Origin of the sequence: Paraburkholderia denitrificans (genome assembly GCF_042655705.1) — a bacterium.
In the GTDB taxonomy this organism is placed as follows: domain Bacteria; phylum Pseudomonadota; class Gammaproteobacteria; order Burkholderiales; family Burkholderiaceae; genus Paraburkholderia; species Paraburkholderia denitrificans.
On the sequence record NZ_JBHSMP010000017.1, the window covers coordinates 286,640 to 327,195 of the forward strand.

Genomic DNA, 40,556 nt, shown 5'->3' on the forward strand with positions numbered 1-40,556 from the left:
CAGTGCGTACGATCACCTGATGCTGAATCTGCACGACGGCATGAAAGCCGATCTCGATTATCAGAAGGCGTCGCCGCAGGAAAGCATCAGCTTTCCGCCGGGCAGCGTGTGGGTGTGTTTCTCCGATCACGCGTCGCATGCGGTGATGTCCGGCCAGTTCATGATGGAGCAGACCTTCTTCCTGCCCGCGAAGGACATGGTGCATCCGGACTGGGCGCCGCTCGGCATTCTCGAACGCCTCAAGGGCAGGGAACTGGTTTGAGCGCGTATTTAGTGAGGTATTGCGTCACGGTGCCTTGCACGCGGCCGGAGGCTCGATGCTGAGAGCCATCTATCGCGCGGCCTGGTGGCTCGTCGCGCCGCTCGCGGTGTTGCGTCTCCTGATTCGTTCGCGCCGCGAGCGCGGCTATCGCGGGCATATCGGCGAACGCTTTGGCCGCTCGGCCGGACGGCTGCCCGAGGACGACGCGCCGCTCATCTGGGTCCATGCCGTTTCGGTCGGCGAGACGCGTGCCGCGCAGCCGCTCGTCGATGCGCTCCTCGCCGCGCGTCCCGACGCGCGCATCCTGCTCACGCACATGACGCCAGGCGGGCGCGCAGCGGGCGTGCAACTGTTCGGCGAGCGCGTGCAGCGCTGCTATCTGCCGTACGACATGCCCCATACCGTGCGGCGCTTTCTGCGTGCGTGGCGTCCGTCGCTCGGCATCGTGATGGAAACCGAGGTCTGGCCCACGCTCATCGACGAATGCCGTCGCGCCGACGTGCCGCTCGTGCTCACCAATGCGCGCATGTCCGCGCGCTCGTTCAAGCGTGCCGCGAAATTCGGCGCGGCAGTGAAAGAGGTGTTCGGCGGCTTTGCGCGCGTGCTCGCGCAGAGCCCGACGGATGCGGAGCGCCTCACGGCACTCGGCGCGCGCAACGTCGCGGTGCTCGGCAACCTGAAGTTCGACATGGCGAGCCCGCCGGGGCTCATCGCGCGCGGACGCGAATGGCGCCGCGCGATCGGCACACGGCCCGTGTGGGTTGCGGCGAGCACGCGTGAAGGCGAGGAAGAACGCGTGCTGCAGGCGTTCGCGGCGCTCGGCATCGACAACGCGCTGCTGATTCTCGTGCCGCGCCATCCGCAGCGTTTCGATGAAGTCGCGGCGCTCGTCGCGCGCAAGAACCTCAAGCTCGTGCGGCGCTCGCAATGGGCGGCCAGTGAGGCGCCGGCAGATGCGTCGGCGCACGGCGCGCCGCGCGCGCTGCCGCAGGACGTGAACGTGCTGCTCGGCGATTCGATGGGCGAGATGGGCGCGTATTACGCGGCGGCCGATCTTGCGTTCATCGGCGGGAGCCTGTTGCCGCTCGGCGGGCAGAACCTGATCGAGGCGTGCGCCGTGGGCGTGCCCGTGCTGATCGGCCCGCACGTGTTCAACTTCGCGCAGGCCACGACCGATGCAGTTGCGGCAGGCGCGGCGCTGCAGGTGCAGGATCCCGCCGGTCTCGCGCAGGCGCTCCATGAACTCTTCGACGACAAGCCGCGCCGCGTGGCGATGGGCGCGGCGGGCGCCGCGTTCGCGGCGCGTCATCGCGGAGCGACGGCGCGCACGGTCGACGTACTGACGACGTTGCTGCCCGAGCGCGCTTCTTCCGTCACGTCGCTCGATCTCTGAATCCACTGCTGGCGCGACGTTCGCGCGCCGCCGCCGTTAATGAGGCAACCCGGTCAGTAAGTCGGCACCTTGGGGTCGACTTCGCGCGACCACGCGTCGATGCCGCCCTGCAGGTTGAACACCTTCGTGAAGCCGCGCGATTCGAGGAACATCGCGACCGAAGCGCTACGCCTGCCGTGATGGCAGACGCAGACGATCGGCGCTTCGTCGTCGAGCTCTTCGCTGCGCGCGGGGATCTCGTTCATCGGAATCCATACGCAGCCCGCGATTTGCGCGGTCTCGATCTCCCACGGCTCGCGCACGTCGAGCAGCACGGGGGCTGCGCGCGCGGTGTCGGCGAGCCAGTCGGCGAGGTCGGGAGCGTTCAGGTTTTGCATGGGAAACGAGTCGATGCGAGCGCCGCGGTGCGCCGCGCGGGCCGTGAAACCCGGCGGCGCGGCACATGGTGTTGTGGAGCTTTGCCTTAGAACTTGAAGCGCGAAGGCTGGATGGCGTTCTGCAGCGCTTCGACGTAGGTTTCGAACACGCAGGCGATGCGGTATTGCTTTTCGTCGACGCGCGTGATGATCTGCGCTTCCATCACCGGAGCGGTGCCGACGAATGCCGCGAGGCGTCCGCCCACCTTCAGTTGTTCGAGCAGTTCCTGCGGCACGACGGGCAGGCCGCCCGAGACGCAGATCACGTCGTAGGGCGCGTTTGCGGCCCAGCCGCGTGCGCCGTCGCCGAGCTTGACTTCGGCGTTCAGCACGCCGTTCTTCGCGAAGTTCGCGCGGGCGAATTCGGCCAGTTCCGGGTCGATTTCGACCGTCAGCACCTGCAGCGCGCGATTCGCGAGCAGTGCCGCCATGTAGCCCGAACCCGTGCCGATTTCCAGCACGTTCTCGTGCTTCTTCACCGCGAGTTCCTGCAGGATGCGCGCTTCGACGCGCGGCGCCATCATGTGCTGGCCGTTGGGCAGCGGGATCTCGAGATCGGCGAAGGCGATGTCCGCGTAGACAGCCGGGACGAATTGCTCGCGCTTGATGATCGAAAGCAGGTTCAGGACGTCCAGGTCCAGCACGTCCCAGGGGCGGATCTGCTGTTCGATCATGTTGAAACGCGCTTGTTCGATGTTCATGGTGGTCGGCGTTAGGTGTGGATTCGGAACAGGTGGCCCGGCCTGTGCGACTGTTGCTCGGCGTTCGCGACGCCGCCGGAGCAGGTGACGGGCAATCGCGAGATTGTACCAAAGCGCTCTGTCGGGGCGCCGCGCCAGCCGCAACTGCGGGCGTTTGTGCCGCCGGCCGCTGCGGCGCAATGGTGGCGCGATGGCGGCGCTATAGCTCGTAGCTCTCGTGTTCGCCCTTGAGCGCCTGCTCGATCAGCTTGCGGGTCAGGCTCGGCGAGAGCAGCTCGACCAGCGTGTAGACGTAACTGCGCAGATACGCGCCCTGCTTGAGCGCGACGCGCGTGACGTTGCTGCCGAACAGGTGCCCGACGGGCACCGCGCGCAGATGGCGGTCGCGTTCGGCGTTGAACGCGATATCGGCCATGATGCCCACGCCAAGGCCCAGTTCGACGTAGGTCTTGATGACGTCGGCGTCGATGGCTTCCAGCACGATGTCGGGCGTGAGGCCGCGCAGGCGGAACGCTTCATTGACCTTGGCGCGGCCCGCAAACGCATTGTCGTAGGTGATCAGCGGAAATTGCGCCAGATCGTCGAGCGAGAGCGGTTTGCGTTCGAGCAGCGGGTGATCGGCGGGCATCACGGCCACGTGGTGCCACGCGAAGCACGGCAGCGACACGAGGTCCTTGTAGCCCGCGATCGCTTCGGTTGCGACGGCGAGATCGGCCTGGTCGTGGAGCACCATCTCCGCGACCTGGGTCGGGCTGCCTTGCAGGATCGACAGGTGGACTTTCGGAAAGCGCCGCTTGAACTCGGCGATGGCGGCGGGCAGCGAGTAGCGCGCCTGGGTGTGCGTGGCGGCGATGGTCAGGTTGCCCTGATCCTGCGCGGCGTAGTCCTTGCCGACGCGCTTGAGGCTTTCCACTTCCTGAAGAATGCGCTCGACCGAGGCGAGGATGATCCGGCCCGGCTCCGTGAGCGAGCGCACGCGCTTGCCGTGGCGCGTGAAGATTTCGACCCCAAGCTCGTCCTCCAGCTCGATGATCGCTTTCGATACGCCCGGCTGGCTCGTATACAGCGCCTTGGCGGCCTCCGTGAGATTGAAATTCTGCCGGACAGCTTCGCGTACGAACCGGAACTGATGCAGGTTCATATATAACCCCTTGGCATATCAACCTAATTTTTAAGTCGTTTGAAATATAAGGCGAGTTTATTACGATTTTCCCAATTTTTCCAATTTGGATATCTGTTTTGGTCATTAGCAGTCAGCTTTGACCCAGGACAGAACCGGCGTCGAAGCCTGAGCGCGCGGCACCAGAGCAACGCCGCGATTGCGACAACCTTGGGATCCCCGTATGTACCAATACGACCAGTACGACCAGACCATCGTCGACGAACGCGTTGAGCAGTATCGCGATCAGGTCCGCCGCCGCCTGTCGGGCGAATTGAGCGAAGAAGAATTCCGTCCGCTGCGTCTGCAGAACGGCCTTTACATGCAGCGCCACGCGTACATGCATCGCATCGCCGTGCCGTACGGCAACCTGCGCAGCGACCAGTTGCGCATGCTCGCGCGCATCGCCCGCGAGCATGATCGCGGCTACGGCCACTTCACGACGCGCACGAATATCCAGTACAACTGGATCAAGCTCGAAGAAACGCCGGAGATCCTCGCGAAGCTCGCTTCGGTGCAGATGCACGCGATCCAGACCTCCGGCAACGACATCCGCAACACCACCGCCGACCAGTTCGCCGGCGTCGCGCCCGACGAGATCGTCGACCCGCGTCCGTGGGCCGAAATCCTGCGCCAGTGGTCGACGTTCCACCCCGAATTCTCGTGGCTGCCGCGCAAGTTCAAGATCGCCGTGTGCGGCTCGAAGGAAGACCGCATCGCCGTGCAGATCCACGACCTCGGCGTGTATCTCGATCGCGACGCGAACGGCGAAGTCGTCGCGAGCATTCTCGCGGGCGGCGGTCTTGGCCGCACGCCGATCGTCGGCAAGATCATCAAGCGCGGTCTGCCGTGGCAGCATCTGCTGACCTACTGCGAAGCCGTGCTGCGCGTGTACAACCGTTTTGGCCGCCGCGACAACATGTTCAAGGCGCGTATCAAGATTCTCGTGAAGGCGCTCACGCCCGCGAAATTCGCGGAGCAGGTGGAAGAGGAATGGCAGCACCTGAAGGACGGCCCGTCGACGCTCACGCAGGCCGAACTCGACCGCGTGTCGCAATACTTCGTGCCGCCCGCGTATGAAAAGCTCGCCGATACCGACGCTTCCTACGAAAAGCATCTGCTGGAGAACCGCGGTTTCGCGCGCTGGGTCGAGCGCAACGTGCGCACCCACCGCGTGGCGGGCTACGCCTCGGTGACGCTGTCGCTCAAGTTCCCCGGCGTCGCGCCGGGCGACGCCACCGACAAGCAGATGGAAGCCGTGGCCGACTGGGCCGATGAATACTCGTTCGGCGAGATCCGCGTGTCGCACGAGCAGAACCTGATTCTCGCCGACGTCAAGAAGCGCGACCTCTTCGCGGTCTGGGAAAAGGCGAAGGCCGCGCGCTTCGCGACGCCGACCATCGGTTTGCTGACCGATATCATCGCGTGCCCGGGCGGCGATTTCTGCTCGCTCGCGAATGCGAAGTCGATCCCGATCGCGCTGGCGATCCAGGACCGCTTCGACGATCTCGACTACGTCTACGATCTCGGCGACCTGTCGCTGAACATCTCGGGCTGCATCAACTCGTGCGGTCACCATCACGTCGCCAACATCGGCATTCTCGGCGTCGACAAGGACGGAGCCGAGTGGTACCAGGTTTCGCTCGGCGGCGAGCAGGGCATGGGCGCGCGCCTTGGCCGTGTGATCGGCCCGTCGTTCTCGGCGGAGGAAATGCCGGACGTCGTGCAGAGAATCATCGATACGTTCGTTGAGAACCGCATCGACGGCGAGCGTTTCAGCGACACCTTCGACCGCATCGGCATCGCGCCCTTCAAGGCGCGCGTGTACGCATCGCAGCAGCCGGCCCACGCCTGAACCGCAAGCAGCGAGGATTGAGTTTCATGAATCAGATCATCAAGAACCGCGCGATTGTCGAGGACGACTGGAACGTCGTGCGCCCCGCCGAAGACGGCACGCTGCCCGCGGTCGACGCGTTGCCCGCGGGCAAGGTCATCGTGCCGCTGGCGTTGTGGCAGGCCGAGCGCGCCGCGCTCGTCGCCGCGAAGTCGCGCGACGAACTCGGCGTGTGGCTCGCGGCGAATAGCGAACCGGCCGACATTGCCGCCGATTTCGGCGAGCTTGCGCTGATCGCCGTCGATTTTCCGGTGTTCCGCGACGGTCGCGGCTTTTCGATCGGGCGTCTCTTGCGCGAGCGCTTCGGCTACAAGGGCGAACTGCGCGCCATCGGCGACGTGCTGCGCGACCAGCTGCGCTTTCACGAGCGCTGCGGCTTCGATGCGTACGCCGTGCGCGCGGACAAGGACATTCACGACGCGCTGAAGGCGTTCACCGAATTCACCGTGCAGTATCAGGGCGCGTTCGATGAGCCGTCGCCGCTCTTTCGCCGCCGCGCGGCGCTGCAGGCACAAGCCGCACAAGCCGCACAGCCGGGTGGTGCTGCATGAGCGCCGTCGCGAAGGAAATCACGCCTGAACTGCAGGCGAAGATCGGGCGCCTCGATGCGCTGCTCGATTCGATCGCGGCGCGCCATGCGAACGTGAAGCTCGCGAGCAGCCTCGCCGCCGAGGACATGTTGCTCACGCACGCAATTCTTTCGCGCGGCGTGAAGATCGGCATCTTCTCGCTGAATACGGGCCGCCTGCATGCAGAAACGCTCGGCATGATCGATCGCGTGCGCGAGCGCTACGGCTACGAGATCGAACAGTTTCACCCGCAGCAGGATGCGGTCGACGAATACGTCGCGAAGCGTGGCCTGAACGCGTTCTACGAGAGCGTCGAGCTACGCAAGCGCTGCTGCGAGATCCGCAAGGTCGAGCCGCTGAACCGCGCGCTCGCGGACGTCTCCGCGTGGGTGACGGGCCAGCGCCGCGAACAGTCGGTCACGCGCGCCGAGTTGCACGAAGAAGAGCAGGACAACGCACGCGGCATCGCCAAGTTCAATCCGCTTGCGGACTGGAGCGAAGCCGAAGTCTGGGCCTATGTGCGCGCGTTCGACGTGCCCGAGAACCCGCTGCATGCGCGCGGCTACCCGAGCATCGGTTGCGAGCCGTGTACGCGCGCGGTGCGCCCGGGCGAAGACAGCCGTGCGGGCCGCTGGTGGTGGGAGTCGCGCGATACGAAGGAGTGCGGGTTGCACATCACGTCGGTTTCCGCGATTCCGGTCGTGGCCGCGTCGTCCGTCGAACGGGCGGGTTGATTTCAAAAGCAATGCCAAAAGCTGGCGCGCCTCAGGGTGCGTCGTCGAAAAGCAAGCAGTGCGCGCCGAATTTTTTGCGGCGCGATAATCGAAGGATCTCACCATGAGCACGACGCTCGATTCCACCGTGAACGCGCCGCTTCAAGTCACCGCGAACCGCATGGACCATCTCGACTGGCTGGAAGCCGAGTCGATCCACATCCTGCGCGAACTGGTCGCCGAATGCAGCAAGCCGGCGCTGCTCTTTTCGGGCGGCAAGGATTCGGTTGTCGTGCTCGCGCTCGCATTGAAGGCGTTCGGCCTCGGCGCGAACCGCAAGACTTCGCTGCCGTTTCCGCTCGTGCACATCGACACGGGCCACAACTATGACGAAGTGATCGACTTCCGCGACCGCCGTGCCGCCGAAATCGGCGCGCAACTCGTGGTCGGCCACGTCGAGGATTCGATCAAGCGCGGCACCGTGCGCCTGCGCCGCGAAACGGATTCGCGCAACGCCGCGCAAGCGGTCACGCTGCTCGAAACGATCGAGCAACACGGCTATACGGCGATGATCGGCGGCGCGCGCCGCGACGAAGAAAAGGCCCGTGCGAAGGAACGCATCTTCTCGTTTCGCGACGAATTCGGCCAGTGGGATCCGAAAGCGCAGCGCCCGGAACTCTGGAGCCTCTACAACGCGCGCCTGCACAAGGGCGAGCACCTGCGCGTGTTCCCGATTTCGAACTGGACCGAACTCGACATCTGGCAATACATCGCACGCGAGAACCTCGAACTGCCGTCGATCTACTATGCGCATGACCGCGAGATCGTGCGCCGCAACGGGCTGCTCGTACCGGTCACGCCGCTCACGCCGATGAAGGAAGGCGAGACGAGCGAAACGGCGCGCGTGCGCTTTCGCACGGTGGGCGACATCAGTTGCACGTGCCCGGTCGAAAGCGACGCGGACGACGTCGAGAAGATCATCGCCGAAACGGCCGTGACGGAAATCACGGAGCGCGGCGCGACGCGCATGGACGATCAGGCGTCCGAGGCCGCGATGGAACAGCGCAAGAAGCAAGGTTATTTCTAAGCACGAAGTGTACGCATAGGACGAGGACAGATCACATGGGCCGCATCGAACAACCCGCGCATCAACCAGAAGATCTCGGCGTGCTGCGCTTCATCACGGCAGGCAGCGTCGACGACGGCAAGAGCACGCTGATTGGCCGCCTGCTGTACGACAGCAAGGCAGTGCTTTCGGACCAGCTTTCGGCGCTCTCGCGCGCGAAGAACAAGCGCACCGTCGGCGACGAGATCGACCTGTCGCTGCTCACGGACGGCCTCGAAGCCGAGCGCGAGCAGGGCATCACGATCGACGTGGCGTACCGCTATTTCGCTACGGCGCGCCGCAAGTTCATCATCGCCGACACGCCGGGCCACGAGCAGTACACGCGCAACATGGTGACGGGCGCCTCGACGGCGCACGCGGCGATCGTCCTGATCGACGCGACGCGCGTGACGGTCGAGAACGGCGTCACGCAACTGCTGCCGCAGACCAAGCGCCACAGCGCGATCGTGAAGCTGCTCGGTCTGCAGCATGTGATCGTCGCGATCAACAAGATGGACCTGGTCGACTACAGCGAAGCCGTGTTCGACCAGATCCGCGATGCCTACGTCGCGCTCGCACGTCAGCTCGGCCTCGACAACGTGCGCTTCGTGCCGGTGTCGGCGCTCAAGGGCGACAACATCGTCCTCGCGAGCGACCGTATGCCGTGGTACGCGGAAGCGCCGCTTCTCGACGTGCTGGAATCGCTGCCGGTCGGCCAGGCCGCGGGCGATGCCCTGCGCTTTCCGGTGCAGTGGGTCGCGCGTCAGGATGGTTCGAGCGCCGACGACTTCCGCGGTTACATGGGCCGTATCGAAGCGGGCGAAGTGAAGCTCGGCGACGCGATCACCGTGCTGCCGGCGGGCCGCCAGGCCACGGTCGTCGAGATCATCGCGCCGGTGCCGGGCGGCACGGCGCAGGTCGACCGTGCGTTTGCGGGCCAGACGGTCACGCTGCGCCTTGGCGAAGACGTGGACGTCTCGCGCGGCGACACCTTCGTGACGGCTACCGACGCCGTCCAGCCGGTGAAGAAGCTCGAAGCCGACCTCTGCTGGTTCGACGACGAGCCGCTGTCGACGCAGCGCAAGTACCTGCTCAAGCAGACCACGAACACCGTGTTCGCGAAGATCGGAGCGATCAAGCAGGTGCTCGACGTGCACACGCTCTCGCACGCGACCGACCGTCACGGTCTGGCGATGAACGACATCGGCCGCGTCGCGCTCACGCTGCAAAAGCCGCTCGTGTGCGACCCGTATGACACGCATCCGGGCACGGGCGCCTTCGTCCTTATTGACGAAGCCACGCATCATACTGTCGCAGCAGGTATGATCAGGGCATTCTCCGACTGAGTGCGGAGTCGCGCGAACGCGTCAACGGGAGACACGAAGCTCATGGGCAAGGTTTATCTGATCGGAGCAGGCCCCGGCGCGGCGGACCTCATAACGGTGCGCGGCGCGCGGCTGCTCGCTGTGGCGGACGTCGTGCTGCACGACGCGCTCGTCGAGCCGGAGATGCTCGAACTCGCGCCGAAAGAGGCGAAGTTCATCGCGGTGGGCAAGCGCTGCAGACAGCGCTCCACTGCGCAGCACTTCATCAACAAACAGCTTGTCGATGCGGCGCGCACGCACGCCGTGGTCGTGCGCCTGAAGGGCGGCGATCCGATGCTGTTCGGCCGCGCGGACGAAGAGATGCGCGCGCTCGAAGCGGCGGGCGTCGAATACGAGATCGTGCCGGGCATCACGGCGGCGTTGGCGAGCGCGGCGGCACTGCGCCGTTCGCTCACGCTGCGCGGCGTGGCGCGCAGCGTTGCGCTCGCAACGTACTCGCGCGCACCCGATTCCGCCGAAATCCGCGAGCGGGTCAACGCCGATTCGCTCGTTTTCTACATGGGCCGCGACAGCGCGCCGGACATCGCGCGCGAACTGATCGAGGCGGGCCGCGCGGGCTCGACGCCCGTGGGGATCGTCGAAGCGTGCAGCACGCCGCGCGAGCGCACGCTCACGCTCACGCTCGCGGCGCTGGCGGCGGGCGAAGCACAGGACTGGCTCGACGCCTCACAGCCGAGTCTTTTGATGATCGGTGAAGCGTTCGCGGCGCGGGCCGGGCAGGCCGATGAAACAGGGCCGACAGCCGGACTCACAGCAGGGCACACGCAAGGCCGACGCGCGGCTGCATAAGCCGCAAGAAAATCGCAAGGAAAATACAAGGGGCGCATGATGCGCCCCTTCTTCATTCCGCTGCGCCGTGGCGCGTAGCGCTCAATCCGGCGCCGCCTCGGCCGCCAGACAATACCGCACCACCGCATCCAGCACGGCGTCGTCCTCGCCGACCGCGCCAGCGCAGCGCAACCGCACCTCGGGATGCGCGGCCTGGCAGCGCGCGACGATCTCGGGCAGATCGCGCCGCACATGGCCGCCCTGACCGAAGAACACCGGCACGACCAGGATCGACTCGCAGCCCGCAGCCGCCTGCGCCGCGACGGCGGTGGGAAGATCGGGTGTCATGAGTTCGAGGAAGGCGAGGCCGACCGGACCGGCGTCGCCGCGCGCGGCGGCGAGCTTCGCGGCGAGCCGCGCGAACGGCTCTTTCCAGCGCGCATCGCGCGCGCCGTGGCCGAAGAGAATCATGCCGTGCTTGCCCATCGTCGCGAAGTCTCCGCGAAGTTTCAGCGAGGTTTCAATAACGCCGCGCCCCGGGGCCGCAGGGTACATCGGCGCCGGGTGCAACGAAAAGCCGCGCTGGCGTCAGTGCCGGTCGACCCATTTCAGGCCGATGAGCCCGAGCACGAGATAGATGAGGCCGGGTGTCGCCGCCGTGAGCGGCGCGGGCCACGTGTTCAGTGTACCCACGTGCGAGAACAACGTATTGATGAGCTGGAAGCTCATGCCGAGCATGATCCCGCCGAACACTTTCACGCCCACCACGCCCGCGCGCGTATGCAGATACGCGAACGGAAGCGACAGCACGAGCATCACGAACACGGCGAACGGGTAGAGCAGCTTGCGCCAGAACGCGATCTCATAGCGCTGCGTGTCCTGATGGTTCTCGCTCAAATGCTGGATGTAGCGGAACAGGTTGAACATCGACATGCGGTCCGGCGATACGAGCAGCACCGAGAGGATCTGCGGCGTAAGCTCCGAGCGCAGCGAATACTCCGGCACCGTGGACTGCTCGGCGCGATAGACCGGATTGAGCGCGTCGGCGGGCACGTTGGCCGGCGGCGGCACGCCGATGAGCTGCGTGTCGGTGACGTCCTTGAGCAGCCAGTGACCCGGCGGCTGATAGGTGCCCGACTTCGCGAGCCGCACGTTGGAGAGCCGGAACTGCGAGTCGAATTCGTAGATGCGCACGTTGGTGATCGTCGCGTCGGGCTGCAGCTCGCCGACGTTCACGAAGCGCGTGACCTGTTCGCCATCGGCGCGCGCGGTCAGCGTGTCCTTGACCCAGACCCCCGACTTGAAGTCGCTGGATACCGCCGAGCCCAGCGCTTCGAGGCGCACGCGCTCCGAAAGCTGATCCGTGTACGGCCCGACCACTTCGCCGATCAGATAGGTCATGAATACGAGCGGAATGCCGATCTTGAGCAGCGAGCGGAGCGCCTGGCCCGTCGCGAGACCCGAAACGCGGAAGATCGTGTATTCGGAGTTCGCGGCCATCTGCGCGAACACGTAGATCGCGCTGATGAGCGCCGCGACCGGAATGATCTCGTAGAAGCGCGACGGCGACTGCAGCGCGACGCGCAGCACGGCGTAGCTGAACTTGTAGTTGCCCTGGCCGACCGTATTGAGTTCGTTGATCAGGTCGAAGAAGAAGAACAGACCCGAGAACGCGAACAGGATGAAGATGAACGACAGATAGACCTGCCGCGCGAAATATTTTTCGTAGATGCGCATCGGTCAGCTTTCCTGGGCGGCGCGCCGGAACATCGCGCGTGTGAAGAGCGGCCGGTTGCGCACGCGCAGCCAGAAGATGAACACGACGAGCGCGAGCACCACGATATGCAGCGCCACGAGCCCGAAGCCGAACGACATCTTGCCCTGCTCGATCTGCGACTGCACGACGTTGAGCAGGTTCGAATAGGTCAGGTAGATCAGCACGGCCATCACGAGGTTGATCGTGCGGCTGCGGCGCGGATTCTGGTAAGCGAGCGGAATGGCGAGCAGCATCAGGTTGATCGCGATGAGCGGCAGGCCGGCGCGCCAGGCGAGTTCGCCGAGGTTGGAGGTGGTCGGATGGCGCAGCAAGCCGAGCGTCGACGTCGAGCTCGCCGAGGGCGCCGAGACCACCGGCTGGCTCTGGATCTTCACGCCGTAGCGCTGGAACTCCGTAATGCGAAAGTCGGGATGGCCCGGTTCGCCGTCGTAGCGGCGGCCGTTCTCGAGCACCACGAAGCGGTCGCCGTTCTTGAGCGTTTCGGTATGGCCGGTGCGCGAGACGATGACGTTGACCTTGCCGTTTTCCGTGCTCGTGACGAACACGTTTTCGACGCGTCCCTGGTCGGGGCTCATGTTCTCGATGAAGAACACGCGATGCGTGGTGGGCGACTCGCGGAACTGGCCGGGCGCGAGCAGCGACACTTCATCGCGCTGCTGAAAACGTGCGCGAATCAGCTTGCTCTGGGCGTTCGACCACGGCCAGCCGATGAAGGCGAAGAACACGATCAGAATGATGATCGGCGTGGCGAACACGGCGACCGGCTTGATGAGGCGCGTGAGGCTCACCCCGGAGGAGAGCCACACGACCATTTCCGAATCTTTGTACCAGCGGGTGAGCACGAAGAGAATCGACACGAACAACGTGACGATGAGCATCACGGCCAGGTAGCCGATCACGGTCAGCCCGATCAGGACGAGTACGTCGCGCGGGTCGATCTGGCCAGACGCGGCGAAGCCGACGATGCGGATCATCATCGTCGTCAGCATGATCGTGAGCAGAACCATGAACACGGCGCCGGCCGTGTACGCGAGTTCGCGCTGCAGGGAACGTTCGAAGATCATTCTAGAAGGACACAGCAGTCGGCCAGCGCCGGACGGCGCGCACCAGGCACACCCCTGACACACCCGAGGCTTACCCCAGGCACACCCGGCGAGGAGCCGCCGCGGGAAAAATAGCGGATAATTGCGGCTTTCATCCTAAGCCCTGATTTTATCCGAGGACAAGCGCGATGGACTTTAGCATAAAAGCCTGTGATTGGAGCAAAGGCACAGAGGCGTCGTTCCTGACCGGCAAATCGGATTGCGTCGTGATAGGCGTGTTCGAGGCGCAAACCCTAACGGGCGCGGCGTTCACCATCGACAACGCGATCGGCGGCACGATTTCGCGCGTCATCAAGGCCGGCGATATGGACGGCAAAGCCGGCTCCACGCTGTTCCTGCCCGAAGTGGGGGGGATCGGCGCCTCGCGGGTGCTGCTGGTCGGTCTCGGCAAGCAGGACGCTTTCGGCCAGAAAGCCTATGGCGAGGCCGTCAAGGCGGCCTGGCGCGCGATCCTCGGAACCAAAATTGCTCAGGCCACGTTCACGCTTGCGCAATTGCCGGTCAAGGAGCGCGCGAGCGACTGGGCCGTGCGCGCCGCAATTCTCGCACTGCGCAGCGAGGCCTATCGCTTCACGCAGATGAAGAGCAAGCCGGATACGACGGTGCGCTCGCTCAAGCGCGTCGTGTTCAGCGTCGACGCCGCCGATGAAAAGCCCGCGCGCCTCGCCGCGAAGCAGGGCACGGCAATTGCGAACGGCATGGACCTCACGCGCGACCTCGGCAATTTGCCGGGCAACGTCTGCACGCCGACTTATCTCGCGGCCACCGCGAAGAAGCTCGCGCGCGACTGGACGCTCAAGGTCGAAGTGCTCGGCCAGCGCCAGATCGAGGCGCTCAAGATGGGCGCATTCCTTTCGGTGACGAAAGGAACGGTCGAGCCGCCGCAGTTCATCGTGCTGCGCTATCAGGGCGCGAGTGCGAAGGCCGCACCGGTCGTGCTGGTCGGCAAGGGCATCACGTTCGATACGGGCGGCATTTCGCTCAAGCCCGGCGAAGGCATGGACGAGATGAAGTACGACATGTGCGGCGCGGGCTCGGTGCTGGGCACGATCCGTGCGGTAGCGGAAATGGGCCTGAAACTCAATGTGATCGGCATCATCCCGACCTGCGAGAACATGCCCTCGGGCCTCGCGACGAAGCCGGGCGACGTCATCACGACGATGGCGGGCTTGACCGTCGAGGTGCTCAACACCGACGCCGAAGGCCGCCTGATCCTGTGCGACGCGCTGACTTATGCCGAACGCTTCAAGCCGGCTGCCGTGATCGACATCGCCACGCTGACCGGTGCGTGCATCATCGCGCTCGGCCATCGCAACAGCGGCCTGTTCTCGAAGGACGATGCGCTCGCGGGCGAGTTGCTCGATGCGTCGCGCGAGGCGGACGACCCGGCCTGGCGCCTGCCGCTCGACGACGAGTATCAGGATCAGTTGAAGTCGAATTTCGCCGACCTCGCCAACATCGGCGGGCGTCCGGCGGGCAGCGTGACCGCGGCGTGCTTCCTGTCGCGCTTCACGGAACGCTATTCGTGGGCGCACCTCGATATCGCGGGCACGGCGTGGAAGAGCGGTGCGGCGAAGGGGGCGACGGGCCGTCCGGTGCCGCTGCTTGCGCAGTTCCTGATCGACCGCGCGGCGCAATGAGTTTGAGTGGAGCCGTTGTGGGTATGTGGGGGCGTGGAGTCAGTGCTAAAGCACTAACTCCGGCCGACAGGTGCGCGCCATGACGCGGATCGACTTTCACACCAACGTCGGCGACTCGCTGATGTACGCGTGCCGGCTCGTGCGCAAGGCGTATCTGGCGGGCGAACAGGCCGTCGTCCTCGCTGAACCTGCACGCCTGCGTGCGTTCGACGAGATGCTGTGGACCTTTTCGCCGCTCGACTTCGTGCCGCATTGCATGGCGGACAGCGAGCTCGCGGGCGCGACGCCCGTCGTGCTCGCGGCCAGTCTCGAACGCGCGCCGCACTATCGCGTGCTGCTCAATCTCGGCGCCGCCGTGCCGCCGCAGTTCGCGCGCTTCGAGCGCCTGCTCGAAGTGATCGGCGACGCACCCGACGAACTCGCGGCGGGCCGCGAGCGCTATCGCTTCTATCGCGACCGCGGCTACGCGCTGAACAACTACAAGCAGGGCGGCTGACCGCGCGCGATTGCCCGTGGCGCAGGCTCTACTGATTGAAGGAGGTTCTCGTGTCGGACGTGCATGATGCAGGTGACGCTTCCATTCCCCTCCTGACCGATACGCTCGTGCCGGGCAACGCGCTCCTCGCGCGCGCCGGTGCTCAAGGCACGATGGCTGCACCGGCCGCGGCGGCTGCACCGGCAGCCGCGACCGCCGCCGCCGGTGCCATGCCCGCAGGCGCGCCAGGCTCCCATGCGCTCGATGCGCTCGATGCCGATGCGCTCGTCGAGCGCATGCGCGGACGCTGCATGACCTGGCTCACCGGCGAGGGTCGCAGCGTCATCGAGGCGCGTTGCGCCGCCGCGGTGCAGGAGCATTCGCATTGGCTCGTGGGGCAGGTGTCGCGTGAAATCGGCCTCGCACTCGAAGCTCAACTGGCAGGCTGGGTGAAAGCGGCTGTGAACGAAGAACTGGCGGCGCGCGCCGGGCGTGGGCTGTCGTCGGGCGGCGTCTGAGCCGTCACGTGAAAGCATGATGCGGCGCGCGCCGGGCACGGGCCGCCGTTATTTGAGCGTGAGTATCCAGTTCGCGAGCGCGGCCGCCTGGACGGCGTTCAACTGCGTGTTCGCGGGCATCGGCACGTTACCCCATACGCCGCTGCTGCCTTCCACGATCCTGTGGGCGAGATAGGCCTGCGCATCCGGCTTCGCCGCGTACCTCAACGCAATCTCGTGCAGCGCCGGTCCCATCAGCGTGTGGGTCACCGAATGGCAGCTCATGCAATTCTCCTGCTGAGCGAGCGCGAGTCCCGCCGGGCCACCCTGGGCGCCGGCCGGCCCGGCGGCGAGAGCCAGCGGGAGCGCGGCGAGCGTCGCTATGTTCCTGATCACTTGCGACTTCAGATTCATGCTGGTCTCCGCCGGCCTTGGGGCAGGCTGTTTTGTGGTCGCATTATAAAAGCAAAGGGCGCACGACCTTGCGTGCGCCCTCATTCGACATGCGTCCTGCGTTTAGCAGAACACCAGGCGAATGCCGAAGCGCTCAGCCCGTCACCGCACCCTTGTTAGCCGGGCGCGCGAGCGCCGCGTACTTCGCGAGCACGCCGCGCGTGTAGCGCGGCGCCGGTTGCTGCCATGCGGCGCGGCGGCGTGCGAGTTCGGCATCGTCCACGTTCAGTTGCAGCAGCAGCTGATGCGCGTCGATGGTGATCGAGTCGCCTTCGTGCACGAGCGCGATCGTGCCACCCTCGAACGCTTCCGGCGCGACGTGGCCAACGACCATGCCCCATGTGCCGCCCGAGAAACGCCCATCGGTGATGAGGCCGACCGATTCGCCGAGCCCCTTGCCGATGATCGCGGAAGTCGGCGCGAGCATTTCCGGCATGCCGGGGCCGCCCTTCGGGCCGAGATAGCGCAGCACGACGACGTCGCCGGCCTTGATCTGGTCCGCGAGGATCGCCTGCATCGCGCTTTGTTCGTCGTCGAATACGCGCGCCGGGCCCGTGATGACCGGGTTCTTCAGCCCCGTAATCTTCGCGACTGCGCCTTCGGTCGCGAGATTGCCCTTGAGAATGGCGAGGTGGCCTTCCCTGTACAGCGCCTGGTCGATGGGGAAGATGACCTTTTGATCGGTGCGCGGCACCGAAGGCACGTCCTGCAATGCTTCTGCGAGGGTCTTGCCTGTGATCGTCATGCACTCGCCGTGCAGGAGGCCCGCGTCGAGCAGGATCTTGAGCACTTGCGGAATGCCGCCGGCCCGGTGCAGGTCGGTCGCGACGTACTGCCCCGAAGGCTTCAGGTCGCAGATCACGGGCACTTTCTTGCGCATGCGTTCGAAGTCGTCGATGCTCCACTCGATTTGCGCCGCGTGCGCGATGGCGAGATAGTGGAGCACGGCGTTGGTCGAGCCGCCCGTCGCCATAATGAGCGCAACGGCGTTCTCGATCGACTGCTTCGTGATGATGTCGCGCGGCTTGAGATCCTGCTTGACCGCTTCGACGAGCACGCGCGCCGATTCGGCCGCGGAATCGACCTTTTCGTCGTCGGGATTGGCCATCGTCGACGAGTACAGCAACGACATGCCGAGCGCCTCGAACGACGAACTCATCGTGTTCGCCGTATACATGCCGCCGCACGAACCCGTGGAAGGGCACGCGTGCTGCTCGATCCCTTCGAAGTCCTTTTCGGACAGGCGGCCCGCCGTGTATTCGCCGACGGCCTCGAACGCCGACACGATCGTCAGGTCTTGGCCTTTCCAGTTGCCCGGACGGATCGTGCCGCCGTAGACGTAGATGCCGGGCACGTTCATGCGCGCGAGCGCGATCATGCCCCCGGGCATGTTCTTGTCGCAGCCGCCGATCACGACCACGCCATCCATCCACTGGCCCTGCACGCAGGTTTCGATGCAGTCGGCGATCACTTCGCGCGAGACGAGCGAGTACTTCATGCCCTCGGTGCCCATCGACATGCCGTCCGAAATCGTGGGCGTGCCGAAGGTCTGCGGGTTCGCACCGCCGTCCTTGATGGCGGCGACGGCGGCATCGGCGAGGCGCTGCAGGCCCGCGTTGCAGGGTGTGATCGTGGAGTGGCCGTTGGCAACGCCGATCATCGGCTTGTCGAAGTCGGCCTTTTCATAGCCGAGGGCATAAAACATCGAGCGGTTCGGCGAGCGCGCCACACCTTGCGTGATGTTCTTCGAACGACGGTTGTGCGACATGGGGAGGCTCCTGTGGGAGTGGTCTCGAATGCCGTGCCGGCGCGTTCTTCCTGGGGGTTTCGTCGTGCTGCGCCAGCGGTTCCGATGAAGCATGCGGTTTCGCGAGCGGAATGTCCAGTATATTATTCGTCGGTTATTGGGTCGAAAAATATATCAATACAGGGTGTACGCATGAGTTCGACGATTCCGGATCTGCGCCAGCTGCGCTATTTCGTGGCGGTGGCCGAAGAGCAGCACTTCGGCCGCGCCGCCGCGCGCCTGTCGATGACGCAGCCGCCGCTGTCGCAGGCGATCCGCGCACTCGAAGAGACGCTCGGCGTCGAGCTGTTCGCACGCACGCGCCGTTCGGTCGAGTTGACGCCCGTGGGCGCCGATCTGCTGCCCGAGGTGCGCCGCCTGCTCGCAGCGGCGCAGGCGCTGCGTCCGCTTGCTCAGAGCCTCTCACGCGGCGAGGCGGGCGTGCTCGGGCTGGCCTTCGTCTCGACCGCCGACTACGGCCTGCTGCCGCTCTTGCTGCGCGAATTTGGCGCGCGCTATCCGCGCGTACGCCTGCAACTGACAGAAGCCACGAGCGATGTGCAGCTGGACGAACTGGCGGCGGGGCGCATCGATGCGGGCCTCGTCATCGCGCCCTTGCCGCCGCGTCATGCGGCGCAGCTCTCGTATCTGCCGATCGCGCGCGAGCCGCTCGTGATCGCGATGCCGCGGGACCTGTCGGCACGCACGGGCGGCGTGCCCGCCGACGACTGGTGCGATACGCCGGTGAGCCTGCGCGATCTCGCGGATACGCCGCTCGTCGTCTTCCCGCGCCATCTGGCCCCGGGTTTTTATGACATCATCATGGACTGCTACGGCGCCGCGGGACTCGTTCCACGCGTGGGGCAGGAGGCGATTCAGATGCAGACGATCGTGAGCCTCGTCTCCGCGGGCATGGGCGTGGCGCTGGTGCCGCAATCGCTGCGCCACCTGCGGCGCACGGGCGTGGCCTACCGCCCGTTCGCGCAGGCGGTGCCCACCATCGAAACCGGTCTCGTCTGGCGCGCGGCGGAGGTGAGCCCGGTGCTGGCGGCCTTTATCGAGATCGTGCGCGCGCATGCGGCCGCTGTCGGCGTGGCGGACTGAATGCCCGGCTTGCGGGTTTTCCGCGTCGAAAACAGCGTATGCCGCGCCGACTCGGCGATAATGCTGGCGCCGCGAACCGCGGCGCGCCGGAACCGTCCAACGCTCGCGGCGCGTCGCGCCGCCCCGATGACACTCTTCGCCGACAAGAACTGACTTCACGATGCTCATTCACCCGAATTTCGACCCCGTCGCCATTCATCTGGGGCCGCTCGCCGTGCGCTGGTACGGCCTGATGTATCTCGTTGGTTTCATTCTTGCGATCGTGATCGGCCGTCTGCGTCTGCGGCTGCCGTTCGTCGCGGCACAAGGCTGGACCGCGAAAGACATCGACGACATGCTGTTCTACGGCGTGCTCGGCACGATCCTCGGCGGGCGCCTCGGTTACGTGCTGTTCTACAAGGCCAGCTGGTATTTCGCGCATCCGCTCGACATCTTCAAGGTGTGGGAAGGCGGCATGTCGTTTCACGGCGGCTTCCTCGGCGTGACGTTCGCGATGATCCTCTTCGCCTGGCAGCGCGGCCGCACGTGGCTGCAGGTCACCGACTTCGTGGCGCCGCTGGTGCCCACGGGGCTGGCCGCCGGTCGCCTCGGCAACTTCATCAACGGCGAGTTGTGGGGCCGCGTGACGTCGCCCGACGCGCCGTGGGCGATGCTGTTCCCGGGCGCGGCCAACGACGATGCCGCGTGGCTCACCGCGCATCCGCAACTGGCCGCGCAGTGGCATCTCAACGATGTCTTCGCGCAATATCACCTGCTGCCGCGCCACCCGTCCGAACTCTACGAGATCGCGCTCGAAGGTCTTGCGCTGTTCCTGTTGCTGATTTTCTTCTCGCGCAAGGAGCGCCCGGTGGGCGCGATATCGGCGATGTTCCTGATCGGCTATGGTCTTGCGCGCTTCACTGTCGAGTTCGCGCGCGAGCCCGATGACTTCCTCGGCCTGCTTGCACTCGGCCTGTCGATGGGCCAGTGGCTGTCGCTGCCGATGATCATCGCGGGCGTGGGCCTGCTCGTGTGGTCGTACCGGCGAGCGCGCCGCAACGGCACGCGCGCACTCGGCGCGAATAGCTGAACGCAGGTCGTTCGTTCCATGCAGGAAGCCCCGCCAATGCGGGGCTTTTTGTTTTCTTGCTCATGTGCGTTCCGCTGGTGCGCAGTGCGCGTCACCTCATCTGAACGGACCCCGACACGTTGACGGTCACCGTCGACGTGCCGCCTTCGAGCGACATGGGCGGCGCGACCTTCGCGTCGGCGGCCATCGCACGTGCGTTCATCATCATGACCGGGCGCGGCATCACGCCCATGTGGCCTACATTGACTTCGCGGATCGTGTAGCTGCTGTAGCCGAACGCGCGCGCCGCAGCGGTGGCCTGATCGCGGAACGACGAGATTGCCTCACCCGAGAGTTTCTTCTCGGCGGCGCGCTGCGCTTCGGGCGAGAGCGAGAACTGCACGTTGCCGACCTGCATGATCGACGCGATATCGCCTGCAAGTTTCGACGCGGCGGTGAAGTCGTGCGATTCGAGCACGACTTCCGTGCGGCCGCGCCATGCCGAAATGCGGCCGTCGCGGTCGGTGGACGGAAAGATCGAGAACTGGCCCGAGCGCGCGCTCACGCCGGGCACGCCTCTCGCTTTCTGCATCGCGGCGTCGGTGCGCTGGTTCAGCGTGGCGGTGAGCGAGGCCGGATCGCTCGCTTCCTGCTCGTAGAACAGCGTGATCGTGACGACGTCCTGCGGCACTTCCGCGCTCGCCTGCGCGGACAGCGACAGCACGCCTGCCGGCTGAAAGCGCGCATCGCTCTGTGCGAACGCAGTGCGGGGCGCGAGCGTAGTCGCGAACATGAGCGCGAGCGGCACGGCAATGGTGAGCGCGGCGGCGAGTGTTCCAGTGATTTTCTTCTTCATCGTCGACTCCTTGCAGAACGGATGGTTCGATACGCAAGCGCGCCAGATCGGCTATGCGCTGGTGAGCGTGCAGGGTGCGCGCTTCACATCACATCAGATGTTTCGTGATGAACGCCCACTCGGCTTCGGTGACGGGCGTGATCGAAAGCCGGTTGCCTTTCGCGAGCACGCGCATGTTCGCGAGCGCTTCGTGCTCGCGCAGCGCCGCGAGTGGAATCAACGCGCACTTCTTCTTGAAGACGACGTCGACGAGTATCCAGCGTGGATTCTCGGGCGTCGATTTCGCGTCGTAATAGGGGCTTTTCGGATCGAACTGCGTGGGGTCGGGATAGGCCGTCGACGAGACCTGTGCGAGTCCCGCGATGCCAGGCTCGGGACAACTGGAGTGATAGAACAGTACGCCGTCGCCAGCTTGCATCGTGTCGCGCATGAAATTGCGTGCCTGATAATTGCGGACGCCGGTCCATGGCAGCGTGCGATGCGGTGCGTGAGCGAGGTCGTCGATACTTGCTTCGTCGGGTTCGGACTTCATCAGCCAGTAGCGCATGAGTCGGAGGTCACGTCGAAAGAGAGCGGGGAGCGTGCGCGCGAAGCGTAGGCGGGCACGGGCGATATGACGCCAGGGATTGGCGCTGGAACGCCGCACTAAAAAGAGCAGACGCAGGAACAGATGCTACCCGGCCCGAATTGGAAACAACAATGAAAAACGGCATCGGACGTGAATCCGATGCCGTTTGAATTGGTCCCCGCCATAGCCGCTAGGCCGGCATCCTGAACCGAGGGTTCAGAATTGGTCGCAGTTAGCAGCACTTCGGGTACATCAGACAGAGTGACGCGCACACCCGTGCTACAAATTTCCACAACCGTGCACATGGCATTGGTTCAAGGAATATATGACCTTGGCAAACCAGGCAGGGAAGCTAACTAAACCTTTTAAAACGTATTACTGCACGCCGCTGTACTGCTGAATCACGGCGCCAAGTTGTTCATTCATTGAGCGCATTGTACGACGGATTTCTTCGGCTGGGAATGCCTCGCCGTGTCGCACACTTGTCTGCAGTCGCAGCAGTTCCGACGCGAGCGAAAGTGCCGCCATGACGGCGATTCGATCCATGCCGCGCACGTTGCTGTGCGTGCGGATCTTCGACATTTCCGCATCCACGCGCGCCACGGCTTCGAGCAGCGCGCCTTCGGTTTCGGGTGAACAGGCGAGGCGATAGGTCTGGCCGAGAATCGTCGCTTCGATCTGTTTGGTGGTCATGCGTTTTCTCCGTGGCGGGCCGCGTTACTTTCAGCGGCGGACGGCGACTGTTCGAGCAGATCGAGCTGGTTGTCCGGCTCGCCTTGCGCGCGTGCGCGCGGCAATTTTTCGAGAATTGCGTTCAGGCGCACCTGGGCGTCGTCGATCTTCGCGGACAGCGCATCGCGCTCCGCCTGCAGTGCATTGCGTTCTTCGCGCACCTGCTCGAGTTCGGCGCACGTTGCATCGCATTGCGACTGCAATTGCGCGAGTTGTGCTTCGAGTGCCTGGCGCGCCTCGTGATGGAGCCGATTGATCTCGATCAGCCGCCCGATATTCTGTGAGAGTGTTTCGAGTTCGTTGAGCATGTGCTGCGTCCTCTAAAGACAGGCATTCTAGCGCGGATTACCGGGTATTCCGATAATTGTGTCGTTTCCAGACGTAACATCCCTGCTTCTTGCAGGTAACGTCACCGAGTCTGCACAGCGGGAATGTATTTTGCCGCCGTACGCGACGACGCCGGCGTGGCGCGGACGCTTTTCTTGACGTCCAGACGGGCCGCTCCTACACTTGCCGCACTCTGGTGCCCGCGCTCGAAATGCGCTGTTAAACGGGAAACTAAGCGGGAAACAGGGAGCGAAGTCCGGCCCCGGACATACGCCATCCTGTGCTGCTCTGTGCAACGGTACCGCGACCGCGCGCGCTTCTTGCATCGCCTCTGGCAAGATGTTCGCGCGCAACTCGATCCCGGCATGCAATTTCTGCGTGCATCCAAGGCCACTGCGCAAAGGCGCGGGAAGGCGGATCGCGTCGTCGCCAGCCCGGATACCGGCCAGAGGGCGAGGAACTCGTGTCAGCCGCGCCGGTGCGATGCACCGGCGTCGTGTGGACACGGCCCTTTATCGCGCCGTTTCGCGCAGAGCGGAGCACGCGCACGCTGGCTACCGGATCATCACCATCATGTATTTGCACACCTGCTGCGCGATTGTGCGCGATCTGCGGCTTGGCGCTTTGCGCCGCTGCAAAGCGGGTGCTCGTGCCTCGTTGCGCTTCATGGGGCACATCATGAACAGCGTGATGCAGGTGAAATCGCTGAACCCGGCTGCGCCCGTTTTTCATCGAGCATTCGTGACCGGCGCATCCCTGCGAGAACGATGCGCGCGCATCGTTCGTGTTCGTGTTGGTATTCGTGTGCGGGTGTTTTGCACGCCACGCGGCAGAGCGCCTGGTTCCTTTCCTTTCGATAACGACAACGCACTCCTTCGACCCGCACGATGCGAACTGCCGATCGCCATCACATACCTGCCGTGAGCGGGCCCAGGTTCCGGGCGTCGATGAGCGCGCGGCGCGCGTGCGTCATCTGGCTCGCGCTGGCGCTCGCCGCTCTCATTGTGTTTGCGGCATCGCTCGTGATCGGCAGCGTACCGGTCACGCTCTCGCAGGCACTGGCTGCGTTGTCGCCATCGCACACGAGCACCGATATGACCGCCGAAATCGTCCGCACGCTGCGCCTGCCGCGCGCGCTCGGCGGCTTCGCGTGCGGCGCGCTGCTCGCGCTTGCCGGGGCGTTGTTGCAGGTGCTGCTGCGCAATCCGCTCGCCGAGCCGTATGTGCTCGGCGTATCGGGCGGCGCGGCCGCCTTTGCGCTCGTCGCGATGATCGTTGGCCTGGCCGCGTGGGCGGTGCAGGCGAGCGCATGCGCGGGCGCGTTCGCGTCGATCCTGCTCGTGCTCGGCCTCGCGCGCCGTGAATTGTGGCGCGGCGAGCCGCAGGACAGTTCTCCGCGTTTGCTGCTCACCGGCGCCGTGACGGCTGCGGGGTGGGGCGCGCTCATCACGCTGCTTCTCACGCTCGCGCCCGATGCGCAACTGCGCGGCATGCTGTTCTGGCTCACGGGCGATCTCAACGGCGCGAGCATGCCGTGGGCGGCGCTCGGTGCGCTCGTGCTCGTGCTCGCGGCCATCGTGCCGGTCGCTCCGCAACTGAACGTGCTGCTGCGCGGCGACGCGGCGGCGCAGGCGCTCGGCGTGCCGGTGCTGCGGCTGCGCGTGCGCGTCTATCTCGTGGCGTCGCTCGCGGCGGCAGCGGCCGTGACGACGGGCGGCACCATCGGCTTCGTCGGGCTCGTCGTGCCGCATATGCTGCGGCTCGCGTTCGGCAACGACCAGCGCATGTTGCTGCCCGCCGCCGCGCTCGCGGGCGGACTCGCCGTGATGGGCGCCGATCTCGCCGCGCGCACCGTGGCTGCGCCAGCACAGTTGCCGGTCGGTGTCGTGACCGCGCTCGCGGGCGTGCCCGTGTTTCTCTGGATGCTGCTGCACAGGCGCTCGCGATGAATCACGCAACCCATGACACGCCGATCCTGGCCGCCCGCGCGCTGACCTTGCGCGCGGGCGCACGCACGCTCGTCGAATCGCTCACGCTGTCCTTCGGTGCGGGTGAAATCTGGTGTGTCGCCGGTGCGAACGGCGCGGGCAAGACGACGCTGATCGGCGCGCTGGCCGGGCTGCGCACGAGCGCGGCAGGCCACGTCGAAATCGACGGCTGCGCGCTGGCCGACTGGGCGCCCGTCAAGCTCGCGCAGCGTCGTGCGCTGATGCCGCAGGACGTGCACGATGCGTTCAACGCGAGCGTGCTCGACATCGTGCTGCTCAACCGCTATCCGCATCTCGCGGGCTGGGGTTGGGAGCGCGACGAGGACCGTACGGCGGCGCATGCGGCGCTGGCCGCGCTCGGCCTCGAAGCGCTCGCTGCGCGCGACGTGCTTTCGCTGTCCGGCGGCGAACGGCAACGCGTCGCGCTTGCAGCCGTGCTGTGCCAGGATGCGCCGCTTCTGCTGCTCGACGAGCCGCTCTCGCATCTGGATCTGCATCACCAGATTGCCTGCCTCGAAGCGCTTGTGCGCTGGGTGCGCGTCGAGGCGCGCACGATTGTTTTTTCCTGCCACGATCTCAATCTCGCGCGGCGCTATGCAACGCATGCGCTGCTGCTCGACAGCCGTGGCGGCTTTTACGCGGGACCGGTGGGCGAAGTATTGACGCCGGATCGCGCAAGCGATGCGTTCGGCCATCCACTCGTGCTGATCCGCGAAGGCGCGCACGAGGCGCTCGTTCCCGCGCTTGCGCGCGGGCCGGCGCCTGAAGCTTCACCGCGTCGCCCGGCCTGAATACCGCTTCATCCAATGTGAACTTCAACCCTTTGACCCTAACATGACGTCGACTCTTTCCCGACTGCTGGACATCGAGCCGCTGGACCTTTCGCTGCGCGACGAGCTGCAGCATCTGATCGATACGAAAACCAAGCCGCCCGGCAGCCTCGGCAGGCTCGAGGCGCTGGCGCGCCAGCTCGGCATGATCCAGCAGACGACGCATCCCGTCGTCGAGCGGCCCACGATGATCGTTTTTGCGGGCGATCACGGCATCGCCAATGAAGGCGTGAGTCCGTATCCGCAGGCCGTGACCGTGCAGATGGTCGCGAACTTTCTCGCGGGCGGCGCGGCGATCAATGCATTTAGCGGCGTCGCGGGGCTCACGCTGGAGATCGTCGATGCCGGTATCGCCACGGCGCTGCCGTCGTCGCCGTTGCTCGTCGACGTGGCCATCGCACGCGGCACGCGCAACTTCGCGCACGAACCGGCGATGACGCGCGAGCAGGCCATCGCCGCGCTCGAAGCGGGCGCGGCGCGCGTGCGTCATCACGCGGCGCTCGGCACCAACGTGATTGGTTTTGGCGAGATGGGCATCGCGAATACGTCGTCGGCTGCGTGCCTGATGAGCCGTCTGTGCAATGTGCCCATCGACGAGTGCGTCGGCCGCGGCACCGGTCTCGACAACGCGGGCCTCGCGAAGAAGCGCAACGTGCTGGCGGAGGCGCTCGCGCGTCACGCGGACGTGCGCGAGCCGCTCGACGTGCTCGCGACGTTCGGCGGCTTCGAGATCGCGATGATGGCGGGTGCCTACATCGAAGCGGCGCGCTCGCGCATGACGATTTTGGTGGATGGTTTCATCGCCACGTCGGCGCTGCTCGTGGCCGATGCGCTCGCGTCCGGCGTACGCGATTTCTGTGTGTTTGCGCATGCATCGAACGAAGCGGGCCACCGTCGCATGCTCGATCACTTCGGCGCGCGCGAACTGCTTGCGCTCGATCTGCGGCTCGGCGAGGGCACGGGCGCGGCGCTCGCGGTGCCGCTGCTGCGCGCGGCGTGCGCGTTCCTGAACGAGATGGCGAGCTTCGAGTCGGCGGGCGTCGCCGACCGCGGCGACGACGGTGCGGCTGGTGCGTGATGAGGGCGCGCGGGACGCGGGAGGCAGCGTGCACGTGAGGCATCGGCAATGAATCCGCTTGCGGAGTTGCGTTACTTCTTCACGGCGCTCGGCTACTTCACGCGCGTGCCGGTGCCGCGCTGGGTCGGCTTCGAACCCGCGTGGCTCAACGCCGCCGCGCGCTATTTCCCGCTCGTGGGCGCGGTGGTGGGCGCGTTTGCGGCGCTCGTGTATCTCGCGGCGCTACGCGTCTTTCCGCCCGGCGTGGCGGTGCTGCTGTCGATGACGGCCACGCTCGCCGCGACCGGCGCTTTTCATGAGGACGGACTCGCCGATTGCTGCGATGCATTCGGCGGCGGCTACACACGCGAGGACGTGCTGCGCATCATGCACGATTCGCGAATCGGCGCGTTCGGCGCGATCGGCCTTGTCGTCGCGCTCGCGTTGAAGTGGCAGGTACTCGCAGCGCTGCCGCCCATGCGCGCCGCGATGCTCATGGTCGCGGGTCACGCCGCGAGCCGCGCGTGCGCGATCAGCTATCTCGTCTCGCTCGACTACGTGCGCGCCGAAGGCAAGGCGAAGCCGGTCGCCCAGCGCATGAGCTTTGCAGCGTTGCTCTTCGCATGCGTGTTCGGCCTGCCCTGGCTCTTCTGGCCGGGGTGGCACGACTCGCACGAATCGCACAACTGGCATGCGGGCATCGCTACGCTCGTGGTGCTCGCCGGACTGCGCTTCGCGCTCGGGCGCTACTTCGTGAAGCGCATCGGCGGCTATACCGGCGATTGTCTCGGCTTCGCGCAACAGGTGTTTGAACTCGCGATCTATCTCGTGGGGCTCGCGTGGATCTCGTTCTGATCCGGCATCCGGCCGTGGCCGTCGAGCCGGGCGTCTGCTATGGCAGCAGCGACGTGCCGCTGGCGGGCGACGCGGCGCAAGAGGCGGCACGGCTTGTGCAGCGGCTAGATGCGCTTGGTGCGCGCGCACCGTTGCGTGTGGAGTCGAGCCCGCTCACGCGTTGCGCGCGGATCGCGCATGCGCTCGCATCGGCGTACGGTCTCGCACCGCGCGTCGATGCGAGGCTCGCGGAGATGGATTTCGGCGCGTGGGAAATGCAGCGCTGGGATGCGATCGAGCGCGCGCAGATCGACGCCTGGGCCGCGGATTTCGAGCACGCCCGCATGCATGGCGGCGAGAGCGTTGCGCAGTTCGACGCACGCGTAGGGGCCTGGTTCGACAATGCGCGTGAAGCAGACGAAGCAGACGAAGCAGACGAAGCAGACGAAGCAGATGCAGGCGGCACGTCCTGGGTCGTGGCGCACGCGGGCGTGATTCGCGCGATTACAGCGCGCGCGCTCGAACTGCCGCTCTCGCGCTGCGTGCGCTGGCCGCTGGAAATGGCCGCGCTCGCCTGGTTGCGGCGCGATGCGGCGAGCGGACAGTGGTCGCTGGTTCGCTGGAACGTCTGAGTTAATTCGAACCCCGAATCAATGCGAGCCAATGCGAATCAACGGCTCACGCCCGCGTCACGCGCGCGCGCCTGATCCAGATCCTTGCAGAGCTGTGCCGCGCCCTGGGCGATGCGCGGGGCGGGACGCGTAAGCAGATCCCCGTCGATGGCGAAGAGGTTGCCGTGCCTGACCGCCGTCAACATCGGCCACGCGCGCCAGCTTTCGAGTGCGGGCAGCGGCTGCTCGGAGGCCGTCGCGCCTTGCGCCGACGTCACGATCGCATCGGGATTGGCGGCGAGCACGGCTTCCGTCGAAACCGTCGGCACGAGCGGCTTCAAGCCCGCGAATACGTTGCGCCCGCCACATAACATGATCACGTCGCTGATCATGCTCTCGCCGTTGAGCGTCATCAGCGGCCGATCCCACGCCTCGTAAAACACGCTCACGGGCGGGCGGCCCGCGTAGCGCGCGCGCAATTGCGCGATGTCGCGGCGAAAATCCGCCGCAGCGGCCTGCGCGGTGTCCGGGGTGTCGAACAGCACGCCGAGGCGCGTGAGCGATGTCGCGACATCGTCGAGGCGGCGGGGCGCGCTGAAGAACAGCGGAATGTGCAGATCGCGCAGGCGGTCGATCTGCTGCTGCTCGTTGCCTTGCCACCAGACGACGATGAGGTCGGGCTTGAGCGCGGCGATGCGTTCGAGGTCGAGTACGAGGGCGTCGCCGATGCGCGGCACGCGTTTGGCCGCGCCCGGGTAGTCGCTGTAGCTGACCGTGCCGACGAGCCGTGCGCCGCCGCCCGCCGCGTAGATCAGTTCGGTGCCGTGGGGCGAGAGGCTGATCACGCGCCGTGCGGGCGCGGCGAGCGTGACGGTGCGCCCGGCATCGTCGACGACGCTGACCGATGCCGATGCAGCGCGCGCGGTGGGCGCGGTCAGCGTGGTAAGCGCCATGGTCGCGCCGAGCGCCAGCGCAACGAAAAAGCGCCGCATCATGACGAAGCCGCCGTGCGGGGCAGGGTGAGCATGCGCGGCATCATGGTGTCATGGCGTCTTGAGCGCAAGCGGCAATCCGGCGGCGATGAACGTCGCGCGGTCGGCAATTGCGGCAATGCGCTGGTTCAGCCGGCCGAGTTCATCGACGTAAAGGCGCGTGGCCGCGCCGAGCGGCACGACGCCCATGCCGATCTCGTTGCTCACGACGAGCACCGTGCCGCGCGCGCGCTCGCAGGCGGCGGCGAAGGCGTCGATGCGCGCGGGCCAGTCGGGCAGCGGGGTTTCGGAGCCGGGCGGACAGAGCAGGTTGGCGAGCCAGAGCGTGAGGCAGTCGATCAGCACGCACTGGCCGTTCGACGCAGCCGTGTCGAGCGCGGCCGCGAGATCGAGCGGCGCTTCGACCAGCGCCCAGTGCGCGGGCCGCCGCGCCCGGTGATGCGCGACGCGCTCGGCAAACTCGTCGTCCGCGACGCGCGCCGTGGCGATGTAGGTGACAGGCAGCCCGCTTTCGCGGGCAAGGCGCTCGGCGTACGCGCTCTTGCCCGAGCGCGCGCCACCGACGATGAAGGTGAGGTCGCGCGAAATCATCGCGTGATTGTACCGGTGCGGTTGCGGTGCGATGGGATAATGCGGGTTTTGCGCGTCCGGGCGTCCGTGCTTTCGGCACGCGTGCAGTGCGCGCCATGGTCCGCACCGCTCAGTAGAGCACCATCTGCGTGCAGCGGAACAGGGCGATGGTCTTGCCGTCGGGCGCGCTCACGAGTGCGTCCCAGACCTGCGTGCTGCGCCCCAGATGGACGCCCGTCGCGACCGCCGCGATCGTGCCTTCGCGCGCAGTGCCGAGGAAGTTGCTCTTGAGTTCGATGGTCGTGAAGTTCTTCGCATCGGGCGGCAGATGCGCGAGGCACGCGTAGCCGCAGGCCGTATCCGCGAGCCCGATCACCGTGGCCGCATGCAGAAAGCCGTTCGGCGCGAGCAGATCGTCGCGAATGTCGAGTTCGGCGCGCAACAGGCCCGCTTCGAGGCGCATCGCCCGAAAGCCCAGCAGATCCGGCAGACGGCCGCGCTGGCGCTCGCGCAGGGAGTCGATCGTGACGTCGGTTCGCAGCTTGCTCATGGTCGAACGGTTCCTCGAAAAAAGGGGGACATTGACGGCCGCTTCACGTCCGGAACTTCGGCAGTGCGGGATTTGCCGATATTATCGGACGGTTGGATCACGGCGCCGGCCGGATTCCGGCGCACGGGTGCCACAGCCCGCGCGCGTTCCGGCCGCCGACCCGCAGCCAGGCAGATACCTTGGCAATCCGGCTGGCAGGCGCGTCAGCCATCCTGACAGGAGTATTCATGACGGTAATCGTGGTGGCGAATCCCAAGGGCGGCGTGGGCAAAAGCACGCTGTCCACCAATCTGGCAGGCTTTTTCGCCGCGCAGGGCGAGTGGGTGGCGCTCGCCGACCTCGACCGGCAGCAATCCGCGCATTCGTGGCTCGATCTGCGGCCTGCAACGCTGCCGGCCATCGAAAGCTGGGGCGTCAATCTCGACAATCCGCAAAAGCCGCCGCACGGGCTCGAGCACGCGGTCATCGACACGCCCGCGGGCCTGCACGGCAACCGGCTCGGCGCGATCGTCGAACTGGCGGACAAGGTGATCGTGCCGCTGCAGCCGTCGATGTTCGACATTCTCGCGACCCAGGACTTCCTCGACCGGCTGGCGAAGGAAAAGGCCGTCCGCAAGGGGACGATCCAGGTCGGGGTGGTCGGCATGCGGGTGGATGCGCGCACGCGCTCGGCGGACCAGTTGCAGCGCTTTGTCGAGGGACTGAATCTGCCGGTGCTCGGCTATCTGCGCGATACGCAGAACTACGTTCAGCTCGCCGCTCACGGCCTCACGCTGTGGGATGTCGCGAAAAGCCGGGTGGAGAAGGATCTGGAGCAGTGGCAGTCGATCCTTGCCTGGGTGAATGGCAAATGAGTGGCAAATGAGTGGCAACAACCAGGCCGCAAATGAGTGCCGAATGAGCCGTAAATGAGCCACTACGCGCGGGGCGCGCGAACGCCCGCCCCGCGAAACCGGACTTCAGGTCCAGTTCTGGGTCGGCACGTGGTCGCGGCTGCCCTTGATGCGGTTGTTTTCGTCGACGAAGACCAGATCCGGCTTCCAGCCGGCCTTCAATTCCGCTTCATCCACGTTCGCGAAGGCCGCGATGATCACGAGGTCGCCCAGTTGCGCGCGTCGTGCCGCCGAGCCATTCAGCGAAATCATGCCGCTGCCGCGCTCGCCCTTGATCGCGTAGGTCGAGAAACGCTCGCCGTTGTTGACGTTCCAGATGTCGATACGCTCGTTTTCGACGATGTTCGCCGCTTCGAGCAGGTTTTCGTCGATGGCGCACGAGCCTTCGTAATGCAGTTCGCAGTGCGTGACGGTAGCGCGGTGGATCTTCGACTTGAGCATGTGGCGTTGCATGGAGAGGCTCCTCTCGCGGACGGGCGTTCGGCCCGCCGCTGGTCTGGCTTGGGGCGGCGCGGCGGCCGCCCGTGAAGCACGGATGAAAGCGTGAAAAATTCGCGTGAAAAATAAGCGTGAAAGTTCGCTTGGATAAAAAGCAGCGTCAGATTTCCAGATTGTCGATCAGGCGCGTGGCGCCGATCTTCGCCGCAGCCAGCACGACGAGCGGCGCATGGGCGTCGGCCGCCACGCCCGGAACGGGCGCCAGCAGATTCGCGCGCTTGCGGATCGCGATGTAGTCGGGCTTCCAGCCGCGTGCGGCGAGCGTGGCCATCGCGTCGAGTTCGAGCTGGTGGAAGTCGTGACGGCCCGACAGGATCGACTCGCGAATCGCGCGCAGCACGCCAGCCAGTTGCGGCGCCTCGGCCCGCTCGGCCTGCGTCAGATAGCGGTTGCGCGAGCTGAGCGCCAGCCCGTCGGCGTCGCGCACCGTTTCGGCGGCGATCACTTCGGTCGGTAGCGCGAACTGCTGGCACATCGCGCGCACGATCATCAACTGCTGATAGTCCTTCTTGCCGAACACGGCGACGCGCGGCTGCACGCACGACATCAGCTTCATCACGACCGTGCACACGCCTTCGAAGAAGCCGGGGCGGAATTCGCCTTCGAGGATATCGCCGAGGTTGTGAGGCGGATGAACGCGATATTCCTGCGGCTGCGGGTACATGTCGTGCTCGGTCGGCGCGAACAGCACGTAGACGTTCTCTTTCTGCAGCTTGTCGATATCGTCCTGGAGCGTGCGCGGATACTTGTCGAAGTCCTCGTTCGGGCCGAACTGGAGCCGGTTGACGAAGATGCTCGCGACGACCGGGTCGCCGTGCTGGCGCGCGAGCCGCATCAGCGACAGATGGCCTTCGTGAAGGTTGCCCATGGTCGGCACGAACGCGGTGCGGTTTTGGCCGCGCAACTGGTCGCGCAGTTCCTGAATCGAGCTGATGACTTTCATGATCGGATGCGTTATGCCTCGCGCGGGGCAAGACGGGGTTGCAGCCACCGGCCGCCGGATGCGGCGGGCCAGTTCGGAGAGCCGGTTGGAGCGGCGGACGTTCTGTCCGCTGACGGCAAGGCAGGCGCGGGCGATTGTAGAGGATTTGAGCGCGTCGCGCAGCCGCTCCTGACGGAGAAGGCATGCGACGAGGTGCTGGGCGCAAACGCCGGAATCGGGGGCGTGAACGCTGCCGCGACGACCGGCGCGGGCGTTCAGAGGGCGGTGCTTCGCAGCGGACGCGCAGTCCGCGCGGCAGCTTCGCAGCGCGGGATCGGGCGTCGCGGGATGTTCAGGGCCGCTCAGGCCGGCAGGTAGGCGAGCCGCACGTAGATCGGCGCGAAGGGCTCGGCCTGGGTGATCTCGATCAACGATTCGCGCGACAGTTCGAGCATGGCGATGAAGTTCACGACCACGACCGGCACGCCGCGCGTGACGTCGAAAAGCTCGGAAAACTCCATGAAGCGCGCATTCTGGAGCCTGCGCAGGATCACGCTCATGTGCTCGCGCACCGAGAGCTCCTCGCGTGAAATCTTGTGGTGCTGCACGAGCTTCGCGCGCTTGATGACGTCGGCCCATGCGGCGCGCAGGTCGTTGCTGTCGACGTCGGGAAAGCGCGGCGTGATGCTCTGCTCGATGTAGACCTCGGCGCGCAGGAAGTCGCGCCCGAGCTGCGGGAGCTGGTCGAGGCGCTGTGCGGCGAGCTTCATCTGCTCGTATTCGAGCAGGCGGCGCACGAGTTCGGCGCGCGGATCTTCGGCTTCCTCGCCGGTGTCGGCCTTCTTGACCGGCAAGAGCATGCGTGACTTGATCTCGATGAGCATCGCGGCCATCAGCAGATATTCGGCCGCGAGTTCCAGATTGGTCTTGCGCAGCTGCTCGACGTAGCCGAGGTACTGCCTCGTGACATCCGCCATCGGGATGTCGAGGACGTTGAAGTTCTGCTTGCGGATCAGGTAGAGCAGCAGGTCGAGGGGGCCTTCGAAGGTCTCGAGAAAGACTTCGAGCGCATCCGGGGGGATGTACAGATCCTGCGGCAGCTTGAAGAGCGGCTCGCCGTACAGGCGTGCGAATGCGACGCCGTCAACCGTATCGGGCGTCGAATCCGTTGCGGGCGCGGCCAGCGCCTCGTCCGCCGCACTGTGCGCCGGCGTGCCCGCGGCGTGTCCCACCTTGGGTGTTCCGGCCCCGTCGGCCTCGGCCATCAGAAGTTCTGGTAGTAGACGTAGGCCGTCTGCTTGACGCGCGATGCCTGCTGGCGCTCGCGTTCGTCGAGATCGAGCGGCTGTTTGTCCCACAGGAGCGCTCGGCCCTGGCGTTGCTGCTCTTCGAGCTGCGGGTGCTTCTGCTTCAACTGGTTCAGGAACTGCGTAATGTCCGACTGATACATGGCCGACGTCCGTGAAAAATGGCGGGATCGCACCATTGCGAGCCCGCCGCTGTTTATGTCGCCGGCAATTTTACAGCAAGCGCAGCGTGCGGAACATGCGGCCGGGCGGTCCATTGGATCTGCGCTTGCGGCCCTTTTTGCGCCGTGTTACGGAGTGCGCGCCCGCCGATGTGGTGAAATAACACGTTCTCGCCGCGCCACGCGCACACCGCCTTGGTGCGCGCCCGCGCGGCATGACCGGTGGCGACCAGCGGTGGCGACCAGTTCTACGAAGGCCGGAGGTCTTGCTTGGCGGGAAGGGTGATCGAAGCGTGGCGCGCGTGGCGGCATCCCTCAAGGGTTGCGCGGCCGGTGCACGCAGCGCCGGCTGGCAGCGTGCCGCGCGCCCGCTGCGGCGTGGCGGCTGCCGGCCGTTTTGCCGCGTGGCTCGCCGGGTTGCTCTCTGCGTGGCTCGTCGCCGGCCTGCTCGCCGCGACGCCCGCGCTGGCCGCGCTGGACAACCTGCTGCCGTGGCTGCGCGCGCGCACCTACTACGATGTCGAGATCGATGCCAAACCGCGCGAGCTGCGCAAGCTGCTCGAAACGCACCTCGACATCGCGCGCTTCGCGACGCGCAATGACGTCAGCGACGATCAGTTCGAGTTCCTCGTGACCGCCACGCCGCAGCAGGTGCGCGACCTTGCCTCCACCGACGGTTATTTCTCCGCGGTCGTGCGCACCGACACCGACACCGTGAAAGGCAGGCGGCGCGTGCGCGTGAGTGTCGATCCGGGGCAGCGCACCATGATCTCGTCGGTGACGCTCACATTTCGCGGCCCGGTGCTCACCGAAGACAAGAAGCAGGAGAACGCCGCCCGCTTCGCGTTCTCGCTGCACGGCGGCGATCCGTTCACGCAGTCGGGCTGGGACGACGCCAAGAATGCGTCGCTCAAGGCGCTGCAGTCGCGGCGCTATCTTGGCGCGAGGATCGTGCAGTCGGAGGCGCGCATCGATCCGCTGCGGCACGACGCGCAACTGACGCTCACCCTCGACAGCGGCCCCACTTTCACGATGGGGCCGCTCGACGTATCGGGCACGCGGCGCTATCCGGCCTGGATCGTGAACAACGTCAATCCAATCTCGCCGGGCGAGTACTACGACGTCAGCCGCGTGACGGAACTGCATCGCCAGTTGCAGAACACGCCGTATTTCGCCAGCGTGGCCATCGACGTCGACAACGACACCCAAAAGCCGCTGCTCACGCCGCTGCACGCCAAGGTGAGCGAGTTCCCGTACAACAATTTCCGCGGCAGCGTCGGCTATTCGACCGATACCGGCGCGCACGTGCAGGGCTCGTACACGTATCTCAACACGTTCGGAGCCGCATGGCCGCTCCAGTTCCAGGGGCGCCTCGACCAGATCCAGCAGTTCGGCCAGGTGCAGCTTTCGATGCCGCCCGGCCCGCGCGCCTGGACCAACAGCGCGCTCATCTCGTACACGACCACCGATGTGTCCGATACGCGCATCTACAGCTTCCGCTCAGGCTTGCAGCGCACGCGCACCTCGCAGAACATCGATTACTCGTACGCGCTGCTCTACTATCAGGACCGCCTCTATCAGAACGTCGGCGCGCCGACGATGGCCCGCGCGCTGGTGCCCTCGTGGGGCTGGACGCGCCGCAACGTCGACGATCCGCTGTTCCCGCGCTCGGGCAACGTGGTCCGCCTGGAGGCGGGCTTCGCCGTGAAGGACGTTGCCTCCGACGCGACCTTTATTCGCGGCTACATGCGCGGCCAGCAATACCTGCCGATCGGCCACAGCGACCTCGTGCTGTTTCGCGCGGAACTCGGCGGCGTGTTCACGGGTTCCGGGTCGCGCAACGTGCCGGCCTCGCTGCTGTTTCGCGCGGGCGGCTCGAATTCGGTGCGCGGCTACAGTTTCGAGAGCCTCGGCAACGATGTTGCCGGGTCGATCCTGCCGGCCAAGTATCTCGCGACGGGATCGGCGGAATATCAGCACTGGTTCAGCCACGATTGGGGCGGCGCGGCTTTTTTCGACGTCGGCACCGCCACCGATGCGTGGGGCGAAAAGGTGTTCGACACGGGCGCCGGTGTGGGCGCGCGCTGGCGCAGCCCGGTCGGCCCGGTGAACCTCGATCTCGCGTATGGTTTTCGCAACCGCAGCGTGCGGCCCTATCTGACGCTCGGGATTGCTTTCTGATGACGACGATCACGACCTTGCGCTTCGTTTCGACGCTGTTGCCCGTTGCTGGAGACGCTGCGGGAGCCGCCGCATGAGCGCGCGTTTTGTCGTCCGCTGGCTTATGCCTGTCGCGGCTGCGCTCGATCGATTCGGTGCGGACGGCGCGGCGGGCGGCGGCGCACCGCCCGAGGAGCCGCCGTCCGGCCACGGCGCTGAACCGCCGCCGTCGCCACCGTCGCCACCACCACCGCCGCGCCGTCCGCGCCGGATCGTGCGCGCGCTCGCGTGGACGGTCGCGGTGCTGGTGCTGATCGTCGCGCTCGTGGCGGGACTGCTTTACGGCGCGGCGACGACCGAGCGCGGCACGGCGCTCGCGTGGCGCGCGGCGGTGAGGGTGCTCGGCGGGCAGCTTGCGGGCACGCTCGAAGGCGGCACGCTTGCAACGGGCCTGCGAATGCGCGACGTGCGCTGGCACGACGCGCACGGCGCGACCTTTGCCGTCGATCGCGTGAGCGGCAAGTGGGCGCTCTCGGCGCGGCCATGGCGCTTCGTCGTGGACTATCTGGACATCGGCGATATCGATCTGCGCCTCGTGCCGTCGACCGAACCGTCCACGCCGATGTCGCTGCCCGGCGATCTGCAATTGCCGCTCGCACTCGATATTCGCGACCTGCGCGTGGCGAAACTCACGCTGCACGAAGGCGCCTCGACGTCGGAATTCTCGCGCTTCGTGTTTCACGCGCGCAGCGACCGGCGGCATCACGAGGCCGTGGTCGAGGAGCTCGACACGCCGTACGGCGCGGTGAGCGCGCAGGCGAAGCTCGACGGCGTGCAGCCGTTCCCGCTCTCGGGCGACTTCCGCTACGCGGGCAAGGTCCGCGACGAGGCCGTGCAGGTGAGTGGGCGCGTCGGCGGAACGCTGGCGGCGCTCACCGCCGATCTCGACGCGAGCGGCATGAAGCTCACGGGCCGCGCGCACGTCGAAGCGACGCCGTTCGCGGCCGTGCTGCTCAGGCGCGCCACACTCGCGTTCGATCACGTCAATCCGCAGGCCTTTTCGCCCGGAGCGCCATTCGCCGATCTCGCCGTGCGCGCCGATCTTCAGCCCGTGCAGGGTGCCATTGCGCCGCTCAAGCCGGATGCGGCGGCTTCGGCAGTTTCGGCAGCTTCTGAAACGGCGGCGCAGGCCGGCAAGAACGCGCAGCAAAACGTGCACGCCGCGGGCTTCACGGTCGCCGGCAACGTCTCGATCGTGAATGCGAAGCCGGGCGCGATCGATGCGAAGCTGCTGCCGCTCGTCGAGGCGCGCAGCGACGTCGTGCTCGACGCGCATACGCAGCGTCTGGCGAACCTCGACGTGCGGCTCGTGAAAGGCGCCACGCTGAAGGGCGGCGGCACGATCAGCGGGCGCAACGGGCGCTTCGACCTCAAGGTGGCGAACCTCGATCTGAACGCACTCGAGGCGCGCGTGCGGCCGACCCAACTGGCCGGTCCGATCGCGATCCACCTCGCGGGCGACGTGCAGAGCATCGCGCTCGACCTCGCCGATCCGAAGGCCGCGCTGCGTGCGCAGGGCAAGGTGACGTTCGATCCCGCACGGCTCTCGTTCAACGACGTGCGCGTGACTTCAGGCGCGGGCCGTCTCGACGTGTCGGGCGCGATCAAGCACGACGCGAATTCCACCTACACGCTCAAGGCGGCGCTGACCAACTTCGATCCGCTGTCGCTGACGAGCCAGGCGCCTCAAGCGTCCCAAGCGCCCGGGTCAACGTCACGCGCCGCGTCGCCTGCCGCCGCGCGCACGCCGCCGCAACGCGTCACAGCGCGCGTGAACGGCACGCTCAACGCGACGGGTGCGCTCGCGCCCGCGTTCACCACCCGGGCCGAATTCAAACTCGGCCCAAGCGTCTACGCGGACTTGCCGCTCACGGGCGAGGGCCTCGTTCAGCTCGCGGGCTCGCGTATCCTGCCGAGCCGCGCGAATCTCTCGGTGGCGGGCAACGACGTGGCGTTGCAGGGCAGCTTCGGCGCACGCGGCGACCGGCTACGCTTCAATGTGGACGCGCCGCAGCTCGACCGGCTCGGCTTCGGCGTCGCCGGGCAGATCGCGGCGAGCGGCGACCTCACCGGCACCTTCGCGCACCCCGACGTCGCACTCGACTACAAGGCCGAGCGCGTCGTTTTCGGAGAGACGCGGCTCGGCCACGCGCAAGGGCATGCGGAACTGCACGACGGCGCCAACGGCGCGCTCGAATTCAGCACCGACGCGAGCGGGATCGCCGTGGCGGGTGTCGATATCGCGACGCTCACCGCGCGCCTCACGGGCACGCGCGCGAAGCACACGCTCACCGCGAGCGCGAAGGGCAAGGTGCAGGGCCAGGCCGTCGACGTGCAACTGGCCGCGAACGGCGGACTCTCCGAGACACGCGACGGCACGCGCTGGGACGGCACCGTCACGCAGTTGCAGAACCGCGGCGCGCCCGACATCACCCTCGCAGCGCCGCTCACGGTGAGCGCGGGCGCAGGCAAGCTGACGCTGGGCGCCACGCATCTCGCGCTGGTGGGCGCGTCGCTCGAACTCAAGTCGTTCGATTTCGATCATGGCCGTATCCGCTCGTCGGGCTCGCTCACGAACGTCTCGCTTGCACGCGTGATGCAACTGCGCCAGCAGTTCACGGGCGTGCAGTCGAATCTCAGGACCGACCTGGTTTTTGACGGCGACTGGAATTTCTCGATTGGCCAGAGCGCGACGGGTTATCTGCAGTTCAAGCGCCGCTCCGGCGACATCACGGCCGAGGTCGGGCGCGGCGTGGCATCGCTCGGCATCGGCGACCTCAATGCGCGCGCCGCCTTCAGCGGCGGTAACCGGCTCGACGTGACCGCGCGTGCGCAGGCGAGCCGCGTGGGCGTGCTCGACGTCGATGTGTACACGACGCTTGCGCCGCGCGACGGCGTCCTCGCGCTCTCCAACGAAGCGCCGGTCGGCGGCACGATCAAGGCGAATGTGCCGTCGCTCAAGACCACCAGCGGCCTGTTCGGCCCCGGCTATCTGCTCGATGGCCGTCTCTCGCTGCAACTGGCGCTCGCCGGTACGCTCGCGCGACCGAACGTGTCGGGGCCGCTCGTCGGCGACGGGATTTCCGCGACGCTCGTCGATCAGGGCATGCAGCTCAAGGACGGCGTGATCCGGGTGATGCTTTCGCAAAACCTTGTCGAATTCCAGCAGGTGGAGTTTCACGGCGCGAGCGGCACGCTGCGGGCGACGGGCCGCGTGCGCCTCGACAACGACGAGCCCGATCTCACGGCGAGCCTCGTCGCCGACAAGCTCGAACTGTTCGCCGCGCCGGATCGCCGCCTGTCGCTCTCGGGCAGCGCGAGCATCGCGAACGGCGGGCATCTCGGCGATATGGAGATCGACGGCAAGTTCACCGTCGATCACGCGCGCTTCGACATGCCCGAATCTCCCGCGCCGGAACTCGGCGACGACGTGGTGATCGTGCGTCCCGACGGCACGACGCGCGGCGGGCCGCCGCCGCTCGATGCGCAGGCACAGAAGGCCGGCACGCGGCCCGCGCCGCGTTTTGCGCCGCGCGCGCACATCGACATCGACCTCGGCCACAACTTCCGCTTTAGCGGACGGGGCGCGGATCTCGGCCTCGCGGGCACGATCACGGCGATGAGCGAGCCGTCCGTGCCGCTGCGCGCGGTGGGCAACGTGCGCGTGACGGAAGGCTCGACGTACACGGCGTTCGGCCGCAAGCTCGCGATCGAGAACGGCTTTTTCACGTTCAACGGGCCGGTGGCGAATCCGGGCATCAACATCCTCGCGATGCGGCGCAACCAGCAGGTCGAGGCGGGCGTGCAGGTTACGGGCACGATCCAGGCGCCGGTCGTGAAGCTCGTTTCCGAGCCGAACGTGGTCGACAACGAAAAGCTCTCGTGGTTGCTGTTCGGCCACGGCACCGACCAGGGCAACAACGTTGGCCAGCAGAGCGCGATGACGACGGCGCTGGCGTTGCTCGGCAGCGCGAGCGGCAAGCGCATCGCGCAGTCGGTGGGGCTCGACGAATTCTCGATCGGGCGCAGCGAGGTGGGCCTGACCGACCCGCAGGTGGTGATGATTGCGAAGGCGATCAACGAATGGTTCGTGATCGGCTTCGAGCAGGGGCTGCAGTCGGCGGCGAACGCGGTCAAGGCGACTGTTAATCTCACGCGCTACTGGTCGGTGTCCGCTTATGGCGGCACGTTCTATGGGTCCGATGTCAATTACACGCGGCGCTTTGATCGTATTCGGTGGTAGTACATCGCGCGTTTCGTGTGTTGTGTGTGTCTTGCGCGGGACAGAAAAGGTTCTTCACGGAATTTTAGGGGGAGAGACGGCTATCGTTAAGGGTTATTGGACGTCTGCCCTCAACCACATGGCCGTGAGTGTGCCGCGGCGCGTGTGGG

General features: G+C 66.2%; 41 protein-coding genes, 1 other RNA gene and 1 riboswitch (1 of these 43 cut by a window edge). Of the genes, 22 read left to right on the forward strand and 20 right to left on the reverse strand.

Annotated features, from left to right (window positions below; translation table 11 throughout):
• Both ACFPTO_RS15835 and waaA read left to right on the forward strand, forming a co-directional pair.
• A protein-coding gene (locus ACFPTO_RS15835) for a Kdo hydroxylase family protein (RefSeq protein ID WP_377712561.1) crosses the window boundary here: on the forward strand, positions 1-262 show its 3' portion. It extends 623 nt beyond the left edge of the window; only the last 262 of its 885 coding nucleotides appear in the window; its start codon lies off the left edge, out of view; it ends in the stop codon at positions 260-262.
• Between the two features lie 55 nt (positions 263-317).
• The gene (gene waaA / locus ACFPTO_RS15840; protein ID WP_377712563.1) at positions 318-1,655 is read left to right on the forward strand and encodes a lipid IV(A) 3-deoxy-D-manno-octulosonic acid transferase; all 1,338 of its coding nucleotides are present in this window, start codon (positions 318-320) and stop codon (positions 1,653-1,655) included.
• Between the two features lie 53 nt (positions 1,656-1,708).
• Here waaA and ACFPTO_RS15845 read toward each other — a convergent pair whose 3' ends face one another.
• From ACFPTO_RS15845 to ACFPTO_RS15855, 3 genes are all read right to left on the reverse strand, one after another.
• Positions 1,709-2,032 carry a rhodanese-like domain-containing protein gene (locus ACFPTO_RS15845; protein WP_377712565.1) on the reverse strand — a complete coding sequence of 108 codons (324 nt, stop codon included), beginning with the start codon at positions 2,030-2,032 and terminating at the stop codon, positions 1,709-1,711.
• Between the two features lie 86 nt (positions 2,033-2,118).
• Positions 2,119-2,772: a protein-L-isoaspartate O-methyltransferase family protein gene (locus ACFPTO_RS15850; protein ID WP_377712567.1), complete on the reverse strand. Its 654-nt coding sequence runs from the start codon at positions 2,770-2,772 to the stop codon at positions 2,119-2,121.
• 199 nt (positions 2,773-2,971) lie between these two features.
• Entirely contained in the window at positions 2,972-3,913 is a 942-nt protein-coding gene (locus tag ACFPTO_RS15855) for a CysB family HTH-type transcriptional regulator (protein ID WP_296657863.1), read from the reverse strand.
• 202 nt (positions 3,914-4,115) lie between these two features.
• On the opposite strand from ACFPTO_RS15855, the gene ACFPTO_RS15860 reads away from it, so the two are divergent.
• The 6 genes from ACFPTO_RS15860 to cobA all read left to right on the forward strand — a co-directional run bounded on the left by ACFPTO_RS15860 (position 4,116) and on the right by cobA (position 10,386).
• Positions 4,116-5,786 carry a nitrite/sulfite reductase gene (locus ACFPTO_RS15860; RefSeq protein WP_377712569.1) on the forward strand — a complete coding sequence of 557 codons (1,671 nt, stop codon included), beginning with the start codon at positions 4,116-4,118 and terminating at the stop codon, positions 5,784-5,786.
• Between the two features lie 26 nt (positions 5,787-5,812).
• Entirely contained in the window at positions 5,813-6,376 is a 564-nt protein-coding gene (locus tag ACFPTO_RS15865; RefSeq protein WP_377712571.1) for a DUF934 domain-containing protein, read from the forward strand.
• Complete coding sequence (locus ACFPTO_RS15870; RefSeq protein ID WP_377712573.1) at positions 6,373-7,128, forward strand: phosphoadenylyl-sulfate reductase; 756 nt, start codon at positions 6,373-6,375, stop codon at positions 7,126-7,128. The genes ACFPTO_RS15865 and ACFPTO_RS15870 overlap by 4 nt, the downstream gene beginning before the upstream one ends.
• Positions 7,129-7,231: 103 nt before the next feature.
• Positions 7,232-8,194 (forward strand): sulfate adenylyltransferase subunit CysD, encoded by a 963-nt coding sequence (gene cysD, locus ACFPTO_RS15875; protein WP_377712575.1) that lies wholly within the window; start codon positions 7,232-7,234, stop codon positions 8,192-8,194.
• A gap of 35 nt (positions 8,195-8,229) precedes the next feature.
• Positions 8,230-9,558 carry a sulfate adenylyltransferase subunit 1 gene (locus tag ACFPTO_RS15880; RefSeq protein WP_377712577.1) on the forward strand — a complete coding sequence of 443 codons (1,329 nt, stop codon included), beginning with the start codon at positions 8,230-8,232 and terminating at the stop codon, positions 9,556-9,558.
• A gap of 42 nt (positions 9,559-9,600) precedes the next feature.
• On the forward strand, positions 9,601-10,386 hold the full coding sequence (gene cobA, locus ACFPTO_RS15885) for a uroporphyrinogen-III C-methyltransferase (RefSeq protein WP_377712579.1): 786 nt from the start codon (positions 9,601-9,603) through the stop codon (positions 10,384-10,386).
• Positions 10,387-10,467: 81 nt separating this feature from the next.
• Here the strand turns inward: cobA and ACFPTO_RS15890 are convergent, their stop codons facing one another.
• The 3 genes from ACFPTO_RS15890 to lptF form a co-directional block, all read right to left on the reverse strand.
• Entirely contained in the window at positions 10,468-10,851 is a 384-nt protein-coding gene (locus ACFPTO_RS15890; RefSeq protein ID WP_377712581.1) for a sirohydrochlorin chelatase, read from the reverse strand.
• 102 nt (positions 10,852-10,953) lie between these two features.
• Positions 10,954-12,102 (reverse strand): LPS export ABC transporter permease LptG, encoded by a 1,149-nt coding sequence (lptG, locus tag ACFPTO_RS15895; protein ID WP_377712583.1) that lies wholly within the window; start codon positions 12,100-12,102, stop codon positions 10,954-10,956.
• A 3-nt stretch (positions 12,103-12,105) separates the two neighbouring features.
• Positions 12,106-13,206, reverse strand: coding sequence for an LPS export ABC transporter permease LptF (lptF, locus tag ACFPTO_RS15900; RefSeq protein ID WP_377712585.1), 1,101 nt, complete (start codon positions 13,204-13,206; stop codon positions 12,106-12,108).
• A gap of 167 nt (positions 13,207-13,373) precedes the next feature.
• On the opposite strand from lptF, the gene ACFPTO_RS15905 reads away from it, so the two are divergent.
• From ACFPTO_RS15905 to ACFPTO_RS15915, 3 genes are all read left to right on the forward strand, one after another.
• The gene (locus tag ACFPTO_RS15905) at positions 13,374-14,885 is read left to right on the forward strand and encodes a leucyl aminopeptidase (RefSeq protein WP_377712587.1); all 1,512 of its coding nucleotides are present in this window, start codon (positions 13,374-13,376) and stop codon (positions 14,883-14,885) included.
• A 79-nt stretch (positions 14,886-14,964) separates the two neighbouring features.
• Positions 14,965-15,381, forward strand: a complete 417-nt coding sequence (locus tag ACFPTO_RS15910) for a DNA polymerase III subunit chi (RefSeq protein WP_377712589.1) — start codon at positions 14,965-14,967, stop codon at positions 15,379-15,381.
• Positions 15,382-15,431: 50 nt separating this feature from the next.
• The gene (locus ACFPTO_RS15915) at positions 15,432-15,878 is read left to right on the forward strand and encodes a DUF2486 family protein (RefSeq protein ID WP_377712591.1); all 447 of its coding nucleotides are present in this window, start codon (positions 15,432-15,434) and stop codon (positions 15,876-15,878) included.
• Positions 15,879-15,926: 48 nt separating this feature from the next.
• On the opposite strand, the gene ACFPTO_RS15920 is transcribed toward ACFPTO_RS15915, so the two are convergent.
• The gene (locus tag ACFPTO_RS15920; protein ID WP_377712593.1) at positions 15,927-16,271 is read right to left on the reverse strand and encodes a c-type cytochrome; all 345 of its coding nucleotides are present in this window, start codon (positions 16,269-16,271) and stop codon (positions 15,927-15,929) included.
• 133 nt (positions 16,272-16,404) lie between these two features.
• Positions 16,405-18,078, reverse strand: coding sequence for a dihydroxy-acid dehydratase (gene ilvD / locus ACFPTO_RS15925; protein WP_377712595.1), 1,674 nt, complete (start codon positions 18,076-18,078; stop codon positions 16,405-16,407).
• A gap of 171 nt (positions 18,079-18,249) precedes the next feature.
• Here ilvD and ACFPTO_RS15930 point away from each other — a divergent pair, with 171 nt between their 5' ends.
• Together ACFPTO_RS15930 and lgt are read left to right on the forward strand one after the other, a co-directional pair.
• On the forward strand, positions 18,250-19,200 hold the full coding sequence (locus ACFPTO_RS15930) for a LysR family transcriptional regulator (protein WP_377712597.1): 951 nt from the start codon (positions 18,250-18,252) through the stop codon (positions 19,198-19,200).
• A gap of 160 nt (positions 19,201-19,360) precedes the next feature.
• Positions 19,361-20,269 carry a prolipoprotein diacylglyceryl transferase gene (lgt, locus tag ACFPTO_RS15935; protein ID WP_377712599.1) on the forward strand — a complete coding sequence of 303 codons (909 nt, stop codon included), beginning with the start codon at positions 19,361-19,363 and terminating at the stop codon, positions 20,267-20,269.
• A 91-nt stretch (positions 20,270-20,360) separates the two neighbouring features.
• On the opposite strand, the gene ACFPTO_RS15940 is transcribed toward lgt, so the two are convergent.
• From ACFPTO_RS15940 to ACFPTO_RS15960, 5 genes are all read right to left on the reverse strand, one after another.
• Positions 20,361-21,104, reverse strand: coding sequence for an SIMPL domain-containing protein (locus ACFPTO_RS15940; protein WP_377712601.1), 744 nt, complete (start codon positions 21,102-21,104; stop codon positions 20,361-20,363).
• 88 nt (positions 21,105-21,192) lie between these two features.
• Entirely contained in the window at positions 21,193-21,651 is a 459-nt protein-coding gene (locus tag ACFPTO_RS15945; protein ID WP_377712603.1) for an EVE domain-containing protein, read from the reverse strand.
• 192 nt (positions 21,652-21,843) lie between these two features.
• Positions 21,844-22,025, reverse strand: a non-coding RNA gene (ssrS, locus tag ACFPTO_RS15950) — 6S RNA.
• A gap of 22 nt (positions 22,026-22,047) precedes the next feature.
• A complete protein-coding gene (locus tag ACFPTO_RS15955; protein WP_293035594.1) occupies positions 22,048-22,365 on the reverse strand; it encodes a cell division protein ZapA in 318 nt (105 codons plus the stop codon).
• Entirely contained in the window at positions 22,362-22,712 is a 351-nt protein-coding gene (locus ACFPTO_RS15960) for an ATPase (RefSeq protein ID WP_377712605.1), read from the reverse strand. The genes ACFPTO_RS15955 and ACFPTO_RS15960 overlap by 4 nt, the downstream gene beginning before the upstream one ends.
• A 196-nt stretch (positions 22,713-22,908) precedes the next feature.
• Positions 22,909-23,195, forward strand: a riboswitch (cobalamin riboswitch).
• Positions 23,196-23,229: 34 nt separating this feature from the next.
• Between ACFPTO_RS15960 and ACFPTO_RS15965 the strand changes: the two genes are divergently transcribed.
• Genes ACFPTO_RS15965 through cobC form a run of 6 tightly spaced genes read left to right on the forward strand, consistent with a single transcriptional unit; the run spans position 23,230 to position 28,072 of the window.
• Positions 23,230-23,655, forward strand: coding sequence for a hypothetical protein (locus tag ACFPTO_RS15965; RefSeq protein WP_377712607.1), 426 nt, complete (start codon positions 23,230-23,232; stop codon positions 23,653-23,655).
• A 23-nt stretch (positions 23,656-23,678) separates the two neighbouring features.
• A complete protein-coding gene (locus ACFPTO_RS15970) occupies positions 23,679-24,680 on the forward strand; it encodes a FecCD family ABC transporter permease (protein WP_377712640.1) in 1,002 nt (333 codons plus the stop codon).
• Complete coding sequence (locus ACFPTO_RS15975; RefSeq protein ID WP_377712609.1) at positions 24,677-25,510, forward strand: ABC transporter ATP-binding protein; 834 nt, start codon at positions 24,677-24,679, stop codon at positions 25,508-25,510. The genes ACFPTO_RS15970 and ACFPTO_RS15975 overlap by 4 nt, the downstream gene beginning before the upstream one ends.
• A gap of 43 nt (positions 25,511-25,553) precedes the next feature.
• The gene (gene cobT / locus ACFPTO_RS15980; protein WP_377712611.1) at positions 25,554-26,627 is read left to right on the forward strand and encodes a nicotinate-nucleotide--dimethylbenzimidazole phosphoribosyltransferase; all 1,074 of its coding nucleotides are present in this window, start codon (positions 25,554-25,556) and stop codon (positions 26,625-26,627) included.
• A gap of 48 nt (positions 26,628-26,675) precedes the next feature.
• On the forward strand, positions 26,676-27,461 hold the full coding sequence (locus ACFPTO_RS15985; protein ID WP_377712613.1) for an adenosylcobinamide-GDP ribazoletransferase: 786 nt from the start codon (positions 26,676-26,678) through the stop codon (positions 27,459-27,461).
• A complete protein-coding gene (gene cobC, locus ACFPTO_RS15990; protein ID WP_377712615.1) occupies positions 27,446-28,072 on the forward strand; it encodes an alpha-ribazole phosphatase in 627 nt (208 codons plus the stop codon). Before ACFPTO_RS15985 ends, cobC begins: the two co-directional genes overlap by 16 nt.
• 38 nt (positions 28,073-28,110) lie before the next feature.
• On the opposite strand, the gene ACFPTO_RS15995 is transcribed toward cobC, so the two are convergent.
• The 3 genes from ACFPTO_RS15995 to ACFPTO_RS16005 form a co-directional block, all read right to left on the reverse strand.
• The gene (locus tag ACFPTO_RS15995; RefSeq protein WP_377712641.1) at positions 28,111-29,043 is read right to left on the reverse strand and encodes a cobalamin-binding protein; all 933 of its coding nucleotides are present in this window, start codon (positions 29,041-29,043) and stop codon (positions 28,111-28,113) included.
• Between the two features lie 51 nt (positions 29,044-29,094).
• Positions 29,095-29,634, reverse strand: coding sequence for a bifunctional adenosylcobinamide kinase/adenosylcobinamide-phosphate guanylyltransferase (gene cobU / locus ACFPTO_RS16000; protein ID WP_377712617.1), 540 nt, complete (start codon positions 29,632-29,634; stop codon positions 29,095-29,097).
• A gap of 109 nt (positions 29,635-29,743) precedes the next feature.
• Entirely contained in the window at positions 29,744-30,163 is a 420-nt protein-coding gene (locus tag ACFPTO_RS16005; protein ID WP_377712619.1) for a PaaI family thioesterase, read from the reverse strand.
• A gap of 227 nt (positions 30,164-30,390) precedes the next feature.
• Between ACFPTO_RS16005 and ACFPTO_RS16010 the strand changes: the two genes are divergently transcribed.
• Positions 30,391-31,017 carry a nucleotide-binding protein gene (locus ACFPTO_RS16010; RefSeq protein WP_377712621.1) on the forward strand — a complete coding sequence of 209 codons (627 nt, stop codon included), beginning with the start codon at positions 30,391-30,393 and terminating at the stop codon, positions 31,015-31,017.
• A gap of 105 nt (positions 31,018-31,122) precedes the next feature.
• On the opposite strand, the gene panD is transcribed toward ACFPTO_RS16010, so the two are convergent.
• From panD to ACFPTO_RS16030, 4 genes are all read right to left on the reverse strand, one after another.
• A complete protein-coding gene (panD, locus tag ACFPTO_RS16015) occupies positions 31,123-31,509 on the reverse strand; it encodes an aspartate 1-decarboxylase (RefSeq protein WP_293035614.1) in 387 nt (128 codons plus the stop codon).
• Positions 31,510-31,654: 145 nt separating this feature from the next.
• A complete protein-coding gene (gene panC, locus ACFPTO_RS16020) occupies positions 31,655-32,497 on the reverse strand; it encodes a pantoate--beta-alanine ligase (protein WP_377712624.1) in 843 nt (280 codons plus the stop codon).
• 341 nt (positions 32,498-32,838) lie between these two features.
• Complete coding sequence (locus ACFPTO_RS16025) at positions 32,839-33,741, reverse strand: segregation and condensation protein A (protein ID WP_377712626.1); 903 nt, start codon at positions 33,739-33,741, stop codon at positions 32,839-32,841.
• Complete coding sequence (locus ACFPTO_RS16030; RefSeq protein ID WP_293035622.1) at positions 33,741-33,926, reverse strand: DUF3460 family protein; 186 nt, start codon at positions 33,924-33,926, stop codon at positions 33,741-33,743. The genes ACFPTO_RS16025 and ACFPTO_RS16030 overlap by 1 nt, the downstream gene beginning before the upstream one ends.
• Positions 33,927-34,301: 375 nt before the next feature.
• On the opposite strand from ACFPTO_RS16030, the gene ACFPTO_RS16035 reads away from it, so the two are divergent.
• Together ACFPTO_RS16035 and ACFPTO_RS16040 are read left to right on the forward strand one after the other, a co-directional pair.
• Entirely contained in the window at positions 34,302-36,125 is a 1,824-nt protein-coding gene (locus tag ACFPTO_RS16035) for an autotransporter assembly complex protein TamA (RefSeq protein WP_377712643.1), read from the forward strand.
• 103 nt (positions 36,126-36,228) lie between these two features.
• Positions 36,229-40,407, forward strand: coding sequence for a translocation/assembly module TamB domain-containing protein (locus tag ACFPTO_RS16040; protein ID WP_377712645.1), 4,179 nt, complete (start codon positions 36,229-36,231; stop codon positions 40,405-40,407).
• The last annotated feature ends 149 nt before the right edge of the window (positions 40,408-40,556 follow it).

Excerpts from the sequence above, each read along its gene's own strand:
- waaA (WP_377712563.1), top strand. The coding sequence starts at position 318 with ATGCTGAGAGCCATCTATCGCGCGGCCTGGTGGCTCGTCGCGCCGCTC.
- ACFPTO_RS15845 (WP_377712565.1), bottom strand. The coding sequence starts at position 2,032 with ATGCAAAACCTGAACGCTCCCGACCTCGCCGACTGGCTCGCCGACACC.
- ACFPTO_RS15850 (WP_377712567.1), bottom strand. The coding sequence starts at position 2,772 with ATGAACATCGAACAAGCGCGTTTCAACATGATCGAACAGCAGATCCGC.
- ACFPTO_RS15855 (WP_296657863.1), bottom strand. The coding sequence starts at position 3,913 with ATGAACCTGCATCAGTTCCGGTTCGTACGCGAAGCTGTCCGGCAGAAT.
- ACFPTO_RS15860 (WP_377712569.1), top strand. The coding sequence starts at position 4,116 with ATGTACCAATACGACCAGTACGACCAGACCATCGTCGACGAACGCGTT.
- ACFPTO_RS15865 (WP_377712571.1), top strand. The coding sequence starts at position 5,813 with ATGAATCAGATCATCAAGAACCGCGCGATTGTCGAGGACGACTGGAAC.
- ACFPTO_RS15870 (WP_377712573.1), top strand. The coding sequence starts at position 6,373 with ATGAGCGCCGTCGCGAAGGAAATCACGCCTGAACTGCAGGCGAAGATC.
- cysD (WP_377712575.1), top strand. The coding sequence starts at position 7,232 with ATGAGCACGACGCTCGATTCCACCGTGAACGCGCCGCTTCAAGTCACC.
- ACFPTO_RS15880 (WP_377712577.1), top strand. The coding sequence starts at position 8,230 with ATGGGCCGCATCGAACAACCCGCGCATCAACCAGAAGATCTCGGCGTG.
- cobA (WP_377712579.1), top strand. The coding sequence starts at position 9,601 with ATGGGCAAGGTTTATCTGATCGGAGCAGGCCCCGGCGCGGCGGACCTC.
- ACFPTO_RS15890 (WP_377712581.1), bottom strand. The coding sequence starts at position 10,851 with ATGGGCAAGCACGGCATGATTCTCTTCGGCCACGGCGCGCGCGATGCG.
- lptG (WP_377712583.1), bottom strand. The coding sequence starts at position 12,102 with ATGCGCATCTACGAAAAATATTTCGCGCGGCAGGTCTATCTGTCGTTC.
- lptF (WP_377712585.1), bottom strand. The coding sequence starts at position 13,206 with ATGATCTTCGAACGTTCCCTGCAGCGCGAACTCGCGTACACGGCCGGC.
- ACFPTO_RS15905 (WP_377712587.1), top strand. The coding sequence starts at position 13,374 with ATGGACTTTAGCATAAAAGCCTGTGATTGGAGCAAAGGCACAGAGGCG.
- ACFPTO_RS15910 (WP_377712589.1), top strand. The coding sequence starts at position 14,965 with ATGACGCGGATCGACTTTCACACCAACGTCGGCGACTCGCTGATGTAC.
- ACFPTO_RS15920 (WP_377712593.1), bottom strand. The coding sequence starts at position 16,271 with ATGAATCTGAAGTCGCAAGTGATCAGGAACATAGCGACGCTCGCCGCG.
- ilvD (WP_377712595.1), bottom strand. The coding sequence starts at position 18,078 with ATGTCGCACAACCGTCGTTCGAAGAACATCACGCAAGGTGTGGCGCGC.
- ACFPTO_RS15930 (WP_377712597.1), top strand. The coding sequence starts at position 18,250 with ATGAGTTCGACGATTCCGGATCTGCGCCAGCTGCGCTATTTCGTGGCG.
- lgt (WP_377712599.1), top strand. The coding sequence starts at position 19,361 with ATGCTCATTCACCCGAATTTCGACCCCGTCGCCATTCATCTGGGGCCG.
- ACFPTO_RS15940 (WP_377712601.1), bottom strand. The coding sequence starts at position 21,104 with ATGAAGAAGAAAATCACTGGAACACTCGCCGCCGCGCTCACCATTGCC.
- ACFPTO_RS15945 (WP_377712603.1), bottom strand. The coding sequence starts at position 21,651 with ATGCGCTACTGGCTGATGAAGTCCGAACCCGACGAAGCAAGTATCGAC.
- ACFPTO_RS15955 (WP_293035594.1), bottom strand. The coding sequence starts at position 22,365 with ATGACCACCAAACAGATCGAAGCGACGATTCTCGGCCAGACCTATCGC.
- ACFPTO_RS15960 (WP_377712605.1), bottom strand. The coding sequence starts at position 22,712 with ATGCTCAACGAACTCGAAACACTCTCACAGAATATCGGGCGGCTGATC.
- ACFPTO_RS15970 (WP_377712640.1), top strand. The coding sequence starts at position 23,679 with ATGAGCGCGCGGCGCGCGTGCGTCATCTGGCTCGCGCTGGCGCTCGCC.
- ACFPTO_RS15975 (WP_377712609.1), top strand. The coding sequence starts at position 24,677 with ATGAATCACGCAACCCATGACACGCCGATCCTGGCCGCCCGCGCGCTG.
- cobT (WP_377712611.1), top strand. The coding sequence starts at position 25,554 with ATGACGTCGACTCTTTCCCGACTGCTGGACATCGAGCCGCTGGACCTT.
- ACFPTO_RS15985 (WP_377712613.1), top strand. The coding sequence starts at position 26,676 with ATGAATCCGCTTGCGGAGTTGCGTTACTTCTTCACGGCGCTCGGCTAC.
- ACFPTO_RS15995 (WP_377712641.1), bottom strand. The coding sequence starts at position 29,043 with ATGCGGCGCTTTTTCGTTGCGCTGGCGCTCGGCGCGACCATGGCGCTT.
- cobU (WP_377712617.1), bottom strand. The coding sequence starts at position 29,634 with ATGATTTCGCGCGACCTCACCTTCATCGTCGGTGGCGCGCGCTCGGGC.
- ACFPTO_RS16005 (WP_377712619.1), bottom strand. The coding sequence starts at position 30,163 with ATGAGCAAGCTGCGAACCGACGTCACGATCGACTCCCTGCGCGAGCGC.
- ACFPTO_RS16010 (WP_377712621.1), top strand. The coding sequence starts at position 30,391 with ATGACGGTAATCGTGGTGGCGAATCCCAAGGGCGGCGTGGGCAAAAGC.
- panD (WP_293035614.1), bottom strand. The coding sequence starts at position 31,509 with ATGCAACGCCACATGCTCAAGTCGAAGATCCACCGCGCTACCGTCACG.
- panC (WP_377712624.1), bottom strand. The coding sequence starts at position 32,497 with ATGAAAGTCATCAGCTCGATTCAGGAACTGCGCGACCAGTTGCGCGGC.
- ACFPTO_RS16025 (WP_377712626.1), bottom strand. The coding sequence starts at position 33,741 with ATGGCCGAGGCCGACGGGGCCGGAACACCCAAGGTGGGACACGCCGCG.
- ACFPTO_RS16030 (WP_293035622.1), bottom strand. The coding sequence starts at position 33,926 with ATGTATCAGTCGGACATTACGCAGTTCCTGAACCAGTTGAAGCAGAAG.
- ACFPTO_RS16040 (WP_377712645.1), top strand. The coding sequence starts at position 36,229 with ATGCCTGTCGCGGCTGCGCTCGATCGATTCGGTGCGGACGGCGCGGCG.